General features: G+C 65.8%; 46 protein-coding genes (2 of these 46 running past the window's edge). 30 read left to right on the top strand and 16 right to left on the bottom strand.

The features are described from left to right. The 3 genes from AB6730_RS08445 to AB6730_RS08435 form a co-directional block, all read left to right on the top strand. Positions 1-181 carry the 3' end of an alpha/beta hydrolase gene (locus tag AB6730_RS08445; protein WP_371023207.1) on the top strand. It extends 338 nt beyond the left edge of the window, so the window shows 181 of its 519 coding nt (coding positions 339-519); its start codon lies off the left edge, out of view; its stop codon occupies positions 179-181. Next, positions 178-2,322: a bifunctional 23S rRNA (guanine(2069)-N(7))-methyltransferase RlmK/23S rRNA (guanine(2445)-N(2))-methyltransferase RlmL gene (rlmKL, locus tag AB6730_RS08440; RefSeq protein WP_371023206.1), complete on the top strand. Its 2,145-nt coding sequence runs from the start codon at positions 178-180 to the stop codon at positions 2,320-2,322. The genes AB6730_RS08445 and rlmKL overlap by 4 nt, the downstream gene beginning before the upstream one ends. Positions 2,323-2,399: 77 nt before the next feature. Beyond that, a complete protein-coding gene (locus AB6730_RS08435) occupies positions 2,400-2,813 on the top strand; it encodes a hypothetical protein (protein ID WP_371023205.1) in 414 nt (137 codons plus the stop codon). A gap of 1,085 nt (positions 2,814-3,898) precedes the next feature. Here AB6730_RS08435 and AB6730_RS08430 read toward each other — a convergent pair. Next, complete coding sequence (locus AB6730_RS08430) at positions 3,899-4,339, bottom strand: DUF6491 family protein (RefSeq protein WP_371023204.1); 441 nt, start codon at positions 4,337-4,339, stop codon at positions 3,899-3,901. A 182-nt stretch (positions 4,340-4,521) separates the two neighbouring features. Here AB6730_RS08430 and egtB point away from each other — a divergent pair, with 182 nt between their 5' ends. Together egtB and egtD are read left to right on the top strand one after the other, a co-directional pair. Continuing rightward, positions 4,522-5,790, top strand: coding sequence for an ergothioneine biosynthesis protein EgtB (gene egtB / locus AB6730_RS08425; RefSeq protein ID WP_371023203.1), 1,269 nt, complete (start codon positions 4,522-4,524; stop codon positions 5,788-5,790). Next, on the top strand, positions 5,787-6,770 hold the full coding sequence (gene egtD / locus AB6730_RS08420; RefSeq protein WP_371023202.1) for an L-histidine N(alpha)-methyltransferase: 984 nt from the start codon (positions 5,787-5,789) through the stop codon (positions 6,768-6,770). Before egtB ends, egtD begins: the two co-directional genes overlap by 4 nt. A gap of 241 nt (positions 6,771-7,011) precedes the next feature. On the opposite strand, the gene mfd is transcribed toward egtD, so the two are convergent. From mfd to AB6730_RS08395, 5 genes are all read right to left on the bottom strand, one after another. Next, positions 7,012-10,461: a transcription-repair coupling factor gene (mfd, locus tag AB6730_RS08415; RefSeq protein ID WP_371023201.1), complete on the bottom strand. Its 3,450-nt coding sequence runs from the start codon at positions 10,459-10,461 to the stop codon at positions 7,012-7,014. Between the two features lie 76 nt (positions 10,462-10,537). Beyond that, entirely contained in the window at positions 10,538-11,446 is a 909-nt protein-coding gene (locus AB6730_RS08410) for a cation diffusion facilitator family transporter (protein ID WP_371023200.1), read from the bottom strand. Positions 11,447-11,482: 36 nt separating this feature from the next. Next, positions 11,483-11,989, bottom strand: a complete 507-nt coding sequence (locus tag AB6730_RS08405) for a Slp family lipoprotein (protein ID WP_371023199.1) — start codon at positions 11,987-11,989, stop codon at positions 11,483-11,485. Positions 11,990-12,017: 28 nt separating this feature from the next. After that, positions 12,018-12,920, bottom strand: coding sequence for a 23S rRNA (adenine(2030)-N(6))-methyltransferase RlmJ (locus AB6730_RS08400; RefSeq protein WP_371023198.1), 903 nt, complete (start codon positions 12,918-12,920; stop codon positions 12,018-12,020). A 113-nt stretch (positions 12,921-13,033) separates the two neighbouring features. Then, on the bottom strand, positions 13,034-13,669 hold the full coding sequence (locus AB6730_RS08395; RefSeq protein WP_371023197.1) for an NAD(P)-dependent oxidoreductase: 636 nt from the start codon (positions 13,667-13,669) through the stop codon (positions 13,034-13,036). Between the two features lie 115 nt (positions 13,670-13,784). On the opposite strand from AB6730_RS08395, the gene AB6730_RS08390 reads away from it, so the two are divergent. Next, complete coding sequence (locus AB6730_RS08390) at positions 13,785-14,687, top strand: LysR family transcriptional regulator (protein WP_371023196.1); 903 nt, start codon at positions 13,785-13,787, stop codon at positions 14,685-14,687. Between the two features lie 7 nt (positions 14,688-14,694). Here the strand turns inward: AB6730_RS08390 and AB6730_RS08385 are convergent, their stop codons facing one another. Beyond that, complete coding sequence (locus tag AB6730_RS08385) at positions 14,695-15,228, bottom strand: hypothetical protein (protein WP_371023195.1); 534 nt, start codon at positions 15,226-15,228, stop codon at positions 14,695-14,697. Positions 15,229-15,636: 408 nt separating this feature from the next. On the opposite strand from AB6730_RS08385, the gene AB6730_RS08380 reads away from it, so the two are divergent. The 14 genes from AB6730_RS08380 (at position 15,637) to AB6730_RS08315 (ending at position 37,352) form a co-directional block, all read left to right on the top strand. Beyond that, the gene (locus AB6730_RS08380) at positions 15,637-18,024 is read left to right on the top strand and encodes a TonB-dependent receptor plug domain-containing protein (protein ID WP_371023194.1); all 2,388 of its coding nucleotides are present in this window, start codon (positions 15,637-15,639) and stop codon (positions 18,022-18,024) included. After that, positions 18,024-20,246 (top strand): M28 family peptidase, encoded by a 2,223-nt coding sequence (locus AB6730_RS08375; RefSeq protein ID WP_371023193.1) that lies wholly within the window; start codon positions 18,024-18,026, stop codon positions 20,244-20,246. The genes AB6730_RS08380 and AB6730_RS08375 overlap by 1 nt, the downstream gene beginning before the upstream one ends. 124 nt (positions 20,247-20,370) lie before the next feature. Further along, positions 20,371-20,790 carry a hypothetical protein gene (locus AB6730_RS08370; RefSeq protein ID WP_371023192.1) on the top strand — a complete coding sequence of 140 codons (420 nt, stop codon included), beginning with the start codon at positions 20,371-20,373 and terminating at the stop codon, positions 20,788-20,790. Positions 20,791-20,922: 132 nt separating this feature from the next. After that, a complete protein-coding gene (tviB, locus tag AB6730_RS08365) occupies positions 20,923-22,200 on the top strand; it encodes a Vi polysaccharide biosynthesis UDP-N-acetylglucosamine C-6 dehydrogenase TviB (protein ID WP_371023191.1) in 1,278 nt (425 codons plus the stop codon). A 14-nt stretch (positions 22,201-22,214) separates the two neighbouring features. After that, the gene (locus AB6730_RS08360; protein WP_371023190.1) at positions 22,215-23,225 is read left to right on the top strand and encodes an NAD-dependent epimerase; all 1,011 of its coding nucleotides are present in this window, start codon (positions 22,215-22,217) and stop codon (positions 23,223-23,225) included. 124 nt (positions 23,226-23,349) lie between these two features. Continuing rightward, the gene (locus tag AB6730_RS08355) at positions 23,350-24,198 is read left to right on the top strand and encodes a CoA ester lyase (protein WP_371023189.1); all 849 of its coding nucleotides are present in this window, start codon (positions 23,350-23,352) and stop codon (positions 24,196-24,198) included. A gap of 5 nt (positions 24,199-24,203) precedes the next feature. Beyond that, on the top strand, positions 24,204-26,588 hold the full coding sequence (locus tag AB6730_RS08350) for a sodium/solute symporter (RefSeq protein WP_371023188.1): 2,385 nt from the start codon (positions 24,204-24,206) through the stop codon (positions 26,586-26,588). A gap of 40 nt (positions 26,589-26,628) precedes the next feature. After that, complete coding sequence (locus tag AB6730_RS08345; protein WP_371023187.1) at positions 26,629-27,519, top strand: LysR family transcriptional regulator; 891 nt, start codon at positions 26,629-26,631, stop codon at positions 27,517-27,519. A 259-nt stretch (positions 27,520-27,778) separates the two neighbouring features. Next, a complete protein-coding gene (locus AB6730_RS08340) occupies positions 27,779-30,031 on the top strand; it encodes a TonB-dependent receptor (RefSeq protein WP_371023186.1) in 2,253 nt (750 codons plus the stop codon). Next, the gene (locus tag AB6730_RS08335; RefSeq protein WP_371023185.1) at positions 30,028-31,296 is read left to right on the top strand and encodes a serine hydrolase domain-containing protein; all 1,269 of its coding nucleotides are present in this window, start codon (positions 30,028-30,030) and stop codon (positions 31,294-31,296) included. The genes AB6730_RS08340 and AB6730_RS08335 overlap by 4 nt, the downstream gene beginning before the upstream one ends. A 20-nt stretch (positions 31,297-31,316) precedes the next feature. Then, positions 31,317-33,482 carry a formylglycine-generating enzyme family protein gene (locus tag AB6730_RS08330; protein ID WP_371023184.1) on the top strand — a complete coding sequence of 722 codons (2,166 nt, stop codon included), beginning with the start codon at positions 31,317-31,319 and terminating at the stop codon, positions 33,480-33,482. Further along, positions 33,479-35,305, top strand: coding sequence for a glycoside hydrolase family 127 protein (locus AB6730_RS08325; RefSeq protein ID WP_371023183.1), 1,827 nt, complete (start codon positions 33,479-33,481; stop codon positions 35,303-35,305). Before AB6730_RS08330 ends, AB6730_RS08325 begins: the two co-directional genes overlap by 4 nt. Before the next feature lie 124 nt (positions 35,306-35,429). Beyond that, positions 35,430-36,575, top strand: coding sequence for a CaiB/BaiF CoA transferase family protein (locus AB6730_RS08320; protein WP_371023182.1), 1,146 nt, complete (start codon positions 35,430-35,432; stop codon positions 36,573-36,575). A gap of 108 nt (positions 36,576-36,683) precedes the next feature. Continuing rightward, complete coding sequence (locus tag AB6730_RS08315; protein ID WP_371023181.1) at positions 36,684-37,352, top strand: response regulator; 669 nt, start codon at positions 36,684-36,686, stop codon at positions 37,350-37,352. Here AB6730_RS08315 and AB6730_RS08310 read toward each other — a convergent pair. Then, positions 37,334-38,392, bottom strand: a complete 1,059-nt coding sequence (locus tag AB6730_RS08310) for a glycosyltransferase family 9 protein (protein WP_371023180.1) — start codon at positions 38,390-38,392, stop codon at positions 37,334-37,336. The genes AB6730_RS08315 and AB6730_RS08310 overlap by 19 nt on opposite strands. Before the next feature lie 279 nt (positions 38,393-38,671). Here AB6730_RS08310 and AB6730_RS08305 point away from each other — a divergent pair, with 279 nt between their 5' ends. Together AB6730_RS08305 and fetB are read left to right on the top strand one after the other, a co-directional pair. Next, positions 38,672-39,283, top strand: coding sequence for an ATP-binding cassette domain-containing protein (locus AB6730_RS08305; RefSeq protein WP_371023179.1), 612 nt, complete (start codon positions 38,672-38,674; stop codon positions 39,281-39,283). Continuing rightward, the gene (gene fetB, locus AB6730_RS08300; protein ID WP_371023178.1) at positions 39,280-40,074 is read left to right on the top strand and encodes an iron export ABC transporter permease subunit FetB; all 795 of its coding nucleotides are present in this window, start codon (positions 39,280-39,282) and stop codon (positions 40,072-40,074) included. Before AB6730_RS08305 ends, fetB begins: the two co-directional genes overlap by 4 nt. Before the next feature lie 6 nt (positions 40,075-40,080). Here the strand turns inward: fetB and AB6730_RS08295 are convergent, their stop codons facing one another. Continuing rightward, on the bottom strand, positions 40,081-40,809 hold the full coding sequence (locus tag AB6730_RS08295; protein WP_371023177.1) for an aspartate/glutamate racemase family protein: 729 nt from the start codon (positions 40,807-40,809) through the stop codon (positions 40,081-40,083). Positions 40,810-40,926: 117 nt separating this feature from the next. Between AB6730_RS08295 and AB6730_RS08290 the strand changes: the two genes are divergently transcribed. From AB6730_RS08290 to AB6730_RS08275, 4 genes are all read left to right on the top strand, one after another. After that, positions 40,927-42,120 (top strand): MFS transporter, encoded by a 1,194-nt coding sequence (locus AB6730_RS08290; RefSeq protein ID WP_371023176.1) that lies wholly within the window; start codon positions 40,927-40,929, stop codon positions 42,118-42,120. 55 nt (positions 42,121-42,175) lie between these two features. Continuing rightward, positions 42,176-42,541: an ArsR/SmtB family transcription factor gene (locus AB6730_RS08285; RefSeq protein ID WP_371023175.1), complete on the top strand. Its 366-nt coding sequence runs from the start codon at positions 42,176-42,178 to the stop codon at positions 42,539-42,541. After that, positions 42,538-43,071 carry an SRPBCC family protein gene (locus AB6730_RS08280; RefSeq protein WP_371023174.1) on the top strand — a complete coding sequence of 178 codons (534 nt, stop codon included), beginning with the start codon at positions 42,538-42,540 and terminating at the stop codon, positions 43,069-43,071. The genes AB6730_RS08285 and AB6730_RS08280 overlap by 4 nt, the downstream gene beginning before the upstream one ends. Positions 43,072-43,399: 328 nt before the next feature. Beyond that, positions 43,400-44,368: a LysR substrate-binding domain-containing protein gene (locus tag AB6730_RS08275; protein ID WP_371023173.1), complete on the top strand. Its 969-nt coding sequence runs from the start codon at positions 43,400-43,402 to the stop codon at positions 44,366-44,368. A 23-nt stretch (positions 44,369-44,391) separates the two neighbouring features. On the opposite strand, the gene AB6730_RS08270 is transcribed toward AB6730_RS08275, so the two are convergent. Genes AB6730_RS08270 through AB6730_RS08260 form a run of 3 tightly spaced genes read right to left on the bottom strand, consistent with a single transcriptional unit; the run spans position 44,392 to position 49,249 of the window. After that, positions 44,392-46,563: a PQQ-dependent dehydrogenase, methanol/ethanol family gene (locus AB6730_RS08270; protein WP_371023172.1), complete on the bottom strand. Its 2,172-nt coding sequence runs from the start codon at positions 46,561-46,563 to the stop codon at positions 44,392-44,394. A gap of 27 nt (positions 46,564-46,590) precedes the next feature. After that, positions 46,591-48,030 (bottom strand): aldehyde dehydrogenase, encoded by a 1,440-nt coding sequence (gene aldA, locus AB6730_RS08265; RefSeq protein ID WP_371023171.1) that lies wholly within the window; start codon positions 48,028-48,030, stop codon positions 46,591-46,593. Positions 48,031-48,070: 40 nt separating this feature from the next. Next, a complete protein-coding gene (locus AB6730_RS08260) occupies positions 48,071-49,249 on the bottom strand; it encodes an L-lactate dehydrogenase (RefSeq protein WP_371023170.1) in 1,179 nt (392 codons plus the stop codon). A 359-nt stretch (positions 49,250-49,608) separates the two neighbouring features. Between AB6730_RS08260 and AB6730_RS08255 the strand changes: the two genes are divergently transcribed. After that, entirely contained in the window at positions 49,609-50,382 is a 774-nt protein-coding gene (locus AB6730_RS08255) for an SDR family oxidoreductase (RefSeq protein WP_371023169.1), read from the top strand. A 27-nt stretch (positions 50,383-50,409) separates the two neighbouring features. Further along, positions 50,410-51,318 (top strand): LysR family transcriptional regulator, encoded by a 909-nt coding sequence (locus tag AB6730_RS08250; RefSeq protein WP_371023168.1) that lies wholly within the window; start codon positions 50,410-50,412, stop codon positions 51,316-51,318. Between the two features lie 37 nt (positions 51,319-51,355). Here the strand turns inward: AB6730_RS08250 and AB6730_RS08245 are convergent, their stop codons facing one another. Further along, positions 51,356-52,072 (bottom strand): type 1 glutamine amidotransferase, encoded by a 717-nt coding sequence (locus AB6730_RS08245; RefSeq protein ID WP_371023167.1) that lies wholly within the window; start codon positions 52,070-52,072, stop codon positions 51,356-51,358. Beyond that, entirely contained in the window at positions 52,047-53,945 is a 1,899-nt protein-coding gene (locus AB6730_RS08240; protein ID WP_371023166.1) for a lipase family alpha/beta hydrolase, read from the bottom strand. Before AB6730_RS08240 ends, AB6730_RS08245 begins: the two co-directional genes overlap by 26 nt. A gap of 367 nt (positions 53,946-54,312) precedes the next feature. On the opposite strand from AB6730_RS08240, the gene AB6730_RS08235 reads away from it, so the two are divergent. Next, a complete protein-coding gene (locus AB6730_RS08235) occupies positions 54,313-55,065 on the top strand; it encodes a MipA/OmpV family protein (protein WP_371023165.1) in 753 nt (250 codons plus the stop codon). On the opposite strand, the gene AB6730_RS08230 is transcribed toward AB6730_RS08235, so the two are convergent. Together AB6730_RS08230 and AB6730_RS08225 are read right to left on the bottom strand one after the other, a co-directional pair. Next, on the bottom strand, positions 55,053-56,252 hold the full coding sequence (locus AB6730_RS08230; protein ID WP_371023164.1) for a sensor histidine kinase: 1,200 nt from the start codon (positions 56,250-56,252) through the stop codon (positions 55,053-55,055). The genes AB6730_RS08235 and AB6730_RS08230 overlap by 13 nt on opposite strands. Then, on the bottom strand, positions 56,249-56,935 hold the full coding sequence (locus AB6730_RS08225) for a response regulator (RefSeq protein ID WP_371023163.1): 687 nt from the start codon (positions 56,933-56,935) through the stop codon (positions 56,249-56,251). Before AB6730_RS08225 ends, AB6730_RS08230 begins: the two co-directional genes overlap by 4 nt. Before the next feature lie 95 nt (positions 56,936-57,030). On the opposite strand from AB6730_RS08225, the gene AB6730_RS08220 reads away from it, so the two are divergent. Beyond that, positions 57,031-57,671: the 5' portion of an efflux transporter outer membrane subunit gene (locus tag AB6730_RS08220; protein WP_371023162.1), read on the top strand. It continues 850 nt past the right edge of the window; 641 of the gene's 1,491 nt are visible here — the first part of the coding sequence; its start codon is at positions 57,031-57,033; the stop codon falls past the right edge of the window.

Below are 57,671 nucleotides of genomic sequence, written 5' to 3'. Positions count from 1 at the left end.
GGACGTGCCCTCGTTCCTCGTGCACGGCTATGCGGACGACGTATGCCCGCTCGACGAGGCACTCGCCTTCGCCCGCGGCCACGCCATGCCGGCGCTGCTGGTCCAGGACGACCACCGCCTTGGCGCGACGCTGCCGGACATCGAAGCCGAATTCCGTCGCTTCCTGGGCGGGTTGGCATGAGCGCCTTCTTCGCCACCTGTCCGAAAGGGCTGGAATACCTGCTGAAGGACGAGCTCATCGCCCTGGGCGCCGGTGACGTGCGCGAGGCGCTGGCCGGCGTGTCGTTCACCGGCACGATCGAGACGGCCTACCGTGCCTGCCTGTGGTCACGGATGGCCAGCCGGGTACTGCTGCCGCTGGCCGAATTCGACGCCGCCGATCCGGAGGCCCTCTACGCCGGCGTGCAGGCCATCGACTGGGCCGAGCACCTGGCCGCGCATGGAACCTTGGCGGTGGACGCCAACACCGCGCAGAGCAAGCTCACCCACAGCCAGTTCATCGCGCTGAAGACCAAGGACGCCATCGTCGACCAGTTCCGCGCCGCCAGTGGCGCGCGGCCCGACGTGGACCCGGAGGAACCGGACGTGCGGGTGAACGTGCGCCTGCGCCGCGACCGCGCGACGCTGTCGATCGACCTCTCCGGCCTGCCCTTGCACCGCCGCGGCTGGCGCGAGCAGCAGGGCGAGGCGCCGCTGAAGGAAAACCTGGCCTCGGCCATGCTGGTGCGGGGCCAATGGCCGCGCATCTACGCCGAAGGCGGGGCGCTGGTCGACCCGATGTGCGGCTCGGGCACGCTGCTGATCGAAGGCGCGCTGATGGCCGCCGACGTGGCGCCGGGCCTGCGCCGCGACTACTACGGCTTCCTCGGCTGGCGTAAGCACGACTACACCTTGTGGCGCGGCATCTACGACGAAGCCAAGGCACGCGCCGAAGAGGGCCTGCGGGCGCTGCGCCCGGTGTTTTTCGGCAGCGACTCCGATCCGCACATGGTACAGACCGCCAAGCGCAATGCGCAGAGCGCAGGCGTGGCCGGATTCATCCATCTCGACCGTCGCGACGCCGCCCATGTGGAGCCGCCCCCGGAAACGCCGCTGGGCCTGGTCATCACCAATCCGCCCTACGGTGAGCGCCTCGGCGATCGCGCCGAACTGCCCGGCCTTTACCGGGATCTCGGCCAGGCGTTGAAAGACCGCTTCGGCGGCTGGCGCGCCGCCGTGCTGTCCGGCGACGAGGAACTGGGCCGCGCGTTGCGCCTGAGTCCGGACAAGCGCTATGCGTTGTTCAACGGTGCGCTGGAGACGCCGCTGCTGACCTTCGCCCTGCGTGCCCGGGACGAGGCGCCGCGCGAGACGAAGCCTTTGTCCGAAGGCGCGCAGATGCTGAAGAACCGGCTGGAGAAGAACATCCGCCACCTGCGCAAGCGCCTGGCCCGCGAGGGCATCACCTGCTGGCGCGCCTACGACCAGGACCTTCCCGAATACGCCGCGGCCATCGACGTCTACGAGGACTGGCTGCACGTCCAGGAATACAAGGCGCCGCAGGATGTCCCGGTGGACGTCGCGCGCTTGCGCATGCGCGAGATCGTGCGCGTGGCGGGCGAGGTCCTGGGCATTCCCCGCGAACGGATCGCGGTGAAGACGCGCGAGCGCGGCAAGGGCGGTTCCAAGTACGGCCAGTTCGACCAGAAGGGCGAGTTCATCGAGGTCCACGAGGGTGGCCTGTCCTTCCTGATCAACCCGACCGACTACCTCGACACCGGCCTGTTCCTCGATCACCGGCTGGTCCGGGCGAAGATCCGCGAACTCGCGGCCGGCAAGCACTTCCTGAACCTGTTCGCCTATACGGGCACCGCCAGCGTCTACGCCGCCGCCGGCGACGCCCGCGACACCACCACGGTCGACCTTTCTGGCACCTACCTGGACTGGGCCTCGCGCAACCTGGCCCTGAACGGCTTCACCGGAAACCGCCACCGCCTGGTCCAGGAGGACTCGCTGACCTTCCTGCAGAGCCGTTCGATGCAGTACGGCCTTATCTACGTGGACCCGCCGACCTTTTCCAACTCGAAGAACGCCGACGACTTCGACGTCCAGCGCGATCACGTGAAGTTGCTGCTGCTCTGCGCCGAGCGCCTGCTGCCGGATGGTGTCATTGTTTTCTCGAACAATTACCGCCGTTTCCAGCTTGATCGGGCGGCCCTGGAACCCCATTTCTCCATCGAAGACTGGAGCGCACCGAGCATTCCGTTCGACTTCGCCCGGCGTCACGACATCCATGGCTGCTGGCTACTGCGGAAGCCCTTCGTGAATCCGTGGCAAACGTGAACGGCGGGTCGAAAAAACTTCAGTCCGGATTCAGTGCCGGAGCGCGAATCTGCGTCCAACACCCGGAGGTAACTGTCATGAAAGGTACGTTCGTCAAGTCGGCTCTCGCCATCGCCGCTGCGGGTCTGATGGCTTTCGCGCCGAGCGCGTTCGCCCGCGGGCACGGCTACTACGGCGGCGGCTACCATGGCGGTTACGGCTATCACGGTGGCTATGGTTACCATGGCGGCGGTTACTACGGCCGCGGCCATTACGACCACGCCGGCCGCTGGATCGCCGGTGCCATCGTGGCCGGTGCGGTCGTCGGCCTCGTCGCCAACGCCACGGCGCCGCGTACGGTCGTCTACGACGATCGTCCGGTGTACTACAGCCGCCCGGCCACGGTCGTCTACGAGGATGCGCCGGTCGTCACGCGCCGCGTGACCACCACGACGACTTACGTCGACGATGGCTACGGTGGCACGCGCTATGTCCGCGACGACGGTTATTGATCGAACCAGCGTTCTGGCATGAAGAAAAAAGCCCGGCCAATGGCTGGGCTTTTTTTTGGGTTCTTCGCACAGGTCCGGGGGTTCGCCTAATGTGGGCTCGGCTTCGCCCTCGCGTCGGGGTGGTGGGGCAGAGCCGTCGGCCGCCACCCTCGTCGCTCCGGTTGCACCGTCGCTCGGGAAGGGAAGCCGCTGCGCGGCCATGTCTGATGGCTGGCGCCCCGTCGCGCCCGTCACGCCGGGCGGGGTTTTCGATTCGCCCTCCGTGGCTCAGCGAAAACGGCCGGCCGTCCAGGCCGGCCCCCTACGGGCCTTTTCGCCCGGCGCTCCTCGGTTCCACAAGTCGCCACGAGGGTGGCGGCCGACGGCTCTTCCGGGCACTGAGGGGTCGTGCGACACAAGCAACGCGACCTTGGGGGCAAGCCGTTCCGTGTGAATCCTCCGCATCCGGGTGGGAAGCGGGCTGGCCCGCGATTCGCCGCCCTGTTTCAAGCGAACGAGGCTGTGCATCGCAACCGAGCGAGCGGTGACAAGCCTCGCCCGATCACGGCAAGGCTTCCTTCGCCAGCGAGAAGATCGAGGAATCGCGGGCCAGCCCGCTTCCCACCCGGGTGTGGCCACCAGCAATCGGCAAATGGCTGGTGACTAGCTGCACGTGGCGCGGCGAGCATTGCTCTTCCCACCAACCCACCCCAGTGTCGAGAGAGCTGCCGGGCGCCACCCTCGGTGCGACATGAGGAGCCGAGGACGGGCGGGCGGACAAGGCCCGAAGGGGATCGGCCTGGACGGCCGATCGTTTTCGCTGAGGCAGGAGCCGAATCGAAAACCCCCGCCCGACCGTCCGAGCCCGAAGGGGCGTCAGCCATCAGACATGGCCGCGCAGCGGCTTTCCTTTCCCAAGGGACGGCACCGCCTGTCGCGCCGAGGGTGGCGCCCGGCAGCTCCCCTCGCCGCACATAACGAATGCGAGGGCGAAGCCGAGCCCTCAGGATCACGAAGTACTGGCCCGCTGCCGCGGGATCGCCGCTGAAGCGGCTCCCACAAGGGTCGGCTCCCACCGGGGCGCGAAGAACTTCTTTGTTTGCCGCTTACGGCACCATGCCGTTCGGCTCCGCTCCCGAGCCGTGTCGCTTGGCCTTCTTCGCGAGCTTGTCGAACTCGGCCTTGTCGATCGTCTGTACGGACTGGATCTGGCAGGGCGGATCGTCACGGCGGACGATCTGCTCGTTGATGCCGCCACAGATGCGCATGGAACCGACCGCCTTGTCGCTCTCCGAGGCGCGGAAGTGGACGCCGCCGCCGAGATCGACGCGCGGGCAGGCCACGGTCGTCTTGACCAGGAAGTGGTTGGGTCCATTGCGCACGGTGATGGTGCGGTCGTCGATCACGTTCCATTCGTTGATGCGGTCGGTGCGCAGGCAGTCGGCGAACGGCAGTTCCTTGCGCGCCTGCGGAGGCGCACCGGAGCCCTCGGCGTGTACACCGACGGTGACGAGCAGGGAGGCGGCAAGCAGGTAGCGGACGTTCATGGCCATACCCTCGGGGTGGGACTTCCACGTTAAGCCCGAACGGGCGTGGAGGCGAGAGTTTAGGCGGGGTGGGTGCACCTGCCGTTAAGCCGCCGGCAGGGTCCGCTCACATTCGTTGAACGTTTGCTCGGGCATCGTTCGCGAATGTCAGTGGCGACCGTCCCTCGCACAGGACCCCATGCATGAGCACGCCCACGCTCGGCCTCGATATAGCTCCGCAGGCCGGCTCGGACCTCGCCCATCGCTTCCTCCGGATTCGACGGCGCAGCACGGAACTGGCGGCGCGGCTTTCGCCGGAAGACACCGTCATCCAGTCCATGCCCGATGCCAGCCCGGCCAAGTGGCACCTGGCCCATACGACCTGGTTCTTCGAGCACTTCGTGCTGGGCCGCGACGCGGATTACGTACCGCGCCATCCTGAATGGCATTACCTGTTCAACTCCTACTACCAGTCGGTGGGGCCGATGCATGCCCGGCCGCATCGAGGCATGCTGACCCGCCCGGGCCTCGACGAGGTACTCGCGTATCGGCGCCGGGTCGACGAGGCGGTCGCGGAACGCATCGTGCGTGGCGACGACGCCATGCTTCCCTCGCTGATCGAACTGGGTGTGCAGCACGAACAGCAGCATCAGGAATTGCTGCTTACCGACATCAAGCACGCGTTCGCACAGAACCCACTGGAGCCTGCGTATGCAGCGGAGGTCGCACATGCGGCTCCCGTCGTCGCGCCGCCGCTGCGCTATGTTCCCTTCGACGAAGGCGTGGTGAAGGTCGGCCATGAAGGGACCGGCTTCGCCTTCGACAACGAAGGACCACGGCATCGGACGTATCGGCAGGCCGGGGCGATCGCCAATCGTCCCGTGACCAATGCCGAGTACATGGCGTTCGTGCGAGACGGTGGATATCGCGATCCACTGCTCTGGCTTTCCGATGGCTGGGCCACGGTGCAAGCGGAACACTGGCTTCGTCCGCTGTATTGGGACGACGCACTCGAGACCGAATTCACCTTGCACGGCCGCCGTGAGATCGATCCGCATGCACCCGTGTGTCATCTGAGTTATTTCGAGGCCGACGCGTTCGCGCGCTGGGCCGGTGCCCGCCTGCCCACGGAAGTGGAGTGGGAAACGATGGCCGCGGAACTTCCCGTGCGGGGGAACCTTCAGGACGATGGTGTGTTCCAACCCCGTGCCGCATCGTTCGAGACGACGCTCGGACAGATGTACGGCGACGTTTGGGAATGGACGATGAGCCCATATGTCAGTTACCCGGGCTTCCGGCCGCTGGCTGGCGCACTGGGCGAATACAACGGGAAGTTCATGAATGGCCAATGGGTGTTACGAGGCGGTTCCTGCGCCACTCCCGCCGACCATATTCGTGCGACGTACCGGAATTTCTTTCCTCCCCATGCCCGTTGGCAGTTCGCGGGGATACGACTTGGAAACGATCGATGAGCGCTCAACCGAAAGACATCCGCGTCGATGACCGTCACCCGGATGTCGAGGACACCCTCGATACCGTTCGCCGCGGCCTCGCCGCGAAACCGAAAAGACTTCCCTCGCGCCTGTTCTACGACGAGCGCGGCTCCGCGTTGTTCGAAGCCATCTGCCAGCAGCCCGAGTACTACCTCACCCGTACCGAGATCGCGATCATGCGCGAGCATGCGGGTGACATCGCCGATACCCTCGGCCCCGACGTGCGCCTGGTGGAGTACGGCAGCGGCAGCGGCATCAAGACGCGCATGTTGCTCGAACACCTGCAGACGCCGGTGGCTTACGTGCCGGTGGAGATATCGCGCACCGCCTTGATGGAAAGCGTGGCGGAGTTGGCGACGCGGTTCCCGGCCGTGCCGATGCAGCCGGTCTGCGCCGACTTCACCCAGCCGCTGCGTCTTCCGGTCGCCGCGCGCTCGCCCCGCCGCACGGTCATCTACTTCCCGGGTTCCACGATCGGCAATTTCGAAACCAAGGACGCCGTGCGCATCCTGCGCCAGATGCGCACGGAGATGAGCGAAGGTGGCGGCATCATCGTCGGTGTGGATCTCAAGAAGGATTCCGCCGAGATCGAGGCCGCGTACAACGATGCCGCGGGAGTGACGCGCGACTTCACCTTGAACATGCTGGTGCGCCTGAATCGCGAGATCGGTACCGACTTCGACATCGACGGCTTCCGTCATCGCGCACGCTACAACGTGCTGGCGGGGCGCATCGAGACCGACCTGGTGAGTACGAAGCGACAGGACGTGCACGTCGGCCACGACGTCTTCGCCTTCCGCGAGGACGAGGCGATGCATGTGGAATACAGCTGCAAGTATTCGCTGGACGACTTCGCCCAGATGGCGAACAAGGCGGGATTGTCGGTGGAGAAGGTGTGGATGGATGAGGCGAGGCGCTTCAGCGTGCAGTACCTGGTGAGGGCTACGCCGGGGGCTTGAGGCCTGCCTGTGGCTTGAGGCCAGCACCCATCGCCGACAAGTCGGCTCCCACAACATCCTGAATCGCCATCGGGTCGGCTCCCACAACATCTTGAATCGCCGATAGGGTCGGCCCGCACCGGGCTAGCAGCGATACCTCAACCCTGTGGGAGCCGACTTTGTCGGCGATGCTTTAAGCCTGGTGGGAGCCGACCCTGTCGGCGATTCGGGCCAGCCACAGCGATTCAGTCCGGCCGCGGCTTCAGCCCGGCCGCGGTGCCCCCAACGCCACCAGTACATCCTGCGCCGTGCGAATGCGCTCCGCCGACCCGGGAAGCTCCAGGATGACGCGCAGCTTGTCCTGGCCGTCCATCTTGAACACCCTCGGCTGCTGCTGGATCAGCTTGATGAGGGCCATCGGATCGATGTCCGGCTTTTCGCGGAAGGTGACGCGGCCACCGTTGGCGCCGAAGTCGAGCTTGCGGATACCCAGCGGCGTCGCCATCAGCTTCAGTTGGGCCACCGCGAACAGGCACTTCGTCTGGTCGGGCAGCAGGCCGAAGCGATCGATCATCTCCACCTGCAACTCGCGCAGGCCATCTTCGTTCCGCGCGCTGGCGATGCGCTTGTACAGCGTCAGGCGCGTGTGCACATCGGGCAGGTAATCTTCGGGGATCAGCGCGGGCAGGTGCAGTTCCACTTCGGTCTCGTGCTCGGAAGTGAGGTCGAAGTCGGGCACCTTGCCGGACTTCAACGCACGCACCGCGCGATCGAGCAATTCCGTGTAGAGGCCGAAGCCGATTTCCTGGATCTGCCCCGACTGCTCCTCACCGAGCATTTCGCCGGCGCCACGGATTTCCAGGTCGTGCGTGGCGAGGGTGAACCCTGCGCCGAGTTCTTCCAGCGATGCCAGGGCTTCCAGGCGCTTCTCGGCGTCCGCCGTCATCGAGCGGCGGTCGGGCACGATGAGGTAGGCATAGGCGCGGTGGTGCGAGCGTCCTACCCGGCCACGCAGCTGGTGCAGCTGGGCGAGGCCGAAACGGTCGGCACGGTTCACGACGATCGTATTCGCCGTGGGAATGTCGATGCCCGATTCGATGATGGTGGTGGACACCAGCACATTGAACCGCTGGCGATGGAAATCGGCCATCACCTGTTCCAGTTCGCGCTCGGGCATCTGCCCGTGCGCGACGCGGATGCGTGCTTCGGGAACGAGTTCGGCCAGTTCACGTGCCGTGCGCTCGATCGACTCCACTTCGTTATGCAGGAAATACACCTGGCCGCCACGGGCCAGCTCGCGCTGGATCGCCTCGCGGATGAGCGCCGGTTGATACGTGGAGATCAACGTGCGCACGGCGGTGCGATGCGCGGGCGGCGTGGCGATGATGGAAAGATCGCGCAAGCCGCTCATCGCCATGTTCAAGGTGCGCGGGATCGGCGTGGCGGTGAGGGTGAGCAGGTCGACCTCGGCGCGCAGCTTCTTCAGCTGTTCCTTCTGGCGCACGCCGAAACGCTGCTCTTCGTCGACGATGACGAGCCCGAGGTTCTTGAAACGGATGTCGGACTGGAGCAGCTTGTGGGTGCCGACCATCACGTCCACCTGGCCGTCCGCCAGCCGTTCGAGGGCGAGGTCCACTTCCTTCTTCGACTTGAAGCGTGAAAGCACGTCCACCCGCACGGGCCAGTCGGCGAAGCGGTCGGCGAAGTTGCGGTAATGCTGCTGGGCGAGCAGGGTGGTCGGCACCAGCACGGCCACCTGTTTGCCGGCGGTCGCGGCGGCGAACGCGGCACGCAGCGCCACCTCCGTCTTGCCGAAGCCGACATCGCCGCAGACGACGCGGTCCATGGCACGCGGTGCGGCGAGATCGGTGATGACGGCATCGATCGCCGCTTGCTGGTCCGCCGTTTCCTCGAAGGGGAAGGTCGCCGCGAATTCCTCGATCATCTGCCGGTCGACCGACAGGGACTCGCCCTGGCGAGCCTCGCGCTGTGCGTAGATCGCCAGCAGCTCCGCCGCGACGTCGCGCACCTTCTCGGCGGCACGCTTGCGCGCCCGTTCCCAGGCGTCGCCGCCGAGCGAATGCAGTGGCGCCAGTTCCGGCGCGGTGCCCGTGTAACGGCTTACCAGGCCCAGCTGGGCCACGGGAACGTAGAGCTTGTCGCCCTTGGCGTACTCGATGGTGAGAAATTCGCCGGGCATGTCGCCGACATCGAGCGATACGAGGCCCTGGTAGCGGCCCACACCGTGATCGATGTGCACGATGGGCGAGCCGATGGACAGTTCGGTGAGATCCTTGATGATGCTTTCGGGATCGCGTGCCGCCCCGGCGCGTCGCTTGCGGTCCGTGCGGACGCGCTCGCCGAACAACTCGCGCTCGGTGAGCACCGTGAGCGCCGGCTTGGCCAGCGCGAAACCCTGTTCGAGCGAGGCGGCGGTGATCGCCAGCGATTCGCCGCGCGCGAGGAAGTCCTTCCAGCCGTCCACGTTCACCGGCTTCAAGCCCGCGCCGGCCAGCTGCTCGATCAGTGCCTCGCGGCGACCCGCCGAATCGGCGGCGATGAGGACGCGGCCGGGGTAGCTGGCGAGGAAGTGGCGCAACGCCGTGCCCGGTTCCTCGCCCTTGCGGTTCAACGGTACGTCGGGGGCGGGCAGCGTGCCCAGGTCCACGGCGTGCTCGTGATCCTTCGAGACCACGTCCACGCGAACCTGCTTGTTCAAGCGCTCACGCAGATGCTCCGGCGGCAGGTAGATCTCGTTCGGCGGCAGTACCGGGCGCTCGATGTCGTGCGCACGCTGGTCGTAACGCTCGGTGGTCTGCGTCCAGAACTGCTCGGACGATTCCAGCGCGCCTTCGCCCAGCACGAACATCGCGTCGCCGGCGATGTAGTCGAACAGGGTCTCGGTGGCCGGGTAGAACAGGGGCAGGTAATACTCGATGCCGCCGGGCGTGACGCCTTCCTTCATGTCCTGGTACAGCGGGCAGCGTCGGATGTCGATCGGAAAGCGCTCGCGCAGGTTGCTGCGGAAGTTCTTCGCGGCGTCCTCGGTCAGCGGGAATTCGCGCGCGGGCAGCAGGTCCACGCCCTCCACCTGATGCTGGGAGCGCTGGGTCTCGGTGTCGAAGGTGCGGATCGATTCCACTTCGTCGTCGAACAGCTCCACGCGATAGGGCTCGCTCGCGCCCATGGCGTAGATGTCGATCAGCGCCCCGCGCACCGCGAAATCGCCCGGTTCGCTCACCTGCGGCACGTTTCGGTAGCCCGCGGCTTCGAGCCGGCGCTGCTCGGCGATGAGATCGAGTTTCTGTCCCTTGCGCAGTACCAGGCCGGAGCCTGTGATGTGCGTGCGCGGCGCGATCCGCTGCATCAGCGTGGCGACGGGCACCACGAGCACGCCACGCCGCGTGCTGGGCAGCCGGTACAGCGTGGCGATACGCTGCGACACCACTTCCGGATGCGGGCTGAAGACGTCGTAGGGCAGGGTCTCCCAATCCGGAAAGTGCAACACCGGCAACTCGCCGGCGAAGACGGCCAGTTCGCTTTCGAGGTTGTCGGCGCTGCGGGCGTCGCGTGCCACCACGACCAGCAGGCCGTCATGGGCGCGTGCCGCCTCAGCGATCTCGAGCGCCCAGGACGAACCGTGGGGGACGGCCCAGTAACGGCGGGTCTTGGCGTTGACGGGGAGCGGGGGGCGAGGAAGCGCTACGGGCATGGAGTCGGGCAGGAGCCTTGCGGACAAGCCGTCGATTGTACTACCTGCCCGTGAAGGCTCCTTGTGCGTCCTGGACTCAGTCGGCGTAGTCGGGCTCGAAGAAGCTCCAGCGCACGTCCTTGAACTCGGCCTTGAAGTCGGCTTCGACGATGTTGATCGCCTCGATCATGGCCCGGGCGGTCGGCGCGGCGGCCATTTTCGCCTTGATCGCCACCATGACGTCGGTGCCCATCTGCAAGGTGAGCACGTTATAGACGGTATCGATCTCGGGGCGGGCCTCGAGGAAGGCGACCATCGCGGCACGCTGTTTCGGCTCCACGCCCTGGCCGATCAGCAAGGCCTTCACCTCGATGGCGACCGCCACGGCGACCACGATCAACAGGACGCCGATGGCGATCGTGCCGAGCGCGTCGAAGAACAGGTTGCCCGTGACCATGGTGAGCACGACCGCGAGCAGGGCCAGGCAGAGGCCGATCAGCGCGGCCAGGTCTTCGCCGAAGATCACCAGCAATTCGCTGGCGCGGGTCTCGCGGAACCATTGCCAGATCGTGCGGCCATCACGGGCCTTGTTCACTTCCTGCATGCAGCCATGCATGGAAACGCCTTCCGTGACGATGGAGAACGCCAGCACGCCGACGGCCAGCCAGGCCCATTTCAGGGGCTCCGGATGGGTCAGCTTATGCACGCCCTCGTAGATCGAGAACATGCCGCCCACGCTGAAGAGCAGGATCGCCACGAGGAACGACCAGAAATACAGGGCGCGGCCCCAGCCTAGCGGGTAGTCCGGCGAGGGCGGCCGCTTCGCCTGGCGCATGCCCAGGAGCAGCAGGCCCTGGTTGCCGCAGTCGGCGAGCGAATGCACGGCCTCGGCGAGCATCGCGCCCGAGCCGGTGAAGATCGCCGCGACCAGCTTGGCGATGAAGATGGCGAAATTGGCTCCGAGCGCGAGGAAGATCGCGCGCTTCGAATCGGCGTGTCCCGACATGTGATTCCCTGTCCCGCGATGGTTAACCGCAAGATCTTACCGTATGACGCCGACGCCCACGCCAAAGCTCACGTTGGGATGGCCGCCGGACATTTCCTTGGCCGTCCACACGTGCGACTGGTTCACCGAGACGAGCGGAAACGTGTATTGCGCCTGGCCGACATTGCCGGTGCGGGTGCCGTTGAGGCGGCCCGCGATGGTCACCAGCGATCCGGCGGGATAGTCGAGGCTTTCGACATAGCCGGGCATGGCCGCGATGAAACGGCCGTTGCCGGTGTCGTTGGCTTTCGGGCGCTGCGAACCGTCGAGCGGGTAGGCGAGCACTTCGATTTCGCTGTGGTCGGTGAAGTTGCGCACGTTGACGATGCGGCCGCCCCAGATCACGTCGGCGCTGCCGTAGCGCTCCGGCTCGCGGGCGACCTGGGCAGGTGGCACGGCGACGTTGCTCGCGGTTGGCTTGTAGATCGGCGCGGGCGCGCAGCCGGTGAGGGCGAGGGTCAGCAAGGCGGCAGGGACGGCAAGACGGACGATGGTCGGGCGCATGGGTCGACTCCTGGCGTGTGCGACGACTTTACCGCCTTCGGACTGAATGAGGCGACTGCGGACCGTGGGCGGGCGCTTCATCCTTGCCCTCCTCGACCAGCCAGGTCAGCCGGTATTCGGATTCGCCCGGGGTACCGAGCAACTTGGGCAGCACGCGCAACGAGTCGCGTAGCACTTCATCGAGCTTCCACGGCGCGTTCACGATGGCCACGCCGGTGCCGTTGAGGCGCAACGGGGAATCGTCAGGGCGCAGCAGCACCTCGGCGACCAGAACGCGCTTCGCCCCGCTCTTGCCGAGCCAGCGGTGGAAGGGCTGAACCTGGCTGCGCAGCTTGATCGGGTACCAGATGGCATAGATGCCACCAGGCCATTTCTCCATCGCCGCCTTGAGCGATTTCTCGATGACCCGGAACTCCATTTCCTGCGATTCGAACGGTGGGTCGATGAGGACGAGGCCGCGCTTTTCCTTCGGCGGCACGAAGGCTTTCATGGCTTCGTAGCCATCGCGCTGGTGCACGTGCACGCGCGGGTCATGGTGGAAAAGCTGGCGCAGTTGGTCCGATTCGCCAACCTGCAATTCGCAGAGCTGGGCGGAGTCGCCTTCGCGCATCAGGTGCGCGGCGATCCAGGGCGAACCCGGGTAATAGCGCATCGATTCGTCGCCGGCGTTGCAGGCGCGCACCACGTCCAGCCACTTCCACAGCAGCGGCGGCAGGCCGCTGGCGGTCTTCAGGATGCCGAAGCCTTCGTCGGATTCGGCGGTTTTACGGGCCTCGGCGCCGCGCAGGTCGTAGCGGCCGCGGCCGGCGTGGGTGTCGATGTAGCAGAAGGGGGAGCTTTTCTGCTTCAGCGAGTCGATCAAGGCCACGAGCACCATGTGCTTGAGGACATCGGCAAAATTGCCGGCGTGGAAGGCGTGGCGGTAGTTCATCCCGGGGAGTATAGCGGTCGGTGTCCAGGCCCGCTGCCGCGGGATCGCCGACAAGTCGGCTCCCACCAGAGCGGGGCATGGTGGGAGCCGACTTGTCGGCGATGGGGTGGCCCTCAGTACGCGAAAGTAACGCGCTTCTTCGCCGCATCCCCTTTTTCCAGGCGATCGAGCACGCCGATGGCGAAATCGGCGATCGATATCCGGCTGTTCCCTTCGGCATCCACCAGCAACTGGTCGGCGCCCACACGGTAGGAACCCGTGCGCTCGCCCGGCGCGATCACCGCCGCCGGACTGATATAGGTCCAGTCGATATCGGCCTTGCTGGCGCGGAACACCGCCAGCGCCTCGACCTGCGCGTTCGCCGAGGGCTTCCACTCCGCGGGGAAATGGGCATCGTCGATCACGCGGACTCCCGGGGCGACCTCCAGGCTGCCGGCACCGCCGACCCAGGCGAAGCGGCGCACTCCCGCCGACGACAGCGCATCCAGCAGGACCGCGGCCTGCTTCGGCACATTGGCCGGGTCGGCATGGTCGTTGAGGCTGGCGATGGCGGCGTCGGCACCGGGAAGGGCGGCCGCGAAGGAGGCAGGTCGGGAGACATCGCCCTGCACGACGGTCAGGGCGGCATGCCGCGTGGCGACGCGTGCGGGATCGCGGACGACGGCGGTGACCGCGTGACCGCGGGCCAGGGCTTCGTCGAGGATGACCTTGCCAAGGTTGCCGGTGGCGCCGAACAGGACGATCTTCATGGTGGGGCTTCCGCAGGAATGGATGGAGCTAGCATGCGCTTCTGATCGTTCACAAGAAACGCGCAATCCATGGATTCATCGTAAAGTGCGACTTTACGATGGACCGGGAGCCGGCATGGCCGACGTCAACCTCAACCGTCTCGCCGTCTTCGTGACGCTCGTCCGGGCCGGCTCGTTCACCGCGGCCGCCCAGCAACTGGGCAGCACCAAGGCGATGGTGAGCCAGCACCTGGCGAAGCTGGAAGAAGAACTCGGGGTGCAACTGGTGGTGCGCAGCACGCGTCGGATGTCCCTGACCGATGCCGGCGAGCGCTTCCACGAGGACTGTGCCCGCGTCCTCGCCGATGCGGAAGCGGCCATCGCGCAACTGGGCGAGTGCCGCGACACGCCGATGGGCAGCCTTCGTGTCGCGGCCGCCGGAGATCACGGACCCTCGATCGTGGCACCCGCGCTGGCCGACTTCGCAGCGAGGTTTCCGCAGGTCAAGGTGGAGCTGGTGACCAGCGACAGCGTCGTCGACCTCATCGCGGAGCGCTTCGACTTGTCGATCCGCATCGGCTGGCTGCGCGACTCCAGCCTGCGAGCCGCGAAGCTGGCGAGCTTTCGCCAGTGCCTCGTCGCCTCGCCGGCCTACGTCGCGAAACATGGCGTGCCAAGGGTACCAGGGGACCTCGCCGCGCATGCCTGGATCGCGCTTACCGTGCTTTCCTCGCCGACCCGATGGACATTCTCCAGCGCGGGCGACGAGGAAGAACACACCGTGCAGACACGCACCGTGGCCAGCGCCAACAACACGCTCGGCGTGCACGCCTTCGTCGCGGCGGGTCTGGGCATATCCGTGCTTCCGGATTATCTCGTCGACGAGGACATCGCGGCCGGCAGGCTCGTGGCCTTGCTGCCTCGTTTTCGTCTTCCGGAGGGCGGCGTGTACGCGGTCTATCCGGGCAAGCAACCCCCGGTGAAAGTACGTGCCTTCATCGACCTGCTGAAGGAGAAGCTGGCCGGCCCGTCCGGATAGACGATAGTCAGGTCACCTGGCTGCCGAGGCGAAGATTGATGCCCAGTTGCGTCGCCACCAGGCGCATCTGCTCGTCGTCACGCGAGCTGGTGATCCAGCCGGCATAGACATCGTCGTCCGCTTCGCGCGCCCACAGCGTATAGCCGTGCTGGTTCAACTGGTCGAAGGCACGCGCGAAGATTTCCGCCCCGTCGATGTCCTCATGGAACTCGTCGTCGTCCGGATCGCCATCCCAGTCGATGTCGATGTTCCACCGGCTCGCCAGTTCCTTGATCGCATCCACCAGTGCGCGCGTATCGTCGGCGTCCACTTCGAAGCCCGAGCGCCAGTCCGTCACCCGGCCGACGATGCGGATCGGGTCCTCGTCGCCTTCTTCCTCGACTTCGTCGCGATAGGCGGAGAACTGCTGCATCGCGCCGTCCTCGTCGCCGGGATTGATGAGCAGCAACAGGTGCCAGACCTGGGATTCGACGGAGTCGTCGCCGTCCTCCGCATCGTCGGGGTCGCGCTCATTCTCGAAATCGTCGTCGTACGAAGTCATGGGTGGTGTGTTCGATGGGGGAGGGCGACAGTATCGCCCATCCGGCACGGCGGCGGATTGGACGTCCGAACGGGCAGTTGACAAACGTTCGTTGCGGTGCAACAAATACCGCTTGCGAGATTCCCACCAAGGCGATCCCACCTCCAGTGAACGCACACCCGCAGCACATGACCACCATCCCGACGATCCTCGCGGCCGCACCGCGATGTCCGGCGATGCGTGCGTGCTGTTGTCGTTGTCGACCGGGCTGATCCGCACGCCTCGCCCCTAGCGCCACGGGCGCTGGCGCGTTCCGCGGCCTGACCGCGGCTCCACTCCATCCGTTTTTCCGGCGTCATGGTCCCGGCATGCCTTCACGCATCGCTGCCGCATGGCCGCCCATGCTCATCGTCCAGGGGACATCCACCCATGCATTCGCTCGTCCGTCGCCGTCGCCATACCTTGTTCCTCGCCCTGGCCGCCGCCTTCGGGGTGCCTGCGCTCCACGCCCAGGACGCCGCCCGCACCAGCCAACTCGATACCGTGATCGTCACCGGCACGCGCAGTACCGAGCGCACCGTGTCCAGCTCATTGCAGCCGATCGACGTCATCACGCCGCAGCAGCTGCAACAGACCGGTGCCACCCAGCTCACGGCGGCGCTGGCCCGGCTGGTGCCTTCACTGAACTTTCCGCAGCCGACCACCATCAGCGGCGCCGAGGTGGCTCGCCCGGTGACGTTGCGTGGCCTCAGCCCCGACCAGGTGCTGGTGCTGATCGACGGCAAGCGCCAACACACCGGCGCGTTCCTCAATCTCGGTGGCGCCATCGGCCGCGGTTCGAATCCGGTGGATCTCAACGCCATTCCCGTGTCCGCCATCGAGCGCATCGAGGTGCTCCGCGATGGCCAGTCCGCGCGCTACGGCTCGGACGCCATCGGCGGCGTGATCAACGTGATCCTCAAGAAGTCGGGACAGGGCGGCCAGGTCACCGCGAAGTTCGGTGGTTACGACGCCGGCGACGGCTTGCAGCGCCAGCTCACCGCCGATACCGGTTTCAAGCTGGGCGACAAGGGCTCGATCCATGTCGCCATCGATACGCAGAACAACGATGGGACAAACCGCGCGGGCCGGGACCGCACCGCCGCCTCGGTGGGCAGCACGTATGGCCAGAAGGTGTACTGGCTGGGCGATCCGGCGGTGCAGTCGAACAAGGTGTCGCTGGTGGGGCAATATGCCTTCAGCAAGGCGGTCGAGGTGTATGTCGAGGCACTCTACCGGCGCGACCGTGACGAGACCGCCAGCCTTTACCGCCATCGTGGCGATTCCACCAATGTCATCGCGATCTATCCGAACGGCTACCTTCCCGTCGGCATCCCCATCGTCAACGACACCAGCATCACGGCCGGAATACGTGGCGAGTTGGGTGAAGGCTGGCATTACGACCTCTCGGCCACGCACGGCTCGAACGAGTACGACCAGCGCAGCCACGCCATCAATGCGGACTGGTACCGAGCCTTCGGCTACACCCCGTTCTTCATCCAGGGAGCCGACTACAAGACGAACCAGCAGACCGGCAACCTCGACATCGGCAAGGAATTCTCGCCGTCGTGGCTGCCCAACCCCGTGAGCGTGTCCTTCGGCCTGGAATACCTGCGGCAGGGCTACAAGGTCAGTCCGGGCGACGCCGTGTCGCAGTACGGTCCGAACGGCGGCATCACCGGCGACTTGCGGGGCAACTGGCAGCGGCACGACGTGTCGGAATACATCGATCTGGAGACGAACCTGACCGATCGCTTCGCGCTGTCGCTGGCGGGCCGCCATGAGCACTACAGCGATTTCGGCGGCACCACCTCGGGTTCGTTGTCCGGACGCTTCGACTTCAATCCGCGGGTGGCGCTGCGCGGCAGCGTGGGTACGGGATTCCGTGCGCCGACGCTGGTCCAGCAGCATTACGCCGATATCTCCTCGCAATTGCAGGATCTCGGGCAGGGCCAGGTACTCGTGCAGTCGGGCACCTTCCCGGTCGACGCGCAGGCGGCAAGCCTGCTCGGTGCCGAAAAGCTCAAGCCTGAAAAATCGCGCAGCGCCACGCTGGGCCTCGCGCTGGAACCGCTCGATGGCTGGAACGTGAGCGTCGACGCGTACTGGATCAAGATCACCAATCGCATCAACCTCTCGTCGAACATCCCGGTGAACACCCCCACCGTGAATGCCTATCTCACGGCGAACGGCGTGGACGCGAACTACCAGTCGATCCGCTATTTCACCAACGCAGTGGACACGCGCACGCGCGGACTCGATTTCGTGAGCCAGTACGCCTTCGACTTCGCCAACGGCGACCGCCTCAACACCACCGTCGGCTGGGCGTACAACGAGAACGAGGTGACAAAGGTCAAGCCGAACCCGGCGATCCTCGACGAACTGGGCGTGGCCGTGCAGCGCGTGGAGCGCCGCGAGCGTCTCGGCCTGCTCGGCGATACCAATCCGCGCACGAAGCTGGACGTGGGCCTGGACTACCTGCATGGCCGCTGGGCCGGGCACGCGAACGTGCAGCGCTACGGCGACTACACCGTGTACAGCAACAGCGGCAACGCGCTCGACCAGAACTTCGATCACCGCTGGACCCTCGACCTCTCGGCCGATTACTCCATCGACCAGTGGACCTTCACGGCGGGAGCGGACAATGCGTTCAACGCGCGGCCCGAGCAGACGAAGTTCGCCAACTCCACCGGTGGCAATTTCAAGTACAGCCTGTTCTCGCCGCTGAGCTGGAACGGCCGCTACTACTACGCCAGCGCGACCTACCGGTGGAACTGATGAACCCGCGCGTGTTTCTCCCCGTCCTCCTGCTGGCGCTAGCCGGACCCATCGCGGCACAGGCCGCACCGCCGTTGACAGGCTTCACCACCGTGTCGTCGGCGGCGGAACGCGACGTGGAACGGCGTATCGACGCATCCATCGAGACGGCCGATCTCGACGGATGGTTGCGCCGCCTTACCTCCGCACCGAACCAGGTCGGCTCACCGCACGACAAGGAGAACGCGGATTTCATCGCCGCCAACCTGCGCGATTGGGGCTGGCGGGTGACGGTCGAACCGGTCCGTGTCCTCGTGGCCTATCCCTCGGTACAGAAACTCGTCCTGACCGGCGCCGATCGCTATGCGGCCGATTTCACCGAGCCGGCCATCGAGGGCGACGATGATACGAAGCGCAGCGAAGGCGTGCTTCCTGGCATGGAGTCGTACAGCCCGGACGGGGCGGTGGATGCGCCGCTGATCTTCGTCAACGAAGGCCTGTCGAAGGATTACGACGATCTCGAGCGCACCGGCCAGTCGGTGAGCGGCAAGGTGGTGCTGGTGAAGTCCAGCGGTGCCGGGCGATGGGTGAAGCCGAGGCTGGCGCAACAACATGGCGCGGTCGGCGTCGTGATTTATTCCGACCCCGAAGCGGATGGTTTCACCAAAGGCGATGTCTATCCGGCGGGCGCATGGCGTACTCCGCGCACGGTCCAGCGGGGCACCCTCGGCATCGACAGCGTGCTGGACGCATCGGCTGCGAAGACCATCCAGGCCGAGAAACGCACCGGCGACCTGCGGATTCCCGTGGTCACGATCGGCTACGGCGATGCCGAGCATTTCCTTCGCGCCCTGGGTGGACCGGTCGTGCCGAATCGCTGGCAGGGCGGGTTGCCCTTGACCTATCACGTCGGCGGCGACGCGCAGGTTCATCTGGAAGTTCGCTCGCCATGGGAGTGGCGCACGCTCTACAACGTCGTCGCGAGCCTGCCCGGCAGCGAGCATCCGGACGAGTGGGTGATCCGCGGGGTACACCACGATGCCTGGGTGTACGGGGCCTGGGACCCGCTGGCCGGAACCACGGCCTTGCTTGCCGAGGCACGGGCCATCGGCGAACTCGCCAAGGCCGGCATCCGGCCGAAGCGGACGCTGGTTTTCGCCAGTTGGGACGGTGAGGAATTGGGCATCCTCGGGTCGAAGGCGTGGGCCGAACGGCATGCGGCGGAGCTGTCGCGCAAGGCGGTCTTCTACCTCAACAACGACACCACGGGCCGCGGCTTTCTCTCCGCCGCCGGCGATCCTTCGTTGGCCTCCCTGGTCGACGAGGTGGCAGGGGATCTTCGCGATCCGGAAACCGGTGCCAGCGTGCAGGAGCGCCGCGCGGCCAAGCGAACCGTGGATGCGGCGGAGAAGGGCAAGGACGTGGAGGGGCCGATCGTGCCGCCGCGGCTCGGCACCGGTTCGGACTACCTGCCTTTCGCGCACCGGCTCGGTGTCCCCTCGCTGCACGTGCGCTATGGCTACGACCGCGACGGCGATGAAGAGAGCGTCCCGGTCTACCACTCGCTATACGACACTTACGCGCACTACCAACGGTTCGGCGACCCCGGACTGAAATACGTGAACCTGCTGGCCCGCACGAACCTGCGCCTGGCCTTGCGCGTGGCCAATGCCGACGTGCTGCCCTGGCGCTACACCGCCTTCGCGGAATCGCTGGGCCGGGATATCGAGCGGCTGGCGGCCGGCGTGGCGACGGCCCATCGTGATTCGGTTCGCCACAACACGCTCGTGGACAGCGGCGCCTATCGGCTGGCGGACGTGGCGTATCGTGGCTTGCGGCCACCTGCGAGGGAGGACGACCGTTGGCAGGAGGTCGATCTCGGACCGCTGCGTGACGCGCAGCGCGGGCTGCTCGCCGCCGCACGCGCCTACGACCGCGCCGCGGGCGCCACGGGCGATCTTCCGCCGAAACGGCGGGACGCCGTGAACCGGGCGCTGCGCGACGTCGCACCCTCGTTCGTGCAGGCGTCCGGGCTTCCGCAGCGTCCCTGGTACCGGCACCTGTTGCAGGCGCCAGGCCGCAAGGAAGGCGAGGACGTGGCGCCCCTGCCCGCCATCGGCGATGCCATCGACGCGCGTGCCTGGGACGAGGCGGCGAGGGAAGTCGAGGTCACGGCCGAGGCCACCCGGCGGGCGACGGCGGCGCTGGTGAAGGCGGCCGACGCCTTCTCGAAGGGCCGCTGATCGCCCCGGCATCCGCACGGGACCTGCCCAATTTTCTTATTGACCGTGCGCGGTAAACGCGTTCTTCTTGGTTTAGCCGTCCATTCGGCGCGGTCCGCGAGGACCGGTATCAAGGGGGAAGCCTATGAACGCGGTAACTTTCGTTCGGGCGACGGGAGTCGCCCTCATTCTGGTATGTGTCGCGGGCAACGCGGCGGCCCGGTCGGACGAGACGCCGCCGGACACGATCTGCACCGTGCTGGGCACGGCGGACAGGTACGTGGGCACCACGGTCACGGTTCGCGGCGTGGCCGCCACCGAGGGCAAGGTGACCATGCTGTCCGACGCACAGTGCAAGGGCACGGTGAGCCTGAGCATGGACGACGGCTCCACCCGCAAGCGCGATGTCTCTGCGTTCCGGCGTACCGTCGCCGGCAAGGGCACCCGTGCCGATGCGACCGTCTTCGGCCGTTTCAAGGCCACGGGCGACGCGAAGGCGCCTTACGCCATCGACGTGTACAGCGTCCGCGACGTGAACGAGCTTCCGGCGGCCGAGGGCGGCTGAGCCGGTAGCCCGCCAGGCGGCGCCCAGGGGGTGCCGTCTGGCGCCCCGCGTGCGCGATCCGCTAGGCTTCCATGCTTTACGGCCCGTCGGCGCCATGCCGCGGAGGCCGTGCACCTCCTCGATGGAAGCCCGATGCGACAACTCGACACGGTAAAGATCGGCGTTATAGGGCTGGGCTATGTGGGCTTGCCCCTCGCGGTCGAGTTCGGCAAGCGTTACGCCACGCTCGGCTTCGATATCGACGCCTCGCGCGTAGTGGAACTGCGGGCCGGCATCGATCGCACGCTGGAAGTGGACGAGGCGTCGCTGGCGGGGGCCGGGCGGCTGTCCTATAGCGGCGACCTCGACGACCTGCGCGGGTGCAACGTCTTCATCGTGACCGTGCCCACGCCGATCGACAGCGCGAAGCGGCCGGACCTCACGCCCCTGATCCGTGCGAGCGAAACGCTGGGCAAGGTGCTCGAGCAGGGCGATGTCGTGGTCTACGAGTCCACGGTCTATCCCGGTTGCACCGAGGAAGTCTGCGTGCCCATCCTCGAGCGGGTCTCGGGGTTCGTCTTCAACGAGGATTTCTTCGTCGGCTACAGTCCCGAGCGGATCAATCCCGGCGACAAGCAGCACCGGGTCAATACCATTCGCAAGGTCACTTCGGGTTCCACGCCCGAGGCGGCCGATTTCGTCGACGCGCTGTACGCGAGCATCATCGATGCGGGCACGTACAAGGCCAGCCGCATCAAGGTGGCCGAGGCGGCCAAGGTCATCGAGAACACGCAGCGCGACCTCAACATCGCCCTGGTCAACGACCTCGCCATCCTCTTCAACAAGCTCGGCATCGACACGCTGGAAGTGCTCGAGGCGGCCGGCACGAAGTGGAATTTCCTGCCGTTCCGCCCTGGCCTGGTGGGTGGCCACTGCATCGGCGTCGACCCGTATTACCTGACGCACAAGGCGCAGGAAGTCGGCCACCATCCGGATGTGATCCTGGCCGGCCGCCGGACCAACGACGGCATGGGTCCGTACATCGCCGGCGAAGTGATCCGCCTGATGGTGTGCAAGGGCCTGAATCCGGTGGGCGCCCGTGTCCTCATGCTGGGCCTGGCCTTCAAGGAAAACTGCCCGGACCTGCGCAACACGCGCGTGGTCGACATCATCGCCTCGCTGAAGTCGTACAACGCCACGATCGACGTGCACGACCCCTGGGTGGACGCGGACGAAGCCGAGCGGACCTACGGCGTGCGGACCGTGTCCGAGCCCGCGCCGGGCGCGTACGACGCGATCGTCATCGCCGTCGCTCATCGGCAGTTCCACGAGATGGCGGCGGCGGGCATCCGTGCCTTCGGCAAGCCCGGTGCCGTCGTTTACGACGTGAAATACGTGCTGCCGCGCGATGCGGTGGACGGCCGGCTCTGAGTGGAGGACCGCCAATGAAGGTACTCGTGACAGGCACGGCGGGCTTCATCGGCTCGCACGTGGCGATGCGCCTGTTGGCGCGGGGCGACGAGGTGGTCGGCGTGGACAACCTCAACGACTACTACGACGTGACGCTGAAGCAGGCGCGGCTGGATCGTTTTCGCGACGATCCGCGTTATACGCACGTGCATGCCGACATCGCCGATCGGAGCGCGATGGAGTCGTTGTTCGCGGAGCACCGTCCACGGCGCGTGGTGCATCTCGCCGCGCAGGCCGGCGTGCGCTACGCGGCCGAGAACCCGCACGTGTACGTGTCGAGCAACGTCACCGGCTTCCTGCACGTGCTCGAAGGCTGTCGTGCGCATGCGGTGGAGCACCTGGTGTTCGCCTCCACCAGTTCGGTGTATGGCGCCAACCGGGCCATGCCTTTTTCGGAGCACCGTTCCGCCGAACATCCGCTGACGCTCTACGCGGCGACGAAGAAAGCCAATGAGCAGATGGCGCACAGCTACGCCCACCTGTATGGCACGCCATGCACGGGCCTGCGTTTCTTCACCGTTTACGGGCCCTGGGGACGGCCGGACATGGCGCTGTTCCTGTTCACCCGCGCCATCCTGGCGGGCGAGCCGATCAAGGTGTTCAACCACGGACGTCACCAGCGCAGCTTCACGTATATCGACGACATCGTCGAAGGCGTGGTCCGTTGCCTCGACCGTCCGCCTTCGGCCGATGCGGCGTGGGATGGCATGTCGCCCGATCCTGCCTCCAGCGGCGTGGCGCCGTTCCGCCTGTTCAACATCGGTAACGAACAACCGGTGGAACTGCTCGCCTACATTCAGCGGCTGGAGGAATGCCTGGACCGCAAGGCCGTGATGGAGCTCCTTCCGTTGCAGCCCGGCGACGTACCGGATACGGCGGCCGACGTGGGCGACCTGCGCGATGCCACGGGTTACGTACCGCAGGTTTCCGTGGAAGAGGGCGTCGCCCGGTTCGTCCGCTGGTACCGGCAGTACCACGCCGTCTGATGGTCTTGTGCTTCGCAGCAAGATAGGAATCCTATCGTTAGAACGTGCGTACCCCGCTCGATTGGCGCGCGTCCGATGCCGCAGAATCCCGGGTCATCGGAGTGTCGGCGTCGGCGGGGAATCCATGCGCAGCAAGTTGTTCGTGCCCGGCGGGCGTCCGGAACTCTTCGCCAAGGCCCTGGCGGGTCCCGCCGATGCCTTGTCGTTCGACCTGGAGGATTCCGTCCCGGCGGAAGCGAAGACCCGCGCCCGTGACGACGTGGCCGCCTTCGTCGCCTCGCCCGCGATGCGTCGCGCGGCCAAGCTGGCCATCGTACGTGTCAACGCGCCGGGGAGTGCCTGGTTCGAGGGCGATCTTCGCGCGGTGATGGTGCCGGGTCTCGCCTTGCTCAACGTGCCCAAGCTCGAATCCGCCGAGGCGGTGCGCGCGGTGGCCGCCGCCATGGAGCGGATCGAATCCACTGGTGGACACGAGGCGCCGGTCGGCCTGCTGGTGAACGTGGAAACGCCAAGGGGCCTGGAACAAGCCGCCGCCATGGCCGCGGCGCATCCGCGCGTCGCCGGCCTGCAACTCGGGCTCGCGGACCTCTTCGAGCCGCACGGTATCGACCGTGGCGACACGGCGGCCGTGCATGCCGCCATGTTCGCCGTGAAGATGGCCGCCGCCGCGGCGGGCGTGTTCGCGGTCGACGCGGCCTTCGCGGCGATCGACGATGCCGACGGTTACCGGGCGGAAGCACGCATGTCCCGGCGACTCGGCTTCATCGGCAAGAGCTGCATCCATCCACGCCAGGTGACGCTGGCCAACGAGGTGTTCGCGCCTTCGCCGGAAGAGGTCGCGCACGCCCGCCGTGTCGTGGCCGCCGCGGCTGAGGCCGCCCGCGCGGGCCACGGCGCCTTCTCGCTCGATGGACGGATGGTCGACCTGCCGTTCGTGAAACGCGCGGAAGCCCTCCTGGCGTCGCTCGGGTGAGGCGCATGCGTTACGTCGTGATGTGGTTTCGTGCCGTGCTGCTCGCGGTCGCATGCACGGTCGGCATGGTGGGTCCTGCCCATGCGGATGCCTTGACCCCCTTGCGTGGCGATGCGCTACCGCCGGTTCCAGCGAGCGGGACGGTGCAAGGCCTCGCCACCCTGGATGGCCGCGTGCTGGCTATCGTCGATGGCAAGGCATGGCTGCTGGAACAAGGCAGGACGGCGTGGGCGCCGCTGCCGTGGGCGGCCGGTGACCCACCCAGCGGATTGGCCGTCGTGTTCGGTGACGGTGTGCGTGCCTACGCGACCCAGCTCGACGCCGGGCGCGTGAGCGGCGTGGTTCGCTTGTCCCTCGGCGCCGGCGGTCTCGAGGTACGCCCGTTGCCAGCCCTGCCCGAGCCCTTGTCCGAGGCCCGGCCCGCGTTCGCGGGTACCTCCGTTTACATCGCCGGCATGTCGAACGGCGCACCGCGAATCTGGCGCTTCGATGCCGATGCCGCGCTGCCCGCGTGGTCGTCCATCGAAGGATGGCCGTCCCGCGAGGCGGCGACGTCGTTGGCGGTGCAGGGCGCGGCCATCTTCGTCACGACGGGTGGTTCCGTGTGGCGCCGGTCGTCCGAAGGCACATGGGCCCACCGTGGCGACGTGCCGGGAACGGTACTTCCTGGCATGGCGAGGGCGCTGGGGCAGGCCAACATCCTCTACCTCGTCGGCGACGCGACGGATACCGCGCATGCGATGACCTACCAGGTGGTCACGCAATCGTGGGCACGCCTGCCCGGTGTCGACTTCGTGCGGCCGGTGGCCATGGCGCCGTGGCAAGACGGCGTGCTCTGGGCGAGCACGAGCGATGACCGCATGGCGGTGGCGTCCGCCCAGGTCCAGTCGGGCAAGCTGTTGCTACGCTGGCTCGACTGGCTGGTGATCGTGGTCTACCTCGCGGGCATGATCGGCATTGGCCTGTACTTCTACCTGCGCGAGAAGCGCAACTCCACCTCCAGCTTCTTTGTCGGCGGCCGCAGCATTCCTTTCTGGGCGGCGGGCATCAGCCTCTACGCGGCGAACACCAGTTCGATCAGTTTCATCGCGATTCCGGCCAAGGCCTTCGAAAGCAACTGGCAATACATGACGAACAACCTCATCGCCGTGTTCGGCCTGATGTTCGTCGCCGTGTGGATCGTGCCGCTGCTGCGCAGGCTCGACCTGATGTCGGTCTTCTCGTACCTGGAAACACGCTTCCATCCGGCGATCCGCATGATCGCCAGCGCCCTGTGCATCCTCACCCAGCTCGGCAGCCGGATGAGCGTGATCCTCTTCCTGCCGGCGCTCGCGATCGCCACCATCACCGGCATCAGCACCACCTTGAGCGTGATCCTGATGGGTGGCTTCACCATCGTCTATACCGCCATGGGCGGCATGAAGGCGGTGATCTGGACGGACGTGGTCCAGGTGATCGTGAAAATGGGCGGCGCGATCTTCGCCATCGGTTTCATCATCTGGCACCTGCACGGTGGCATGGGCGAGTTCGTGCATACGGCCATGGCCGATCACAAGTTCCGCCTGCTCGACTTCAGCTTCGACCTGACCAAGGCCACGGTATGGGGCTTCGTCTTCCTCGTGTTGTTCGACGTCGTGCTGACCTTCCCGAAGGACCAGGTGCTGATGCAGCGCACGCTGTCCACGCCGTCGGACAAGGAAGCGGGGCGCTCGATCTGGGCCTTCGCGGCGATCATGATCCCGGGCGGCTTCGTCTTCTACATGATCGGTACCGCGCTGTTCGTCTACTACAAGGCGCACCCCGAGCGGATGAACCCGCTGCTGCCGATCGACGCCACCTTCCCGCTGTTCATCGCGGCCGAGTTGCCGATGGGCGTCACCGGCCTCATCGTCGCGGGCATCTTCGCGGCGGCCATGGCGACGCTGTCCGGCATCATGAACAGCGTGGCGACCCTGGTTTCGGTGGACTTCTACGAGCGCCTGGTGAAGAACCCGTCGCCCAAGCGAAGCGTGGTCTTCGCCGAGGTCAGCACGATCGCGGTTGGCCTGGTGGGCATCGGGTTGGCCCTGCTGCTGTCGCGCTTCGACGTGCATTCGCTGTTCGACGTGTCGATCGAACTGGCCGGATTGCTGGGCGGCGGCTTCGCAGGCGCGTACACCCTGGGCATGTTCACCCGGCGCGCCAACTCGCCGGGGGTGGCGATCGGGATCGCCGGAAGCACCGTGCTCACCCTCGTGGCCTGGGTTTTTCGGCTCGTGCACCCGTACTTCTACCTGGCGATCTCGATCTTCCTGTGCATCGTGATCGGCTACGTGGCCAGCCTGTTCTTCCCCGCGCCGACGCGCTCGCTCGAGGGCCTGACGATCCATCGCGAATCCCGCGGGGGATGACCTACCATGGTCCCACTCTGACCAGCGCCGGCGAGATCCCGTGGAAACCCAGTTCCTGCATACCTTCATCACCGTGGCCGACCACGGTTCCATGGCGGCGGCGGCGCGCCTGCTGAACATCACGCCCGCTGCCGTGGCGCAGCAAATCCGCACGCTGGAACGCGAGATCGGCGCCACCCTGATCGCCCGCGTCGGCCGCACGGTGAGCGTCACCGAGGAAGGCTCGCGTATCCTCCAGCGCTCGCGCGACCTGCTGCGCAACGTCGCCGACCTGCGCAGCGTCGCCAACGAGAGCGGGGTATCGGGCGAGTTGCGCCTGGGTGCCTGCCCGACCGCGCTGGCGGGCATGCTGCCGGACATCCTCGCGCGCATGGTGGAGACCTTCCCCCGGATCAACGTGTTCATCAAGCCGGGTTACTCGGTGGACCTGTATCGCGACGTGGAAGCGGGTGACCTGGATGCGGCCGTGGTCTTGCAGGCACCGTTTCCGCTACCCAAGACCTGCGAGTGGCAGCTGTTGCGCGAGGAACCGCTCGTGGTGCTGGCGCCGCGTTCCATGGCGGCGCGCGATCCGCACGAGCTTCTCGCCAACGAACCGCTGATCCGCTACGACCGTAACCAGTGGGGCGGCCGCCAGGCGGACGACTACCTGCGCGCGAACGGTATCGTGCCGCGCGAGCGCTTCGAGTTGAACGCGTTGAACGCGATCGCGGTGATGGTCGATCGTGGCCTGGGCGTCTCGCTGGTGCCCGACTGGGCGCAGCCCTGGCCGGAAGGACTCGACCTCGTGCGCCTGCCGTTGCCGAAGCCCTCGGAGCCCCGGCGCATCGGCATCGTGTGGTCGCGCTCGAGCGTGCGCGTGCGCCTGGTCACCGTGTTGCTGCAGGAAGGCCGCAAGGCGATGGCGACATTGTCGTCGCCTGCACGATGACGATGTCGGTGATGTTGCATCGCCGCATAGTTTTGCTTTTTTCGTAAGCAACAAAAACTAGTCTCTGAACATACCCGCCGTCGGTTTCTCGGCAAGGGCGAAGCGCATAGATTCGCCATTAACGAAACCCAGGTCATTGGGACGCCGGGGAGGGCGTCGCCAACCGCAACAGCAGCTACCGTCAGGCGCGTCGTCATCGATGCTCGCGCCGCACTCGCCCGCCTGGGCGATCCGTTCCAACGGCATCCACGGACCCGACATGATCAAACCACTTTCCGCCGCGATCGGCAGCATCCTGCTGGTCTCCCTGTTCGCCACCAGCGTGCTTGCGCAGGACGCCACGGCCCCGGCCGCCGGCGACGCGCCGAAGACCGCGAAGAAGAAATCCGACAAGCCGGCCGAGCCCACCGATCTCGACCAGGTGATCGTCACCGGCACGCGTACGCCGAAGGCGGTCGACGAGATTCCCGGTGCGATCACGGTGGTGAACAAGGAGGAGATCGCGCATACGCTGCTGGTGACCGAGGACGCGACGGCGGTGCTGGCGCGTTCGGTGCCCGGTTATGCCGAGTCGTCGCAGGCGATGAGCAACACGGGCGAGACCTTGCGTGGGCGCATTCCGCTGCGCCTCTTCGATGGCGTGCCCCAGGGTTCGCCGCTGCGCGAAGGTACGCGCAACGGCACCTTCACCGACATGGGCATCGTCGGCCGCGTGGAGGTCATCAACGGTCCGTCCGCCTCGGAAGGCATCGGTGCCGCGGGCGGCATCATCAACTACATCTCGAAGACACCGACCAAGGAAGGCAACGAGACCACGATCACCACGCGTTACCAGACGCAAGGCAAGTCGGACAGCGGTGGCTGGAAGACCGGCGTGACCTTCGCCCGCAAGCAGGGCAACTACGACGTGCTGCTGTCCGGATCGTATATCGACCGTGGCATCACCTACGACGGCAACGGACGGCGCATCGGCCTGAACACGTCGGGCTCGCTCGCCGATTCCACCTCGAGCAACATCTTCGCCAAGCTCGGCTACAACTTCGGCGAGAACGACGACCAGCGCATCCAGGCCACCTTCAGCAAGTTCAAGATCCAGGGCAAGGGCGACTACGTGCAGGTGCTGGGTTGCCGCGGCCCGACCGACGACCCACCGTGCGACGTGCCGCGGACGAATACCTCCGAGAAGGGCCACATCTTCGGTTCGAAGGACGCCTTCAACGACTTCAAGCAGTACTCGCTCGAATACACCAACAAGAACGTCCTGGGCGGTTCGCTGGACATCAACGTGTACAAGGCCGACCAGGCCATGCGTTACCTGCCCGAGAACACCGAGGACAAGCAGGACCCGCTGATCGCGCCGCTGAACACCTTGTACGACCAGTCCGAGATCACGGCCAAGAAGCGCGGCATCCGCACTTCATGGACGCGTCCGGATTTCCTGGTCACCGGCCTCGAACTGCACACCGGCGTCGACGTGGCTCGCGACGAGGCCCAGCAGCGCCTGGCCTTGACCGGCCGCCTGTGGGTACCGCCGATGATCTACAACAGCGTGGCGCCCTATGCGCAGCTGTCCTACGACATCGGCCCGTTGACGATCAGCGGTGGTTATCGCCGCGAAAGCGATCGCCTCACGGTCGACAGCTACACCACCACGTATTACCGCAACCGTGTGTTCGTGCAGGGAGGTAAACTCAACTACAAGGAAAACCTGCGCAACATCGGCGGCATCTGGCGCATCGGCGACGAATGGTCGGTATTCGCCTCGTACAGCGAAGGCTTCACGCTGCCGAACATCGGCATCCCGCTGCGCAACATCAGCACGCCGGGCCAATCGGTCGACCGCATCAGCGACCTCGAACCGATCATCTACAAGAACAACGAATTCGGCTTCAACTGGCGCGGCGACAACGGCGCGTTCGGCGCGACGCACTACATCTCGAAGTCGCCGTTCGGTTCCTCACTGGCGGTGGACCCGCACACCACCGATTTCATCCTGTCGCGTGCGCCGGTGCGTATCGAAGGCACCGAGGTGACCGGTGAGTGGCGCTTCAACGATGCCTGGAAGGTGAATGGGATCTACTCGCACATCACAGGCCGCACCGCCTTCTGGTCGGCGGACCCCGCCGGGCGATTCGGTGCGGGCGGCCTGAACAAGCCCCTGGGCGTGCTCGACATCAACCCGGACAAGCTGGCCTATTCGGTGACCTGGAACTATTCCTCGCGCGGCGATGCCACGCTCGGTGCCACCTCGCTGTTCGGCCGCCACGTGTCCGGCCACGACGTGCGTGCCTACGATGGCGCGACCTTCAGCTACGACGAGCGGACGCACGGTTATACCTTGTGGGACCTGGGCGTGAACTACAGCCTGGAGCGCTACGGCAAGCTCTCGCTCGGTGTCGAGAACCTGCTCGACAAGCAATACATCCTCAGCTGGTCGCAGCTGGCGGGTTACCAGAACTACTGGTCCGGCCGCGGCCGGGTCACCTCGCTCACCTACACCATCACGTTGTGAGTCGATGGCGTGTCCACGGGGGCCGCGCCGTCTGGGTGGCCCTGCTGGCCTGCTTCGTCGCCGGTGCGCCGGCATGGGCGGGCGAGACGTGGCCGAAGGCACGGTTGGATACGCTGCACGCCTTCCTGCGCGACGCGACGTCGGACGCCGGTTATCTCGGCGGCGTCAGCCTCATCGTGCACGGCGGACAGGTGGTGGACATCGGGGTCTACGGTTACGAAGACCTCGGCCGCCACCGGCCGATGCGGCGTGACGCGATCTTCCGCATCTACTCGATGACCAAGACGGTGACGTCGGTCGCTCTGATGATGCTGGTGGAGGAGGGCAAGGTATCGCTCGACCAGCCGCTGTCGGATTTCCTGCCCGGGTTCGACACGCCCAGGGTCATGACAGGCGGCAGTGCCGAAAAACCCGTGCTCAGGGATGCCTCGCGCCGCGTCACCCTGCACGACCTGCTGACGCATACCTCCGGTTATCCCGCCGGATTGCCCGGCGACCGTCTCGCCGTCGCGGCCATGGAACGCATCGACCCCCATGCTGCCGGGGACCTGGCCGGCTTCGCCGAACGGATGAGCCGGGTGCCGCTCGCCGCCGATCCCGGCGTGCGTTTCGGCTACGACGGGGCGTCACTGGAACTCGTCGCCCGGGTGGTCGAGGTGGTGGCGAAAAAACCGTTCGCCGAATTCCTGAGCGAACGGATCTTCGTGCCGCTGGGCATGCGCGATACCGGGTTCTCCGTGGCGCCCGCCGAGCGCAGCCGGATCGTGGACCTGACCCGCATGGGTGACGATGGCCGGCTCGCGCTGGACACGAGCCGGAGCGCTCGTCATCCCGGTGAGCCGCTGAATCGCTACACGAGTGGCGCGGGTGGTCTTTATTCGACGGCGGACGACTTCGCCCGCTTCGCCAGGATGCTGCTCGACGGAGGCCGGGCGGGCGATCGCGTGTTGCTGGGGCGAAAGACGGTGGAGTCGATGATGAGCAACCACCTGGGCATGCTCGATCCGCCTGTCACCCAGTTCAACGCGGGCGAGGGCTTCGGCATCGGCGGTTACGTCGTGATCGACCCGGCCCGGCGTGGCCAGTTGGGCTCCGTGGGCCAATATGGCTGGATGGGCGCCGCCTCCACCACGTATACGATCGACCCCCACGAGCGCCTCGTGGCGATCCTCCTGTTGCAGCACCTTCCCCGCGACGACGGCGGCAAGGACCTCCCGCGCCTCGCGCGGCCTTTCTACGACCTCGTCTACCATGCCCTTCCATGAATCCCACGCGGCCACCGCCCATGAATCCATCAACTGACGACCGCGACGACGCTCCGCCAGTGGCGCATGAGTTCAAGTTTTCCCACGTCACCACCGGGCGCTACCTGCCCACGCCGGGCAAGGCGCCCGGCTGGCCTTTCGCCGAGATCGGCCATTGGAAGATGGATGTCGACGGCAGCGCGGACGACTGGGTACGCGAACTGACCGACTGGCGCCGCGAGCATCTGGTGCGTATCGGTTACGACGACACCAACTACTGCCGGCCGGAGTTGCAGTGGGCGCAGCGTAACTTCGTCCACGCGCAGATGATGGTGGAAGACCGCTACTTCTACGACCCGGTGGCGGGGCGCTACACCGTCGACCGGTACCTGGACGATCTCGAGGCGCGCTTCGGCGGCATCGATAGCGTGCTGATCTGGTTCGTCTATCCGAACATCGGCGTCGACGACCGGAACAAGACCGACCTCGCCTTCGATCTTCCCGGTGGATTGGAAGGCCTGCGCTCGGCTGTGGACGATTTCCACCGGCGGGGCGTGCGCGTCTTCCTGCCGACCATGCCCTGGGACCACGGCACGCGGCCGCCGGAAGAAAACGACTGGCGGACGATGGCCGGGCTGGTCGAGGCGGTGGGCGCCGATGGCGTCAACGGCGACACGTACAACGGCGTGCCACGCGCCTTCTTCGATGCCTGCGACGCCGTGGGCCGCCCGGTCGTGCTGCAGCCGGAATCCACGATCAGCGCCGAGGAACAGCTGATCTGGAACGCGCAGAGCTGGGGCAAGAAGGCGCCCAACGAGGCCATTCCTCCCGTGGCCAAGTTCAAGTGGCTCGAACCGCGGCACATGATCAACTACGAGAACCGCTGGGGCCGCGACCGCAACCACGACCTGCAATACATCTTCTTCAATGGCATCGGTTACAACGCCTGGGAAAACGTCTGGGGTATCTGGAACCAGTTCACGCCACGCGATGCCGAATCGCTTCGACGCATCGCCCATGTCGAACGCCACTTCGCCTCCGCGATGGTGAGCATGGACTGGCGACCGTACGAACGGACCCTCCAGGCGGGCGTCTTCGCCAGCCGCTTCCCGGTGGAAGGTTATACGGTGTGGACGGTCGTCAATCGCAACGAGTACATCGTCGACGGTGAGCAACTGGCCGTTCCCCATGCCGAGGGAACGCGCTACTACGACCTGTGGAACGGCGTGGCACTGGAACCGCGCATGGAAGGGGGAAGGGCGGTGCTGGGCATGGCCCTCGAAGGCCGCGGCTTCGGCGCCGTGCTCGCATTGCGCGCGGGCGCCTCGGTGGATGGTCTCGACCACTTCCTCGAGACCATGCATGCCGCTGCCGCCACGCCATTGGCGTCGCTTTCATCCACCTGGCGCAGCCTGCCACAACGCCAGGTCGCCATCGCCCGGACCCTGCCGCAATCCGCGCCGCCGAAGGGCATGGTGCCGATACCGGGCGGGGTGTTCGACTTCGTCGTCGGCGGCGTCGAAATAGAAGGGCAGACGTGGGAAGGCAACGATGTCCAGTATCCGTGGGAATCGAGCCCGCGCCGCGGCCATCGTCACCTACTGTCGATCGAGCCGTTCCATATCGACCGCACACCGGTCACCAATGCGCAGTTCGCCGTCTTTCTTGCCGAAAGCGGCTGGGCACCGGCGGATGAACATCATTTCCTCCACCACTGGCGCAACGGCAAGCCGCCCGCGGGCTGGGAAAACAAGCCCGTCACCTGGGTGGCGTTGGAGGATGCGCGTGCCTACGCCGCATGGGCCGGCAAGCGGTTGCCGCACGAATGGGAGTGGCAGTACGCCGCCCAGGGCAACGATGGCCGGCGTTATCCCTGGGGCGACGACTGGCGCGACGACCGGGTACCCGCGCCGAACCGCGGGCGCACGTTGCGCGCGCCGGCGAACGTCGACGCGTTTCCCGCGGCGGCCAGTCCGTTCGGCGTGCTCGACCTCGTCGGCAACGTCTGGCAGTGGACCGACGAATACGAGGACGAGCATACGAGGAGCGCGATCCTGCGCGGGGGTAGCTCCTATCAGCCACAGACCTCGCACTGGTACTTCCCGCAGGCGTATCGCCTCGACCAGCATGGCAAGTACCTGTTGATGGCCCCGTGCAAGGACCGCTCCGGCTGCATCGGCTTCCGTTGCGTGGTCGACGCCGCATGAACGTGCGCACCCGATTGGATGGCCTTCTCGGCGATGCCCTGGCCGCGAACCTTCGCGGCCGGCTGTCGCATTTCATCGTCGATGAAACGAGCCCCGCCATCGCCTTGTTCGCGCCGGAACGCCGTGCATCGAACGAGGAAGGCGACTGGTATGGAGAGCATGCGGGCAAGTGGCTGGTGGCCGCATCGCGTGCCGCCGCGCGCAGTGGCGACGCGGCCCTGCGTGCCAGCGTGCTACGCGTGGCCGATTATCTCGTCTCCGTGCAGGAAGACGACGGTTACCTGGGTACCTACGCACCGTCGCGACGCTTCATGTGCCCGCGCCCGCCGAAACCGGTGAGCTGGGATGGCGCACCGAGCGTACGTACGTGGGACATCTGGACGCACGCCTACCTGATGCTCGGCCTCATCGAGGTTCACCGCCAGCTCGGTGGTGAGCGATACCTCGAAAGCGCGAGGCGCATCGGCGACCTGTGCCTGCACACGCTGACCGACGGCGGCATCGACATCACGGATCTCGGCAATCACTTCGGCATGTCGGCAACGGTGTTGCTCGATCCCGCCGTGGAACTGCACCTTGCCACGGGCGATCCCCGTTATCTCGAATTGGCGCGTCGCGTACTTGCCCAGGCGGACGCGAACCCGCCGCTCGCACTGCTGAAACAAAGCCTCGCCGGCACCGATGCGGCCTTCATCGGCACCGGCAAGGCCTACCAACTGGCCTGGAACATGGTCGGCATGGCCAAGCTGCATCGCGTCACCGGCGAAGCCGACCTGCTGCGCGCGGTGGAAAACGTCTGGACCAGTATCCGCGACCACCACCTCACGCTCGGTGGCGGACCCTGGGGCGGCGTGGCACATCGGTCGCGCGAGGTCTTCAATGCGCCTGGCGCGTTCAGCCCGGAAGGCTATGTGGAGACCTGTTCGACCCTGGCCTGGATCCAGCTCAACCGGGAATTGCTGGCGATCACGGGCGAGGCCCGCTACGCGGAGGAAATCGAACGCTCCGCATACAACGACCTCCTCGCCGCACAGGCGCCCGACGGCGAGGACTGGTGTTACTACGTCTTTCCCAATGGCCGCCGCGTGCATACCACCTACTGGCGCTGCTGCAAGTCCAGCGGCGCCATGGCCGTCGAGGAGCTGCCCGACATCGCCGTGGGCGTGCGCGATCCGGCGACGCTCGATATCAATCTCTTCGGTGCCGGTGAATCGACGGCCACGCTGGAAGCCCCGGGATGCGTGACGCTTCGGCAGGCCACGGCCTGGCCGTATCCCGATGACGTGCGCATCGATCTCGAGGTGGAGCGCGAGACGCATTTCAGGCTACGGATTCGCGTGCCTTCGTGGGCGGAGGGCGCCAGCGTGCTCGTCAACGGCGCGGCAGCCGACGCGGCGATCGTGCCGGGAAGCTACGCCACGATCGATCGTGAGTGGCGCACCGGCGATCGCATCCTGGCGCGCTTTCCCGCCCAGCCCATGGTGCATCGCGCGACGAATCGTAACGTGCAGGAATCGCGGGCCCCCGACGGCAGCGCGGTGCGGCAGGAAGTGCTGCGCTTCGACTACGTCGGCTTCACCTGCGGCCCGCTGGTCTATGCCACGGAACGCGTCGACGGCTTCAAGACCAGCGAAACGGTGAAGCTGCCGGAAGGGCCGGTGGAGGATTGGCTCACATGCGAGCGGGGGGAAGACGGCATGCCCACGCTGCACTTCGATCCCGGATACCGGCCACCGCTGCGGTTCACCCCGTATTTCGCCACGGGAGGCCGCCACGACGGGGCCTGGCGCCTCACATGGCTAGGCCTGGCGCCCACGGAGTGATTGCGCCTTCAAGCAATATTTTCTGCTGCCAGAACATATCGGAGCGGGCTGTTTCGGGCATCCCGCGTGCTGCAAAGTGACTCGCGGAAAACGGGACATGGCAACTGTGGATACCGAGGCAAACATGGAAACGTCGACATCGTCCCCCCGCCGAGCGTCCGGCCCACTCGCCGACGTGAAGGTGCTGGACCTGAGCGCCTATATCGCAGGCCCCTACGGCTGCACACTGCTCGCCGACCAGGGCGCGGACGTCATCAAGATCGAGCCGCCCGGCGGTGACAACCTGCGCCAGTATCCGTCGACGCTGGCCGCCGAGAGCCGGGCCTTCCTCGGCGTGAACCGCAGCAAGCGCGGCATCGTGCTCGACCTGAAGAACCCGTCCGACCACGCCGCGTTGTTGCGCCTCGTGCGCGAAGCGGACGTGCTCGTGCACAATTTCAGGCCGGGCGTGCCGAAACGGCTGGCCATCGACCACGAACGGCTCAACCTGATCAATCCGCGCCTGATTTACTGCGCGGTCACCGGTTACGGTGAATCCGGCCCGATGAAGGACAAGGCCGGCTACGACCAGGTCTTGCAGACGATGACCGGGATGTGCACCTTGCAGGGCAAGCGCAACGGTCCGCCCGAAGTGATCTATGGATCGGTGGTGGACTACTACGCAGCCGCGCTGCTGGCGGCGGGCGTGTCGTCGGCACTGTATGAGCGCGAGCGCAGCGGCCTCGGCCAGTACGTCGGCATCTCGCTGTTGCGCAGCGCGCTCACCATGCAGTCCGCGCGGATGATATGGGCGGAAGGGGAGTCGTTGGACATTGGCCGCGACATGCGTTCCGGTGGCGTCACCGGCATCCATCCCACGCGCGATGGCTATATCTACATTTCCGCCAACACACCGCATTTCTGGAAGGCCTTGTGCGAGCGCACCGGCTTGCAGGCCTTGCATGACGACGAGCGCTACGACACCGTGCGCAAGCGGGCCGAGCACCACAACGAGATCGTGCCGCGATTGCACGACGCGCTCGCCGCGCACAGTGCGCTCGAATGGGAAGCCATCTTCGGCGACGCCGTGCCCAGCGCCGCCGCGCGTCGCATCGAGGACATGTTCGATCACCCGCAGGTGACCGCGGAAGGCCTCGTCGCCACGTTCGAACATCCCGTGGTGGGCCAGTATCGCGGGGTGAACCATCCCATCCATTTCGGCCGTACGCCGGCACCGGAACCTTTCGCCGCGCCGACGCTGAACCAGCACGAAGACCTGCTCGAGCGCTGAATCCACACGGCACCCGGTAGTGCCTTGGCGGTTTTTGCCGGGACCGTGTGCGTCCCGGCCCTCCAACCTGCGATCATCGGCAGCCAGGAAAAGCCCGCCGGTTCGCATGTGGAGGATGTCATAAACATTATTGTCGTCGAAGGTGATCCGGCGCTCGGCGCCGCCATGGCGCGCGTGCTCGGGCAGATGACGTACACGGTGACATGGCTGCGGTGCGGTGCGGAACTGCTGGAAGCGCTTCGACTGCGCCATGTCGACCTGGCCTTGTTCGACGTCGATATGGCACCGGACCATGGCTTGGACATCCTGCGTCAGGTCCGCCGCCTCGGCATCCGTACGCCGCTGCTGGCCATGACGGCATGCGAGGTGGTCGAAACGCGCATCGCCATCCTCGACGCGGGTGCCGACGACTGCCTGGCCAAACCCTTCGACCTGGATGAACTCACCGCACGCGTCCGCTGCCTTGCGCGCCGCGCCCGCGGTTTCGCCGACAACCTCATCGAGCTGGGGGACCTGTCGATGAACCTGTGTTCCCTGGAGGTCACCTACGCGGGAAGGCGAATCGAACTCACTCGCCGTGAGTTCTCGCTGTTGCAGATGCTGGTGGAGCGGGCAGGGCGCATCGTCCGCCGCGAGGTGATCGAGACATCGATCTACGGTTGCGACGCGGAGGTCGGCCCGAACGCGCTCGAAGTCCTCGTGCATGGCCTGCGAAGGAAGGTGGGCCCCGGTGCGATCCGTACCGTGCGCGGCTTCGGCTATATGGCGCCGCTCTGACGCAAGTGCGCGGCGACTCGCGTCGCCGCGGCAAGGGGGCAGCCTTCATCGCTGCGAAAGCCCATGTTGCGTCCGCCGAACGGCGCGTAGCGATCGGGATCGGTGGTGCCGAAGATGCCGATCGTGACGGCACGCGTCGCCGCGGCCAGGTGCATCACGCCGCAATCGGCACTCACGTAGGTGCCGGCGGCATCGATGAACGCGGCGAGCTTGCGAGGATCGCTGGTGAAGTACGTGGGGTAGGCATTGCCGATGCGCGATTGACCGTCGGCTGCCACGAGTTCGACGATGCGAAACGGACCGGCACGCCGGACGAGTTCGTCGACGAAGGTTTGCCACCACGTGCCATCGAGCCGCTTGCGGCCGGTCGCGTTCGGGAAGATCGCCAGGATGGGAGCGTCGTTGGCGGGTGATCCTTGCAGGACACGTTCCAGCGTGGCGGCGCCACGTTCGCGTTCGGCGGTCGTCAGGCGCAGGTCGAGCGCGGGTACGGGATCGAGCCTCTGCTCGCCCAGTGCCTGCCGGAGCGCATGCACCGGCCGAGCTGCGAAATGTACCGGCGCATCGCCGTCGGTTCCCTCGATACGCACTTGATAGCGCGCCTTCGCCATGCCGGCGGCGATACGTCCGGAAGATGACCCCGACGCCGCGTCGATGACGAGGTCGTAGCGCTTGCTGGAGAGCCGGCGCAAGGTGCGCGTGGTGGCGAGCGGGCGCCGCAATGCACGGCGGTCGAGAAGGAATAGTTCGCCGATCGTGGCGAAACCACCGAAGATGCTGCGGGTCGTCTCGCCGGAACCCAGCACGTCGACTTCCGCGCCCGGAAAGTGGCGTTCGATCTCGCTCATCAACGACGTGAGCAAGACCGTGTTGCCCAGGCGGTGATTCGGCCGGCAGACCAGGATGCGCTGGATGCCGATGCGTGGCAGCTGCCCGGGTCCAACGAGGTTGTCCCGCGCCGGCAAGAGGTGCCGGAGCAGCCACGCGACGGCCTTGCGCCGGAAGGCGTGGCCCCGCCCGTGCAGGGGAGTGCGCGGCATGACCGGTTCTACCCGCTTGACTGAAACGACCGTCGACATGAAGCGTCTCGTGCGTACCCGTGTGATCCGGGCGTTCCCGCTACGATGCCAAAGCCAGCTTAGATGCAGCTGTCCGTTTGATGACGGCATGCTTACAAAGCGCGTTTCCGTCCGAAGCATGAACTAAGCCTCCGGTAACAGCATGGCAACATGCCCGCGACTACCTGGCGAAGGTGGCCGTCGCACGCCATGATGTGCCCCGGGCGCGGCACCTCCATCCGCAGGAACATACGCATCGTGATGTCCCAGTCGCAATTACTTTCTGTCGAGGAACTGAACGGGTTCGGCGTCGGCCCGGTGTCCATCGCCCTTGCCGCTGGCGAACGGTTGGCGATCATGGGCGCGTCCGGTGCGGGAAAGTCGCTTCTGCTGCGCTTGCTGGCGGACCTCGACCCTGGCGAAGGCAAGGTCATCCTCGCCGGCCAGCCGCGCGAGACGATAGCGGCGCCCAGCTGGCGCCGCCGCGTGATGCTGGTACCCGCGCAGGCGGGTTGGTGGGCCCCCACCGTGGAAGCGCACTTCGAGCTTTCGATGATGGAGATGGCGGTGACGATGGCCGCGCGTCTCCTGCTTCCCCCGGACATCATGAAACGTGAGGTCCGCGTGCTTTCCACGGGTGAACGGCAACGCCTGGCCCTGGTCAGGGCGTGGGTGAGGCGGCCCGAGGTGCTCCTGCTCGACGAACCGACCAGCGGGCTCGATCCCACGGCGACCGCGGCCGTGGAAGCCTTGCTGGTCGAGTGCTGCGGGGAGGGTGTCGGTATCGTCATGGTGACGCACGACGCGATGCAGGCCCGGCGTATGGCCGACCGTACGTTCACCATGGACAAGGGAAGGCTCGGCGCGGCATGAACGTCATTTCCTTGCATCCCTACGACCTGGCGATGGCGTCGACGCTGATCCTGCTCGACGCGGTGCTCTCGCTGGTCTTCCGCCTGCGTCTGCATCGCGGGCTGCTGCTGGCGGCGTTGCGCATGGTGGTGCAGCTGGTGGCGGTGGGCTTCGTGCTTCGCTACGTGTTCGCCGTGGGCGAGACGTGGCTGACCTTGCTGGTGATCTTCGCGATGGTGCTGGTGGCCGCGCGCGAAGCGGCGGCACGGCCCGTACATCGTCTTCGACACGGTGGTTTCCTCATCAGTCTCGCCAGCGTCGCCACACCGGCCTTGCTGACGTGCCTGTTCGCGCTGCTGACCGCGATCCGGCCGCATCCATTGCTTTCACCGCAGTATGCGATCCCGTTGGCCGGCATCATCCTCGGCAACGTGCTCAACTCGGCGAGCATCGCCTTCAGCGGCGTGCTCGATGGCGTCGGCGTACAGGCATCGGCGATCGAGGCGCGGCTGATGCTCGGCGATACCTACCGCGCCGCCACGGCCGAACTGGGCCGGGACGCCATCCGCCGTAGCATGATTCCCATCGTCAACCAGATGAGTGCCGCCGGTGTCGTGACGCTGCCCGGCATCATGACCGGCCAGATCCTCGCCGGGCTCGACCCGATGGAGGCGGTGAAATACCAGATCCTGCTGATGTTCCTGCTCGCCGGCGGCAGCTGCCTCGCGTCGATGGTGGCGGTGTACCTCGCGGCGGCGCGATTGACCGATAACCGCGGGCGGCTGCGGCTGGACCGTCTCGTGACGCGTTGACGCCGCTCAGCCGAGCGCGTGGCGTGCCGCCGCCCGCGCATGGATGGCGGCGGTATCGAACAGCGGCACGCTGGCATCGTCACCTTCCACCAGCAGGGCGACCTCGGTGCAACCGAGGATGATCGCCTCGGCGCCGTCGTCCACCAGCCGCGACATCACCTGCCGGTAACGTTCGCGGGATTCCTCGCGGATGATGCCCTGGCACAGTTCGTCGTAGATGATCCGGTGCACGTCGGCGCGGTCGGCATCGTCCGGCACGACCACGTCGAACCCTCGTGCGGACAGACGGTCCCGATAGAACGCTTGCTCCATGGTGAAGCGCGTGCCGAGCAGGCCCACGCGTCGGATGGCGTGGTCGGAGAGCGCATCGGCGGTGGCGTCGGCGATATGTAGCAAGGGCAATGGGGTGGCTCGCTCGATCGCGTCCGCGACCCGGTGCATGGTGTTCGTGCACAGCACGAGGAAGTCCGCGCCGCCGGCTTCCAGCGAACGCGCCGCCGTCGCCATGGCTTCGCCGGCACCGTTCCAGTCACCGGCGTGCTGAAGGCGTTCGATCTCATGGAAATCCAGGCTATAGAGCAGGAGCCGCGCCGAATGCAGGCCGCCAAGCTCGTCCCGGATCGTTTCGTTGATGGTCCGGTAATAGGGCAGGGTGGATTCCCAGCTCATGCCGCCGATGAGGCCGATCGTTTTCAAGTCGTTGCTCCGCGCAGGCCGTGGACATCGGCTCAGCATAGACGATGGCCGGTGTGGCGCGTGCAATGAGGGACCAATTGCACAAGCGCGTATCGCCTTCCTGTCGGACACTGCGATCATGTGTTCCGTATAGCCCTTCATCGCCAGGAATCCCTCATGCCACCATCCACCGCCGAGCCGGCAAGCCTTCCCCGCGCCACCTTGTATGCGATGGCGCTGGCGGCGGGACTGGCGGTCGCCAACATCTATTACAACCAGCCGATGCTCGGCATCATGTCGAGGGATCTGCACGATGGCGCGGTGGAGCGGTGGATTCCGATGCTGACCCAGCTGGGTTATGCCGCGGGTCTCCTGTTCCTGCTGCCCCTGGGCGATGCGCTGGAACGGCGCCGGCTCATCGCCGTGCAGTTCATCGTGCTGTCGGTTGCGCTGGTGCTCGCGGCCATGGCGCCGGGGTTGGCCATGCTGGCGGTTGCTTCGGTGATCGTCGGCGCGGCGGCGACAGTGGCGCAGCAGATCGTGCCCTTCGCCACGATCCTTTCCGCGCCGGCAAAACGCGGTGCGGCGGTCGGCACCGTGATGAGCGGCCTGCTCACCGGCATCTTGCTCAGTCGTACGATCGCCGGCTTCGTCTCCAGCGTGGCGGGATGGCGGGCGATGTTCTGGCTGGCCGTTCCCGTGGCCTTGATCGGCGCGGTGCTGATGGCGACGCGTCTGCCCGAGCATCGGCCCGCGCGCCGCGTGCCCTATCGCGAATTGCTGGGCTCCCTGGTGGGCCTGTGGCGCGCCGAACCGCTGCTGCGCCGCGCGGCGCTCACCCAGGCCGTGATCTTCGCCTCGTTCTCGGCGTTCTGGACCGTCCTTGCGCTGCGTCTTGAACAACCGCCCCTGCATCTCGGTGCGGCGACCGCGGGTCTGTTCGGCATCGTCGGCGCCGTGGGTGTCGCGATGGCACCGGTGGCGGGCCGCATCGCGGACCGGCGTGGTCCGTGGCTGGTCATCGCGATGGGTGCGGCGGCGACCGTGGTCGCCTGGGCCGTCTTCGCGTTGTGGACGAGTCTTGCCGGACTCATCGTCGGCGTGATCCTGCTCGACTTCGGCGTGCAGATCGCCCTGGTCTCGCACCAGCACCTCATCTACGGCCTGCATCCGGAGTTCAAGAGTCGCCTCAATACGCTTTTCATGACGACGATGTTCCTCGGTGGTGCGGCGGGCTCCTTCGTCGCCGCGGAGGCGTGGCGGCGGGCAGGGTGGTTGGGCGTATGCGTTCTCGGTGGTGGCCTCGCCGTCGTCGCGCTCGTTTCGCGGATGCTGCACCGGCCGGCACCGCACCCCGTGCACGACGCCTGAAAATAATTCAACCAAGTGGTTGACTAAAAGAGGGCTCGCGCGTACATTCAACCCCATGGTTGAATTAACTGCCCCGCACCTGGACCCGATCTTCCACGCCCTCGGCGACCGCACGCGGCGACACATGCTGCGTGAGCTCGCCGATGGCGAGCGGACGGTGGGCCAGCTTGCCGAACCGTTCGAGATGTCGCTCGCGGCCGCCTCCAAGCACATCAAGGTGCTGGAAAACGCGGGCCTGATCCGTCGCGAGGTACGCGGACGTGTCCATATCTGCCGACTCGATCCTGGCCCGCTCGCCAGCGTGAGCGAGTGGCTGGCCTTCTACGAGCGCTTCTGGACCGACCGTCTGGGTGTGCTCGACCGGCTCCTGCGTCAAGCCGATGCCCACGAGCCCCCGCCCTCCAAAGGAGACAAGTCATGACCGCCCTGGCCATCCCCGATACCTACGGCACGCTGATCGAACCCACCACGTTGAAGATCCAACGCGTCCTGCCAGGACCGATAGAGCGAGTCTGGGCCTACCTGACCGAGGGCCACCTGCGCCGCCAGTGGTTGGCGAGCGGCGACATGGAAATGAAGGAGGGATCGACCTTCGAGTTCGTCTGGCGCAATGACGAATTGACGAATCCGCCCGGACAGCGTCCCCCCGGATTTTCCGACGAGCATCGCATGGAAGGTTCCATCACGGAGGTCGATCCGCCACGCAAGTTGGCGATCACGTGGGGAAACACCGGCGGCGTCAGCTTCGAACTGGAGTCCAGCGGTGACCAGGTCCTGCTGACGCTGATCCACAGGCGTGTGCTCGACCGCACGATGCGACTGAACGTCAGCGCGGGCTGGCATATGCACCTCGACGTGCTGGCGGCGCGCATGGAAGGAACGCAGACCGGGCCCTTCTGGGATGGGTGGTTACGGTTGAAGGAAGAGTATGACGGGAGACTTCCTGCCTGAGGGATGCGTGGCGGGCGGGGGGGCGGACACCACACCCGGGTGGGAAGCGGGCTGGCCCGCGATTCCTCGATCTTCTTGCCGGCGAAGGAGGCTTTGCGGTGATCGGGCGAGGCTTGTCGCCGCTCGCTCGGATGCGATGCACGGCCTCATTCGCTCGACAGAGGGTGGCGAATCGCGGGCCAGCCCGCTTCCCACCCGGGAGCGGCGGTGCAACCGGAGCGACGAGGGTGCAACCGGAGCGATGAGGGTGGTGGCCGGCGGCTCTGCCTTTCGCGCTTCCCGGAAATGCGCGAAGAACCTAAAGTAAGCCTCTTTACAGGGGATAAGGATGAATTTCCATCGCCATCCTTCGCACGACGGGCTCGATCACCGCTTGCATTCGCTGGAACACGATGTGCGCCTGCCGTCGACGGCGCACTTGCGTGCACTTGAGGCAGCCGCGCGGCTGGGTTCGTTCGAGCGGGCGAGTCGTGAACTGTCGATCACGCCCAGCGCGGTGGCCAAACGCGTCGCGGGACTCGAATCCCTGCTTGGCGTGAAGATGCTCTCGCGCACGGGGCGGGGAGTGGAACCGACGGCGATCGGACGGGAATACCTCGAGCAGGTCAATGTGGCTCTTGGCCTGCTTACCCGTTCGGCGTACCACCGTCGTGACTCCACGTCGCGACGGCGGCTGCGCGTCGCGACGCCACCGACGTTCGGCCGCGATCTGCTCGTGCCGCACCTGCATACTTTTGGCGAACGGTATCCGGATATCGAACTGGAACTGATGCCGTCGATTCCCTACCTGGATATCACCGCGCCAGGCTGGGACGTGGAGGTACGCTTCGGCGATGGCCGCTTCGAGGGCGTGGACAGCGAGGGCCTCACCGACGAGACCGTGTTTCCCGTTGCCAGTCCTGCCTACCTCGCCCAGGTACGCTTCGATTCACCGGCGGACATGATCCGCCGCGCCATCCTGTTGCGTTGCCCGCTCGAACCGTGGGAACCGTGGATGCGCGCCGCACGTTCGGAAACCGGTCATGGCGACACTGTCGAGCCGACCGATGGGCACCGGCTCATGGACCTGGGCATGTTGCTGGAGGCGGCGCTGAACGGCCATGGCGTGGCCCTCGCACGGCGCAGCCTCGTGCGCCGTCACCTGCAAAGCGGAAAGTTGATCAAGCTGTTCGCGATCGAGGCCCGCCCGCCCTACACCTACCATCTGTGCTGGCACCGCGTCGCTGAGCCGGACGAGGCACGCACCGCCTTCATCGCGTGGCTTCGACAGCTCTGCGTCGAAGCCACGCGCCCCTGACAGGCAGTTCATCGCCCGATCGATCAAGGTTGCTGCGCCGCGCGGGGTTCCTTCGCCGGCGAATCCTTCAGGTCGTGCGCGCGCTTGATCAGGTATTGGTGAACTTCTTCCACCTGCTGCATCGTGAGCGCTTCGGCGAACGAGGGCATGCCGTCCGGGATGCGCGCACCGTAGACGATGGCGGCGAAGCGGGCGTGGTTGTCCTTCGACAGCAGGCGGAGGTCGGGCAGCACGCCACCGGACACGGCGTTGATGCCGTGGCACTGCGAGCAATTGGCACCGAACAGTTTCCGGCCTTCCTCCACTTGTTCCGCCGTACCGGTGAACGGCGGCGGGTCGAGCTTGTGGTCGGCGTACTTGTACTTGAACGGTGGCAGCTTAGCGGTACCGCCGAGCTTGTAGGTGAGTACCTGTGAGTTTGGCAACACACCGGCGTTGAGCGAAATGCCGCCTTCGAACGTCGAGAACGCGCCGCCCCAGCCAGCCATGAAGGTCACGTACTGCTCGCCGTCCACGGTATAGGAGATCGGCGCGGCCATGACGCCCGTGTTGGCCGGCGCTTCCCAGAGCTTCTTGCCCTTGTCGGCGGAGTAGGCCACGACGCGTCCGTCGGCCGTGCCTTCGAATACGAGGTTGCCCGCGGTGGAGAGGACGCCGCCGTTGAAGATCGTCTTGTATGGGACTTCCCATACTTTCTTCTGCGTCTTCGGGTCCCACGCCATGAGCTTGCCGCTCCAGGTGCTGGCCAGTTCGCGCAGTTCCTTCTCGGCCTCGGGCACCATGCCTGCGTCCGCGCCGAGCTGATAGGCGCTCTTGAACTTGCGGCGTGGCGGTTCCTTGGCCAGATCCTGGTAGTAGGCCGACATGATGTGCGTCGGGATGTAGACCAGGCCGGTATCCGGGCTGTACGACATCGGTTGCCAATCGTGGGCACCCCAGAACGCAGGCTGCACCAGGTGCGGTTTGTGTTCGGGATCTTTCCAGTACTCCGCCTCGGGTTTCACCTTCGGACGGCCGGTCTTCATGTCGACGCCGCTGGACCAGCTCAGCGGAATGATGTTCTTCGCCGAGAGCAGTTTGCCGTCGGTGCGGTCGATGACGTAGAAGAAGCCGTTCTTCGGTGCCTGCATCAGCACCTTGCGCGGCTTCCCACCGATCTTCACGTCGGCCAGAATCATGTGCGCGGTGGCCGTGAAGTCCCAGGCATCTCCCGGCGTGGTCTGGTAATGCCACGCGTATTCGCCGGTGTCGACATGGATCGCGACGATCGACGAGAGGAACAGGTTGTCACCCTTGCCCTCGCTTCGGAACTTCGGGTTCCACGACGACGCGTTGCCGACGCCGATGTAGAGCAACTTCAGTTCCGGGTCGTAGGACATCGAATCCCACACCGTGCCGCCGCCGCCCTGCGCGACGAACGCGCGACCGCTCCAGGTGGGCCGGGCGATTTCCATCGCCTTGTTCTCGGCCGGCTTGTCCGGGTCGCCCGGCACCGTCCAGAAGCGCCAGTCCTGCTTGCCGGTTTCGGCGTCATACGCGGTGATGTAGCCGCGCGTTCCATATTCGGCGCCGCCGTTGCCGATGATCACCTTGCCCTCGACGACGCGCGGCGCGCCGGTGATGGAGATGCTCCGGCTCGTGTCGTAGCGCGTGTCCACCGACCAGACCTTCGTGCCGGTCTTCGCGTCGATGGCTTCGAGGCGGCCGTCGAGCACGCCGACGTAGACCTTGCCGTTCCATACGGCCACGCCGCGGTTGACGGCGTCGCAGCACGCTTCGCCGGCGCGCGAGCGATCCGACTTCGGATCGTACTTCCACTTCAGCTGGCCAGTCTTCGCATCCAGTGCATAGACGATAGAGAAAGGGCCCGTCGTATACATCACGCTATCGACGACGATGGGCGTGGCTTCGACGCCACGGTCGATCTCGATCTTGTAAGTCCAGGCCAACCCCAACTTGCCGACGTTCTTGTCGTTGATCTCCTTCAATGGGCTATAGCGCTGCTCGTCATAGGTGCGTCCCGTGGTCATCCAGTTGCCGGGCTCCTTGTCGGCGTTGACGATGCGCGCGCCGTCGACGGCGGCAGGCCCCTTTGCTGCCTCCTGGGCGAATACCGGCCCCCCCGCTGCGATGACGAGGGCGAATGCCGTCGTCATCGTGAGGAACCGGGCTGGCTTTCCGCTTGCTGGTTTCATGGTGTCTCCCCTCATCATGTCGCGCGATCAGTCGTGCTGGATGTAGACGACCTGCGTCTCGGTGTATTCGTAAAGGCCGTGCTTGCCGTCGGCACCGCCGATTCCCGACTTGCGGCGGCCTGCATGGAAGCCCTGCATGGCTTCGAAGTTCTCGCGGTTCACGTATGTCTCGCCGAATTCGAGGTCACGCACGCCACGCAGGGCGCTGTTGAGGTCGCGCGTGTACAGCGACGAGGTGAGCCCGTATTCGGAATCGTTGGCATACGCCACGGCCTGTTCCAGACCATCGACCAGCACGACCGGAAGCACGGGCCCGAAGGTTTCCTTGCGGATGATTTCCTGGTCGTTGTCCTTGGCGATCAGCACGGTCGGTTCGTAGTGGTAGCCATGGCCGAGGTCGGCCACCTTGCCGCCGGTAATCACTTCGTTGCCCGCGCTCACGGCGCGTTCCACCGCGCCACGCACCTTGTCTAGGCCGGCCTGGTTGATCAGCGGCCCCATTCCAACGGAGGCGTCCGCACCCGGATCGCCGAAAGTCGTGGCGGCCATGCGCTGGCTCAGCTTCCCGATGAACGCATCGGCGACCTTGCGATCCACGTAGACGCGCTCGGCGCAATTGCACACCTGCCCGGTGTTGATCACGCGCGAATCGGTGATGGCCTTGGCGGCGAGATCGAGGTCGGCGTCCGCGAGCACGATGGCCGGTGCCTTGCCGCCCAGTTCGAGGTTGACGCGGGTGAGGTGCCTGCCTGCCGTCTGCATGATGCGGCTGCCGGTCTCGACGCTGCCCGTGAAGCTGATCAGGCCGACGCCAGGGTTGTCCGTCAGCGCCGCACCGGCGTGGGCACCCGTGCCGCCAATGAGGTTGAACACGCCCTCCGGCAGGTCGGTCTCGGCCACCAGCCTGGCGAACTCGAACGCGTTGAGCGGGGTTTCCTCGCTGGGCTTGATCACCACGGTGTTGCCGGTGACCAGGGCGGGCGCCATCTTGCGGGCGATCAGGAAGAACGGGAAATTCCACGGCAGGATGCCGGCGACGACACCGATCGGTTTGCGCAGCAGGAAGATGCTTTCACCCGAGCGGTCGCTGGTCAGTACCTCGCCCTCGAGGCGGCGCGCCCATTCGGCCATGTAGTCGATGTAGTCGGCGGTGAAGTCGACCTCGACGGCGGCGAGGCCTTGGGTCTTGCCCTGTTCGGCGACGATGAGCGCGGCCAGCCGCTCGCGGTGCTGGCGGACCTTCGCGGAGATCGCGCGCAACGCGTTCGCACGCTGGATCGCAGGCAGGCGGCCCCACGCCGGCTGCGCCTTGCGCGCGGCATCCACCGCGGCGGAGACAGTGGACATCGAGGCATCCGGCACATGGCCTAGCACGGCCTGCGTCGCGGGATTGCTGACCTCGACCCGGCCATCGGCCGGGTCGCTGACGAAACGTCCGCCGATGTAGTTCTGGTAGATGTCGCTCATGTCGTTTCCTTGGATACGCGCGCCTTTCGGCGCGGGGTGTTCAAACCGTCTTGCGAAGCGGGGACCATGGTTCGCCGCTTTCGTCGAGGAGGATGGAGTGGTCGAGGCCGCGTGCCGACGTCTGCCCGGTCAACGCCATGCTGACGTCCAGTTCGCGTCGCAGGATCTCGATCACCCGGGTGACGCCTTCCTGGCCCATGGCGCCCAGTCCATACAGGAAGGCCTTGCCGATGAGGCCGGCGCGGGCACCCATGGCCAGCGCCTTGAGCAGCGATTGTCCCGTCTGGATGCCTCCATCGAACAGGATCTCGATGTCGTTGCCGACGGCATCGACCACGCGGGGGAGGGCGATGGCGGACGCGAGGGCGCCGTCCAACTGGCGGCCACCGTGGTTCGATACGACGATGGCATCCACGCCCGCGGCAACCGCCGCACGCGCGTCCGATGCCTCCATGATGCCTTTCAGGATCAACTTGCCGGGCCACAGGTCGCGAATCCAGGCAATGTCGTCCCAGGTCAGCCGCGGGTCGAACTGGTTGCCGATCCATTGCGCCAGCGTGGTCAGGCCGTCGGCACCGTCGATCTGGCCAGCCAGGTTACCGAACGAGCGGCTCGGCGCGGCGAGTACGCCACTGACCCAGCGTGGCTTGCCGAGGATGTCGACGAGGTTCTTCAGGGTGAGTTTCGGCGGTACCGTCATCCCGTTCTTGATCTCGCGATGGCGTTGACCCTGGATCTGCAGGTCGGCGGTGACCATCAAGGCCGAGCAGCCTGCCTCGCGTGCGCGGGTGATCAGCGATCTCGTGAAGCCCCGGTCGCGCATCACGTAGATCTGGAACCAGAAGGGGTCCTTCACCGCCGCGGCGACCTGTTCCACCGAACAGATGGACATCGTGCTCAGGCAGAACGGGATCCCGGTGGCGGCCGCCGCCCGGGCGGCGAGGATCTCGCCCGAGCCATGGGTAAGACCCGTGAGGCCCGTCGGTGCGATCGCCAGCGGCATCGACACGGGTTGGCCGACGATGTCCGTCGTGAGGTCACGCTGGTCGACGTCGATCATCACACGCTGACGCAGGCGGATACGTTCGAACACGGCGCGGTTGTCACGCAGGGTCACTTCATCGTAGGAACCGCGGTCGTCGTAGTCGAAGAAGGCACGCGGCACGCGCTTACGGGCTAACTCCCGAAGGTCGGCGACACAGGTGATCGGAGGGGACATGCGGAACCATCGATGCGGAAATCGAACCGGATGCTAGACAGGCATACGCAAGGGCTGAACGAAAAAAATTCGTGCCGGCCGGGAATATGCCTCGCTTCCCGATGCTGCGTCGCCGCAGAGTGATGGCTTGTTCTAAAAAAATCACTGGTGCGAATGGAGAATGCACCGCAACATCGGCGTTCGTCGGGCCTATCCACTATTTTGCGTTGGTCGTCACTATCTCGTGGGAAAGCACCGCGCCCTTCATCAGCATCGGATTGGATGGTTTTCCTGGATGATTCATCCAGCCGTGTATTGTTTATCGGCGGGATGGAGAGGCCTAAGCTCGGACCTCCATCGGCTCATGAAGGAGATCTCCCGTGGCAGACCATTCCATCAAAGGCAAGGTCGTTCTCATCGCTGGGGGCGCCAAGAACCTCGGCGGCCTGATCGCACGCGACCTGGCCGGACAAGGCGCCAAGGCCGTCGCGATCCACTACAACAGCGCGGCTTCCAAGGCCGACGCCGATGCGACCGTCAAGGCGATACAGGCCAGCGGCGCGCAGGCCGTGGCCTTGCAGGGTGACCTGACATCGGCCGCCGCCGTCGAAAAGCTCTTCACCGATGCCATCGCCGCGGTCGGCAGGCCGGACATCGCCATCAATACCGTGGGCAAGGTGCTGAAGAAGCCGTTCTCCGAGATCAGCGAGTCCGAGTACGACGAGATGACGGCGGTCAATTCCAAGACCGCCTTCTTCTTCCTCAAGGAAGCGGGCAAGCACGTCAACGACAACGGCAAGGTCTGCACGCTGGTAACCTCGCTGCTGGGCGCGTTCACGCCGTTCTATGCCGCCTATGCCGGAACCAAGGCGCCCGTGGAGCATTACACCCGTGCGGCTTCCAAGGAGTTCGGTGCGCGTGGTATCTCGGTGACCGCGGTCGGCCCTGGTCCGATGGACACGCCGTTCTTCTATCCCGCCGAAGGCGCGGATGCGGTGGCGTATCACAAGACCGCCGCGGCACTTTCCCCGTTCAGCAAGACGGGCCTCACGGACATCGAGGATGTGGTTCCCTTCATTCGCCATCTGGTCAGCGACGGGTGGTGGATCACCGGCCAGACCATTCTCATCAATGGTGGCTATACCACCAAGTGAGGCAAGGACCCCGACGGGCCGCGACGCATGGACAGATTCGATCAGTACCGCGTGTTCGCCCAGGTGGCGGAAATGGGCAGCTTCATCAAGGCGGCGCATGCCCTCGATGTGCCGCGGGCGTCGGTGTCCGCCGCCATCCAGCAGCTGGAGGCCCAGTTGGGCGTGCGCTTGCTGCATCGGACGACGCGGCAGGTACGGCTGACGGCCGACGGGGAACAGTTACTGGATCGCGTACGGCCGTTGCTGGCCGAGGTCGAAGACATCGACCAACTGTTCCAGGCCAGCCGGCGACAGGTGTCGGGACGACTCGTCATCGATGCACCGAGTCGCATCGCCCATCGCCTGATTGCTCCGGCAATGCCTGGATTGCTGCGACGCCATCCCCGCCTTCAATTGGTCCTGGGCTCCACCGACCGTGTCATCGACCTCGTGCAGGAAGGAGTGGACTGCGCGGTGCGCATCGGCGTACCGCACGACAGCAGCCTCGTCATTCGTCCGCTGGGTCACGTCGCCTTGGTCAACTGCGCGAGCCCGGCATACCTGCGTGAACATGGCGAACCGACCCGGCCTGACGAGCTGCAGGACGGACATTCGGCTGTAGGTTATGCGTCGCCGAAGACGGGCAGGGCGTTGCCGTGGGAGTACCTTTCCGACGACGGTAACGAACAGCTGCTCGACGTATCCAGCAGGGTCGTCGTGAACAATGCCGAAAACTATATCGCCTGCTGCCTCGCTGGCCTTGGACTCATCCAGGTTCCACGCTTCGACGTCCAGCACCTGTTGGATTCGGGCGAGCTGGTGGAGGTGATGCAAGCCTATCGTGCGGCTCCGATGCCGGTGTCGTTGTTGTATCCGCATCGACGGCAGCGTTCGCGTCGGCTGGCGGTGTTTCAGAAGTGGTTTGAAGGGTTGATGCAGCCGCACCTGGATGGGTGAGCAGGACGTTCCGGCGCAGACGCCGTCGGCTCTCGAGCTATGCCCGGTAATCGGCGACAAGCCGATCCAGGAAGCCGTACAACGCCTCGTTCATCCTCGCGTAGTCATTCGATCGAAGCGCGTCGGGCTGCTGGACGAAGCGGTGGTTCGTGAGCGTGGAAAGTTCCGCCTCGGATGCGGCAATGAGGAGTTCGACGACGTCGGGGGTGAATTCCATGTGGCACTGGAAGCCGTAGACGAGCGGGCCGTACTCCACGATTTGACGCGGGCAGCCGGCGCTGAAGGCGATTATCGTCGCATCGGCCGTTAGTCCCGGCATGTCGTTGTGCCAATGGCCGACGTCGAGACCTTCGCCGAAATGCGCGAATTTTGGATGTCCCTTGCCTGCGACGGTAAGGGTGATCGGAAACACGCCGATCTCCTTTTCGGGACTGTGCTCGAAGGGTGCACCGAGGGCTTCCCCGATGAGTTGCGAACCAAGGCAGACCCCGACCACCGACCGACCGGCCCGCACGCACTCCGCGATCAATGCGCACTCGGCACGAGCGTCGAAGTGCAGACACTCTTCCTTGGTCGTCGTGGGACTCTGCGGACCGCCCATGACAATGAGCAGGTCGATGGATTCCGCCGAGCGTGGAAGAGGTTCGTCCAGATAGACGCGTGAGTAGGTGATGTCATGGCCACGCGCCATCGCCCAGGTTTCATAGGCGCCGGGTGCCTCGAAGGCTTCATGGACGACGAAGTGAACTCTCATGAGTGTTCCCATGGTGGTCTGGTGGATAAGGCGCAGGTATGGGCTCCCCAGTATGCGCCAGGTGCGAATCAGTGTCGTCTACATCGCTGTCGGCACGTGTTCTGAGGATGCGGCGGACTTCCAGGATCGCGGCGGCTGTTTCCTGGACGCTATGGCCCGACGGAATGACCCGCTCCGAAAGGGCGCCATCCAGATGGGCACTGGCATAGGGCACGACACCGTCGCTGGATTCGGAAAGAGGGCCTTTGGAAGAAAGCCGCCCCACGATCGTGTGGTACGGCACACGTGGCGATATGGCGAGCGTGGCGGTGGCACGGATGAAAGGATCGGTATCGCGCAGGTTATCCAGGCTCGTGGGCAAGCGCCCCGGAGTGTCGGAGATGATGGGCGTGAGATCCTTGAAGTCCTCGCGCAATCGTGCCGGGACACTGACCAGCCCGTGCACGATACGGGCCATGAACGAGTGGGCGTACGGAGTACCGCGGTGGGGTGCCGCGATGAAGATGGCTTCGGAGACTTCCGGCATCGGCTCGAAATGCAGGAAGGGGTCGAGCTGCCGGTGTGCTCGTTCACTCATGTCGGGGGCGATGGATGCTCCGCCGACCAGCGTGTTCCATAGCGCATCACCGCCGCTGGACGACACCATGAGCCGCGCGATCACGCCTCCCATGCTGTGGCCGACGAGGACCATGCCGTGTGCCGACGGCGACGCACGTGCGGGATCATAATGATCGAGGGTGGTGGTGATGGCCTCGCGCAATGCCATGTGGTTGTAGGGCAGCGGCGCGTTGGTCGGGTAATAAGCCAGCCATATCTGGTAATGGGCGCGTATGCGCTCATCGCCCATGAGTTCGTTGGCCATGTTGACCCAGGCCTCGGGGCTGCTCGCCAAGCCGTGCAACAGGACGATGACCCGTCGATGCGGATCGTAAGGCTGGAGCAGGTAGATATGCGGCCGGTCCAGTTCATCGCCCCAGCCGAACAGCGTGCGCAGCGATTGGGTCGAGAAGCCGGCTTGCGCCAGCCACACTCCGTAAGCGGCGCTGAAATTTCCCGCCAGCGGCACGTCCTGTGCGCCGACGTGCGCCCGACGAGTGACGTATGGATCGTAAGCCTCCAGGCGTACCCGGCGCGTGCTTAGAATCTCCGATAGCGTGGTGCCGTCGAAGCGTAGAAGGACGCTCACGTTGGAAGCCGGCATCTCACTGAACGTGGCGGGCAGGGTCGAGCCCGGCATGACCGCGACCATCTCCGATCCGAAGCCGTCCCGTCGGTAGACGCTGCGTAACCCGTCGAAGCGTAACGACGAGGCGCTGAGGATGGCCTCGGGAGTCGCCGTGCTTCCGTCTTGCGCCAGGGTGCTTGTGTCGAGACTCAGCGACCAGCCTGCCGGCCCGGGAATCGTGTTGTCGAGGGAGCCTGCCGGCGATGGGTGGTACCGCTTGAAGAGGCCGGCCACGGCCTGCTCGACGGCATAGTTGTAATAGTCACGGACCTGGGTCTGGCGCTCCTCGAAAGCGCGCTGTCCCGGCGTCCTGGACGTATAGAAAAGGTAGGCATAGGCATATCGCGCCGTGTCCAGCCAGGCGGCGATGGAACCATCCCTGCCGGCGCCCAACGGGCCGCGGGATGTCCGCAACGCCGCGGAGACCGACAGTTCCGAGGCCGTCGCGAGCCGGCGTTCGTCGTCGAGCCCATCGCTGTGGAGCACCGTATCCAGGCAGGTGGTCGCGAGGCGGCGGCAATCCTCCGGCGACAGGCCGAGCACGCGCAGGCTTTCGTTCGATGCGGCGCCCAACTCCCCGGTGGTGAGGATGTCGCCGCGTTTCGCGTCCACATACGCGTCGGTCTTGAGCGATTGGAGCTTCACCATCGCGCATCCCTGTAGCGACGTGACGCAGATCGCAAGGAAAAGCAGGACGCTTCTTGACGTTACCGGACCGCGGAAGGGGAGGCCGCTATGCATGGGAAGGGTCTTCAGTGAAAGGGCAGCCGGTGAAGCGTCATGGTGCGGCGGCCGCCTCAAGCTTTCATTTAGACCCATTCAAGATTTCATCGAGACGACCGGCCCGTGTCATCTCCATCAAATCTTGAAGAAGCGTGGATGCCGCCTTGAGATGGCCGCTCTAACGTCCGCACCCGTCCCACCACTCCAATCCCCTTCCCATAGCCAGGTCCCCATGCAACGACATCTCCGTTCCCGTTCCGCTCGCGCCGCTGGCGTCGCTTGCCTCTTCGCGATGGCCTCGACCGCCCGCGCCGACGAGTCACCGACTGCTCCTGACGCCGGAGCCTTGCAAGCGTCCTTCGGTGTCGCCGCCATCACCGCCCCCCGCTATGCGGGCTCGGACAAGACCTTTGTCCAGGCCTTGCCGTTGATCTCGGTCCAGAAGGGTCCCTGGTTCATCGATTCGCTGCGTGGCGTGGGTGCCCAATACCAAAGCGAAAGCGGTTTTTCGGCCAGCGAGGCCTTTCACTATGACTTCGGCCGTGTGGACCGGGACAGCAGCTTGCGTCCGGGGTCGCGCACCCTCAAGGGGATGGGCGACGTGACGGGATCGGTCGTTAGCCGCACGACCGTCGCCCAACGATTCAATTCGATCCTGTCGGCCAGTGTGGAAGCCGAATACTCGCTCAAGGATGGAACGCATCGCGGCCGATACCGTGCGGGTGTCGAACTGGGGCTCGTGCAAAAAGAGACGGACATCGTCACCGTCAACGTGGACCTGCATGCCGGAAACGCCGCGTTCAATCGCGCGTACTTCGGCGTGACGCCGGCGCAGAGTGCGAGAAGCGGCTTTGCCGCTTACAAGGCGGCCTCCGGACTCTACGCGTACTCAGCGAGCGCCACGTGGATGCATGTCTATAGCCCGCATTGGTCCAGCAGCATCGTGTTACGCGGCACGCATTACATGGACGAGGCGGGCGACAGCCCCATCGTCAAGCGTCACACCGCCCTGGGGACGGCGCTGGCAGTGAATTACTCGCTCTGATTCGCGGGCGGCAGGGTCATGCTCACGGTCAGGCCGCCGCCTTCGCGATTATGAATCGCCATCGTGCCGCCGTGCGCTTCGACGATCACGTTCGCGATCGCCAGGCCCAGACCGCTACCCCCGGAATGACGACCCCGCGAATGCTCCGCCCGCCAGAACCGGTCGAACACGCGCGGTAGGTCGTCGGGAGCGATGCCGGGCCCGCGATCCCGCACGTCGATCGTGAGCGCGTCCTCATCAGCACGCAGGCGGAGCATCAGCTCCTTTCCAGCGGCGGCGTAACGAAGCGCGTTCTCGATCAAGATGGAAACGACTTGCCCGATGCGGTCCCGGTCGCCGCGCCACATGACCGCCGGGGCCGCATCCAACGTCGCCGACATGCCGGCCTCCTCCAGGGCGAGCGATGACCAGGTCAACCGCTCGGCCATGAGCTCGGCGACGTCGAAAGGCTCTTGCACCAGGTGAAGTTCGCCTGCCCGGGCCATCGACAGGAAGTGGAGATCGGAGATCAGGCGGTTGAGCTGGGCGAGTTGCCGATAGATGAGGGTGAGTTGCGTGGCTTCCGGCGCGAATACCCCATCGAGGATGCCCTGGACGCGTCCCATCGCGGCATTCAACGGCGTGCGCAATTCGTGCGCGAGGATGGCGCTGGACTCGAGTACCTCCCGCTCGTAGCGGGAAAGTTTTTCGCACATCGCATTGAAATCTTCCGCCAATCGGTTCAACTCCAGGGGCGCACCCGGGACCAGCTCGGCACGCGCCGAGAAGTCACCGCCCGTGACCCGACGCGCCGTGGCAGCGACGATCGAGAACTGACGCGACAGGGGACGCGAAGCGACGAAGCCCAGGGCGATGATGAGCGGAATCGAGGCGAGCACCAGGCCGTAGAAGATCAGCCAATCCGTACCGAGGAGGCCGGGCACGAGATCCTGGACCTTGTAGTACTCGCGCAAGTATCCCCACAACGCCTGGTCGTTTTCCTCCGGTGCCTTACTCAATTGCGCGATTTTCGCCAGCGTTTCCGGGGGGATTCTCCGCTCGATGGCATACGCCGCCAGGGCGAAGCGCAGCCACATCAATAGCGCGATGAGGAGCACGACGCCGACGGCGAGCAGGCTCATGCGCACGGCGACCCAGCGCCACAGGGAGCGAGGGCGCCCCGAACGCCGTTGTGGCTCGTGCGTCATCGGTACCGGTATCCGACCGACCGTACCGTTACCAGGACGCCGCGTACGTCCACCGCGTCCAGCTTTCGGCGCAGGTTGTGCACGTGGGTATCGACCACCCGCTCCAGTGCGTCGCTGTCGGGCAGGCAGGCCTCCAACAACTCGACGCGGGTGAAGGCCTTGAATGGCGTCTTGACCAGGAGGGCGAGAATGCCGAATTCGGTGGGAGTGAGGTCCAGCGTCACCTTGCCACGCGCCGGGTGGTTCACGACGGCCGTCACGGCCTGCATATCCACGACCAAGGGACCATCGCTGAAGGTGGTGCTCGACGACGAGGGCGGAACGGCACGTCGTAGCACGGCATGCACGCGAGCCACGACTTCCCTCGGGCTGTACGGCTTGACGATGTAGTCGTCCGCGCCGTACCGCAGCGCTCCGATCTTGTCCGGTTCGTCGCCAAGAGCGGTGAGCATGAGGACGGGCGTCTGGCTGGTACGTCGGATCGCGCTGAGCACGTCCGTGCCACTCACCTCGGGCAGCATGATGTCCAGCAGCACGATGTCCGGCTTCCATTGGGCGTGGGCATCGATGCCCTTTCGACCATCCGAAGCGATATGGACGTCGAAGCCGTCCTTTTCGAGGTAGGCCTGGAGGATGCTTGCGCTATCGGCATCATCCTCTACGACGAGCACGCGTCGGCGCATGGAAGGCTCCCTTGATCATATCTTGAAGAAAGGCCGATGAAGCCTTCAGAAAGCTCGACAACAATGCGCGCAGCTTATCATTCAAGGGCTATCCCGTGCGCCGCTGCCAACCTGTCGACCGCCTGTTCTGGCCCCATTCGGTTCCCCTGGTTCTCGTGGCGCTGGCTTGTGCCTGCCTCTCGGCCTGCTCCCTGGCACCCACCTACGAGCGGCCCGCCGCGGCCATCCCGCCGACCTTCGACGCGTATCGTGCGCCAGCGGGCCCCAGCGCCGGAGAGGTGCCGCCGGACACCATGCTCACGCCTGACGAAGCACGGTTCATCGCCTCGTTTTCGCCCGATGGAGAGGGCGCACGCATTGTCGCCATCGCCTTGGCCAGCAACCCCGACATGCGCAAGATCGCCACCGAGGTGGCACAGGCCCGTGCGCAAGCGGCATCGGCGCGTTCGTCGCTTTTTCCCCAGTTGGGGGCCGTCGCCCAACGCGACCGCGTGCACCTGGATAACCCCGCCGCCCAGTCGCTGTTGGGTCGTGATTTCACCTCGGCAACGCTCGACCTGCATGACGAACTGGACTTCTTCGGGCGATTGAACTCGCTCTCGGAAGCAGCCGCGCATGAGTACCTGGGCAGCCAGGCAGGGCAGGTCGAAGCTCGCGGCGCATTGATAGCCGAGGTGCTCGGCGCCTATGTCAACGAGCGGGCTGCCGCGGAGATCGACGCCAAGCTTCGATACGC

Origin of the sequence: Luteibacter sp. RCC_6_2, assembly GCF_041360655.1 — a bacterium.
GTDB lineage: Bacteria > Pseudomonadota > Gammaproteobacteria > Xanthomonadales > Rhodanobacteraceae > Luteibacter.
The sequence above is the reverse complement of the archived record's forward strand: the minus strand, read 5'-3'. Positions and strand labels throughout refer to the sequence as shown.

Coding starts and splice junctions, on each gene's coding strand:
- AB6730_RS08400 (WP_371023198.1), bottom strand. CDS start 12,920: ATGAACTACCGCCACGCCTTCCACGCCGGCAATTTTGCCGATGTCCTC.
- mfd (WP_371023201.1), bottom strand. CDS start 10,461: ATGCCCGTAGCGCTTCCTCGCCCCCCGCTCCCCGTCAACGCCAAGACC.
- rlmKL (WP_371023206.1), top strand. CDS start 178: ATGAGCGCCTTCTTCGCCACCTGTCCGAAAGGGCTGGAATACCTGCTG.
- AB6730_RS08295 (WP_371023177.1), bottom strand. CDS start 40,809: ATGCTGAGCCGATGTCCACGGCCTGCGCGGAGCAACGACTTGAAAACG.
- AB6730_RS08320 (WP_371023182.1), top strand. CDS start 35,430: ATGGAAACGTCGACATCGTCCCCCCGCCGAGCGTCCGGCCCACTCGCC.
- tviB (WP_371023191.1), top strand. CDS start 20,923: ATGCGACAACTCGACACGGTAAAGATCGGCGTTATAGGGCTGGGCTAT.
- AB6730_RS08340 (WP_371023186.1), top strand. CDS start 27,779: ATGATCAAACCACTTTCCGCCGCGATCGGCAGCATCCTGCTGGTCTCC.
- AB6730_RS08360 (WP_371023190.1), top strand. CDS start 22,215: ATGAAGGTACTCGTGACAGGCACGGCGGGCTTCATCGGCTCGCACGTG.
- AB6730_RS08390 (WP_371023196.1), top strand. CDS start 13,785: ATGGCCGACGTCAACCTCAACCGTCTCGCCGTCTTCGTGACGCTCGTC.
- AB6730_RS08245 (WP_371023167.1), bottom strand. CDS start 52,072: ATGAGAGTTCACTTCGTCGTCCATGAAGCCTTCGAGGCACCCGGCGCC.
- AB6730_RS08380 (WP_371023194.1), top strand. CDS start 15,637: ATGCATTCGCTCGTCCGTCGCCGTCGCCATACCTTGTTCCTCGCCCTG.
- AB6730_RS08280 (WP_371023174.1), top strand. CDS start 42,538: ATGACCGCCCTGGCCATCCCCGATACCTACGGCACGCTGATCGAACCC.
- AB6730_RS08375 (WP_371023193.1), top strand. CDS start 18,024: ATGAACCCGCGCGTGTTTCTCCCCGTCCTCCTGCTGGCGCTAGCCGGA.
- AB6730_RS08410 (WP_371023200.1), bottom strand. CDS start 11,446: ATGTCGGGACACGCCGATTCGAAGCGCGCGATCTTCCTCGCGCTCGGA.
- AB6730_RS08240 (WP_371023166.1), bottom strand. CDS start 53,945: ATGGTGAAGCTCCAATCGCTCAAGACCGACGCGTATGTGGACGCGAAA.
- AB6730_RS08325 (WP_371023183.1), top strand. CDS start 33,479: ATGAACGTGCGCACCCGATTGGATGGCCTTCTCGGCGATGCCCTGGCC.
- AB6730_RS08310 (WP_371023180.1), bottom strand. CDS start 38,392: ATGCCGCGCACTCCCCTGCACGGGCGGGGCCACGCCTTCCGGCGCAAG.
- AB6730_RS08430 (WP_371023204.1), bottom strand. CDS start 4,339: ATGAACGTCCGCTACCTGCTTGCCGCCTCCCTGCTCGTCACCGTCGGT.
- AB6730_RS08285 (WP_371023175.1), top strand. CDS start 42,176: ATGGTTGAATTAACTGCCCCGCACCTGGACCCGATCTTCCACGCCCTC.
- AB6730_RS08405 (WP_371023199.1), bottom strand. CDS start 11,989: ATGCGCCCGACCATCGTCCGTCTTGCCGTCCCTGCCGCCTTGCTGACC.
- AB6730_RS08305 (WP_371023179.1), top strand. CDS start 38,672: ATGTCCCAGTCGCAATTACTTTCTGTCGAGGAACTGAACGGGTTCGGC.
- AB6730_RS08385 (WP_371023195.1), bottom strand. CDS start 15,228: ATGACTTCGTACGACGACGATTTCGAGAATGAGCGCGACCCCGACGAT.
- AB6730_RS08355 (WP_371023189.1), top strand. CDS start 23,350: ATGCGCAGCAAGTTGTTCGTGCCCGGCGGGCGTCCGGAACTCTTCGCC.
- AB6730_RS08230 (WP_371023164.1), bottom strand. CDS start 56,252: ATGACGCACGAGCCACAACGGCGTTCGGGGCGCCCTCGCTCCCTGTGG.
- AB6730_RS08435 (WP_371023205.1), top strand. CDS start 2,400: ATGAAAGGTACGTTCGTCAAGTCGGCTCTCGCCATCGCCGCTGCGGGT.
- fetB (WP_371023178.1), top strand. CDS start 39,280: ATGAACGTCATTTCCTTGCATCCCTACGACCTGGCGATGGCGTCGACG.
- AB6730_RS08260 (WP_371023170.1), bottom strand. CDS start 49,249: ATGTCCCCTCCGATCACCTGTGTCGCCGACCTTCGGGAGTTAGCCCGT.
- AB6730_RS08235 (WP_371023165.1), top strand. CDS start 54,313: ATGGCCTCGACCGCCCGCGCCGACGAGTCACCGACTGCTCCTGACGCC.
- AB6730_RS08275 (WP_371023173.1), top strand. CDS start 43,400: ATGAATTTCCATCGCCATCCTTCGCACGACGGGCTCGATCACCGCTTG.
- AB6730_RS08270 (WP_371023172.1), bottom strand. CDS start 46,563: ATGAAACCAGCAAGCGGAAAGCCAGCCCGGTTCCTCACGATGACGACG.
- AB6730_RS08330 (WP_371023184.1), top strand. CDS start 31,317: ATGAATCCATCAACTGACGACCGCGACGACGCTCCGCCAGTGGCGCAT.
- aldA (WP_371023171.1), bottom strand. CDS start 48,030: ATGAGCGACATCTACCAGAACTACATCGGCGGACGTTTCGTCAGCGAC.
- AB6730_RS08290 (WP_371023176.1), top strand. CDS start 40,927: ATGCCACCATCCACCGCCGAGCCGGCAAGCCTTCCCCGCGCCACCTTG.
- AB6730_RS08225 (WP_371023163.1), bottom strand. CDS start 56,935: ATGCGCCGACGCGTGCTCGTCGTAGAGGATGATGCCGATAGCGCAAGC.
- AB6730_RS08250 (WP_371023168.1), top strand. CDS start 50,410: ATGGACAGATTCGATCAGTACCGCGTGTTCGCCCAGGTGGCGGAAATG.
- egtB (WP_371023203.1), top strand. CDS start 4,522: ATGAGCACGCCCACGCTCGGCCTCGATATAGCTCCGCAGGCCGGCTCG.
- AB6730_RS08370 (WP_371023192.1), top strand. CDS start 20,371: ATGAACGCGGTAACTTTCGTTCGGGCGACGGGAGTCGCCCTCATTCTG.
- egtD (WP_371023202.1), top strand. CDS start 5,787: ATGAGCGCTCAACCGAAAGACATCCGCGTCGATGACCGTCACCCGGAT.
- AB6730_RS08350 (WP_371023188.1), top strand. CDS start 24,204: ATGCGTTACGTCGTGATGTGGTTTCGTGCCGTGCTGCTCGCGGTCGCA.
- AB6730_RS08395 (WP_371023197.1), bottom strand. CDS start 13,669: ATGAAGATCGTCCTGTTCGGCGCCACCGGCAACCTTGGCAAGGTCATC.